Source organism: Acidovorax radicis N35 (assembly GCF_000204195.1).
Taxonomy (GTDB): Bacteria; Pseudomonadota; Gammaproteobacteria; order Burkholderiales; family Burkholderiaceae_C; genus Acidovorax; species Acidovorax radicis.
Genome location: NZ_AFBG01000023.1, coordinates 111,280 through 165,348 on the forward strand (window position 1 = coordinate 111,280; position 54,069 = coordinate 165,348).

Annotated in this window: 58 protein-coding genes and 1 riboswitch (2 of these 59 cut by a window edge); of the genes, 34 read left to right on the plus strand and 24 right to left on the minus strand. The window is 66.9% G+C overall.

All coding sequences use genetic code 11. The annotated features are described in order from the left end of the window. A protein-coding gene (locus ARADN35_RS0122355; protein WP_010466212.1) for an alpha/beta hydrolase crosses the window boundary here: on the minus strand, positions 1-190 show its 5' end (the start). Its footprint begins 683 nt before the window's first position; the window shows 190 of its 873 coding nt (coding positions 1-190); it begins with the start codon at positions 188-190; its stop codon lies beyond the left edge, outside the window. 156 nt (positions 191-346) lie between these two features. Here ARADN35_RS0122355 and ARADN35_RS0122360 point away from each other — a divergent pair, with 156 nt between their 5' ends. From ARADN35_RS0122360 to ARADN35_RS28105, 4 genes are all read left to right on the plus strand, one after another. After that, complete coding sequence (locus ARADN35_RS0122360) at positions 347-622, plus strand: cupin domain-containing protein (RefSeq protein ID WP_010466213.1); 276 nt, start codon at positions 347-349, stop codon at positions 620-622. Positions 623-855: 233 nt separating this feature from the next. After that, positions 856-1,245, plus strand: a complete 390-nt coding sequence (locus ARADN35_RS0122365) for a hypothetical protein (RefSeq protein ID WP_010466214.1) — start codon at positions 856-858, stop codon at positions 1,243-1,245. Continuing rightward, positions 1,246-1,809 (plus strand): hypothetical protein, encoded by a 564-nt coding sequence (locus ARADN35_RS0122370; RefSeq protein WP_010466215.1) that lies wholly within the window; start codon positions 1,246-1,248, stop codon positions 1,807-1,809. Between the two features lie 30 nt (positions 1,810-1,839). Then, positions 1,840-2,073 (plus strand): hypothetical protein, encoded by a 234-nt coding sequence (locus ARADN35_RS28105; RefSeq protein WP_139019231.1) that lies wholly within the window; start codon positions 1,840-1,842, stop codon positions 2,071-2,073. Positions 2,074-2,130: 57 nt separating this feature from the next. Here ARADN35_RS28105 and ARADN35_RS26745 read toward each other — a convergent pair whose 3' ends face one another. Both ARADN35_RS26745 and ARADN35_RS0122390 read right to left on the minus strand, forming a co-directional pair. Further along, positions 2,131-3,642 carry a carotenoid oxygenase family protein gene (locus ARADN35_RS26745; protein ID WP_010466218.1) on the minus strand — a complete coding sequence of 504 codons (1,512 nt, stop codon included), beginning with the start codon at positions 3,640-3,642 and terminating at the stop codon, positions 2,131-2,133. An 18-nt stretch (positions 3,643-3,660) separates the two neighbouring features. Further along, entirely contained in the window at positions 3,661-4,071 is a 411-nt protein-coding gene (locus tag ARADN35_RS0122390) for a DUF2141 domain-containing protein (RefSeq protein WP_010466219.1), read from the minus strand. A 346-nt stretch (positions 4,072-4,417) separates the two neighbouring features. On the opposite strand from ARADN35_RS0122390, the gene ARADN35_RS0122395 reads away from it, so the two are divergent. Beyond that, complete coding sequence (locus ARADN35_RS0122395; protein ID WP_010466220.1) at positions 4,418-5,146, plus strand: hypothetical protein; 729 nt, start codon at positions 4,418-4,420, stop codon at positions 5,144-5,146. Positions 5,147-5,225: 79 nt separating this feature from the next. On the opposite strand, the gene ARADN35_RS0122400 is transcribed toward ARADN35_RS0122395, so the two are convergent. Both ARADN35_RS0122400 and ARADN35_RS0122405 read right to left on the minus strand, forming a co-directional pair. Then, a complete protein-coding gene (locus tag ARADN35_RS0122400; RefSeq protein WP_010466221.1) occupies positions 5,226-6,179 on the minus strand; it encodes an AEC family transporter in 954 nt (317 codons plus the stop codon). A 127-nt stretch (positions 6,180-6,306) separates the two neighbouring features. Then, positions 6,307-7,587, minus strand: a complete 1,281-nt coding sequence (locus tag ARADN35_RS0122405; protein WP_050812567.1) for an ABC transporter substrate-binding protein — start codon at positions 7,585-7,587, stop codon at positions 6,307-6,309. A gap of 323 nt (positions 7,588-7,910) precedes the next feature. Here ARADN35_RS0122405 and ARADN35_RS0122410 point away from each other — a divergent pair, with 323 nt between their 5' ends. From ARADN35_RS0122410 to ARADN35_RS0122425, 4 genes are all read left to right on the plus strand, one after another. Continuing rightward, positions 7,911-10,001, plus strand: coding sequence for an ATP-dependent helicase (locus ARADN35_RS0122410; protein ID WP_010466223.1), 2,091 nt, complete (start codon positions 7,911-7,913; stop codon positions 9,999-10,001). Positions 10,002-10,043: 42 nt separating this feature from the next. Then, complete coding sequence (locus tag ARADN35_RS0122415) at positions 10,044-10,532, plus strand: hypothetical protein (RefSeq protein ID WP_010466224.1); 489 nt, start codon at positions 10,044-10,046, stop codon at positions 10,530-10,532. After that, positions 10,529-11,731 (plus strand): phospholipase A, encoded by a 1,203-nt coding sequence (locus ARADN35_RS0122420; protein WP_010466225.1) that lies wholly within the window; start codon positions 10,529-10,531, stop codon positions 11,729-11,731. Before ARADN35_RS0122415 ends, ARADN35_RS0122420 begins: the two co-directional genes overlap by 4 nt. Before the next feature lie 383 nt (positions 11,732-12,114). Next, a complete protein-coding gene (locus tag ARADN35_RS0122425; protein ID WP_010466226.1) occupies positions 12,115-12,504 on the plus strand; it encodes a hypothetical protein in 390 nt (129 codons plus the stop codon). A gap of 250 nt (positions 12,505-12,754) precedes the next feature. Here ARADN35_RS0122425 and ARADN35_RS0122430 read toward each other — a convergent pair whose 3' ends face one another. Then, on the minus strand, positions 12,755-13,234 hold the full coding sequence (locus ARADN35_RS0122430; RefSeq protein WP_010466227.1) for a universal stress protein: 480 nt from the start codon (positions 13,232-13,234) through the stop codon (positions 12,755-12,757). Between the two features lie 109 nt (positions 13,235-13,343). On the opposite strand from ARADN35_RS0122430, the gene tgt reads away from it, so the two are divergent. The 5 genes from tgt to ARADN35_RS0122455 all read left to right on the plus strand — a co-directional run bounded on the left by tgt (position 13,344) and on the right by ARADN35_RS0122455 (position 18,688). After that, positions 13,344-14,516, plus strand: a complete 1,173-nt coding sequence (gene tgt, locus ARADN35_RS0122435) for a tRNA guanosine(34) transglycosylase Tgt (RefSeq protein ID WP_010466228.1) — start codon at positions 13,344-13,346, stop codon at positions 14,514-14,516. A gap of 187 nt (positions 14,517-14,703) precedes the next feature. Beyond that, a complete protein-coding gene (locus tag ARADN35_RS0122440) occupies positions 14,704-15,093 on the plus strand; it encodes a hypothetical protein (protein WP_010466229.1) in 390 nt (129 codons plus the stop codon). Between the two features lie 107 nt (positions 15,094-15,200). Beyond that, entirely contained in the window at positions 15,201-16,343 is a 1,143-nt protein-coding gene (locus tag ARADN35_RS0122445) for a GGDEF domain-containing protein (protein WP_035198490.1), read from the plus strand. Positions 16,344-16,398: 55 nt separating this feature from the next. Then, on the plus strand, positions 16,399-16,968 hold the full coding sequence (locus tag ARADN35_RS0122450; RefSeq protein WP_010466232.1) for a LuxR C-terminal-related transcriptional regulator: 570 nt from the start codon (positions 16,399-16,401) through the stop codon (positions 16,966-16,968). A gap of 322 nt (positions 16,969-17,290) precedes the next feature. After that, positions 17,291-18,688, plus strand: coding sequence for a sensor domain-containing diguanylate cyclase (locus tag ARADN35_RS0122455; protein WP_244265938.1), 1,398 nt, complete (start codon positions 17,291-17,293; stop codon positions 18,686-18,688). Positions 18,689-18,837: 149 nt separating this feature from the next. On the opposite strand, the gene ARADN35_RS0122460 is transcribed toward ARADN35_RS0122455, so the two are convergent. From ARADN35_RS0122460 to ARADN35_RS0122480, 5 genes are all read right to left on the minus strand, one after another. Next, positions 18,838-20,256, minus strand: a complete 1,419-nt coding sequence (locus ARADN35_RS0122460) for an FAD-binding oxidoreductase (protein WP_244265941.1) — start codon at positions 20,254-20,256, stop codon at positions 18,838-18,840. A gap of 21 nt (positions 20,257-20,277) precedes the next feature. Next, positions 20,278-21,333, minus strand: coding sequence for a zinc ribbon domain-containing protein (locus tag ARADN35_RS0122465; RefSeq protein ID WP_010466235.1), 1,056 nt, complete (start codon positions 21,331-21,333; stop codon positions 20,278-20,280). Positions 21,334-21,410: 77 nt separating this feature from the next. Then, positions 21,411-22,283: a DUF2145 domain-containing protein gene (locus ARADN35_RS0122470; RefSeq protein ID WP_010466236.1), complete on the minus strand. Its 873-nt coding sequence runs from the start codon at positions 22,281-22,283 to the stop codon at positions 21,411-21,413. A 10-nt stretch (positions 22,284-22,293) separates the two neighbouring features. After that, on the minus strand, positions 22,294-22,749 hold the full coding sequence (locus tag ARADN35_RS0122475; RefSeq protein WP_010466237.1) for a hypothetical protein: 456 nt from the start codon (positions 22,747-22,749) through the stop codon (positions 22,294-22,296). Between the two features lie 105 nt (positions 22,750-22,854). Further along, positions 22,855-23,349, minus strand: a complete 495-nt coding sequence (locus ARADN35_RS0122480) for a YiaA/YiaB family inner membrane protein (RefSeq protein WP_010466238.1) — start codon at positions 23,347-23,349, stop codon at positions 22,855-22,857. A 229-nt stretch (positions 23,350-23,578) separates the two neighbouring features. Between ARADN35_RS0122480 and ARADN35_RS0122485 the strand changes: the two genes are divergently transcribed. Next, positions 23,579-24,766: a saccharopine dehydrogenase family protein gene (locus ARADN35_RS0122485; RefSeq protein ID WP_010466240.1), complete on the plus strand. Its 1,188-nt coding sequence runs from the start codon at positions 23,579-23,581 to the stop codon at positions 24,764-24,766. Between the two features lie 117 nt (positions 24,767-24,883). Continuing rightward, positions 24,884-25,786 (plus strand): EamA family transporter, encoded by a 903-nt coding sequence (locus ARADN35_RS0122490; protein WP_167539802.1) that lies wholly within the window; start codon positions 24,884-24,886, stop codon positions 25,784-25,786. A 15-nt stretch (positions 25,787-25,801) separates the two neighbouring features. Here ARADN35_RS0122490 and ARADN35_RS0122495 read toward each other — a convergent pair whose 3' ends face one another. Next, positions 25,802-26,317, minus strand: a complete 516-nt coding sequence (locus ARADN35_RS0122495; RefSeq protein ID WP_029414306.1) for an Lrp/AsnC family transcriptional regulator — start codon at positions 26,315-26,317, stop codon at positions 25,802-25,804. Between the two features lie 163 nt (positions 26,318-26,480). Between ARADN35_RS0122495 and ARADN35_RS0122500 the strand changes: the two genes are divergently transcribed. Continuing rightward, positions 26,481-27,497: a 1-aminocyclopropane-1-carboxylate deaminase gene (locus tag ARADN35_RS0122500; protein WP_010466243.1), complete on the plus strand. Its 1,017-nt coding sequence runs from the start codon at positions 26,481-26,483 to the stop codon at positions 27,495-27,497. A 288-nt stretch (positions 27,498-27,785) separates the two neighbouring features. Then, complete coding sequence (locus tag ARADN35_RS0122505; RefSeq protein WP_010466244.1) at positions 27,786-28,787, plus strand: Bug family tripartite tricarboxylate transporter substrate binding protein; 1,002 nt, start codon at positions 27,786-27,788, stop codon at positions 28,785-28,787. A 21-nt stretch (positions 28,788-28,808) separates the two neighbouring features. Here the strand turns inward: ARADN35_RS0122505 and ARADN35_RS0122510 are convergent, their stop codons facing one another. The 3 genes from ARADN35_RS0122510 to ARADN35_RS0122520 all read right to left on the minus strand — a co-directional run bounded on the left by ARADN35_RS0122510 (position 28,809) and on the right by ARADN35_RS0122520 (position 32,208). Beyond that, on the minus strand, positions 28,809-29,348 hold the full coding sequence (locus ARADN35_RS0122510; protein WP_010466245.1) for a hypothetical protein: 540 nt from the start codon (positions 29,346-29,348) through the stop codon (positions 28,809-28,811). Further along, positions 29,345-31,279: an MFS transporter gene (locus ARADN35_RS0122515; protein ID WP_010466246.1), complete on the minus strand. Its 1,935-nt coding sequence runs from the start codon at positions 31,277-31,279 to the stop codon at positions 29,345-29,347. The genes ARADN35_RS0122510 and ARADN35_RS0122515 overlap by 4 nt, the downstream gene beginning before the upstream one ends. 65 nt (positions 31,280-31,344) lie before the next feature. Next, positions 31,345-32,208 (minus strand): hypothetical protein, encoded by an 864-nt coding sequence (locus ARADN35_RS0122520; protein WP_035198518.1) that lies wholly within the window; start codon positions 32,206-32,208, stop codon positions 31,345-31,347. A 124-nt stretch (positions 32,209-32,332) separates the two neighbouring features. Between ARADN35_RS0122520 and ARADN35_RS0122525 the strand changes: the two genes are divergently transcribed. The 11 genes from ARADN35_RS0122525 to ARADN35_RS0122575 all read left to right on the plus strand — a co-directional run bounded on the left by ARADN35_RS0122525 (position 32,333) and on the right by ARADN35_RS0122575 (position 40,073). Beyond that, the gene (locus tag ARADN35_RS0122525; protein WP_010466248.1) at positions 32,333-33,073 is read left to right on the plus strand and encodes a helix-turn-helix domain-containing protein; all 741 of its coding nucleotides are present in this window, start codon (positions 32,333-32,335) and stop codon (positions 33,071-33,073) included. Between the two features lie 276 nt (positions 33,074-33,349). Further along, on the plus strand, positions 33,350-33,742 hold the full coding sequence (locus ARADN35_RS0122530) for a hypothetical protein (protein ID WP_010466249.1): 393 nt from the start codon (positions 33,350-33,352) through the stop codon (positions 33,740-33,742). Positions 33,743-33,744: 2 nt separating this feature from the next. Next, the gene (locus ARADN35_RS0122535) at positions 33,745-34,788 is read left to right on the plus strand and encodes an NAD-dependent epimerase/dehydratase family protein (RefSeq protein WP_010466250.1); all 1,044 of its coding nucleotides are present in this window, start codon (positions 33,745-33,747) and stop codon (positions 34,786-34,788) included. Between the two features lie 10 nt (positions 34,789-34,798). Beyond that, positions 34,799-34,993 carry a helix-turn-helix transcriptional regulator gene (locus ARADN35_RS0122540; RefSeq protein WP_010466251.1) on the plus strand — a complete coding sequence of 65 codons (195 nt, stop codon included), beginning with the start codon at positions 34,799-34,801 and terminating at the stop codon, positions 34,991-34,993. 128 nt (positions 34,994-35,121) lie between these two features. Continuing rightward, on the plus strand, positions 35,122-36,003 hold the full coding sequence (locus ARADN35_RS0122545) for a TetR/AcrR family transcriptional regulator (protein WP_010466253.1): 882 nt from the start codon (positions 35,122-35,124) through the stop codon (positions 36,001-36,003). Continuing rightward, positions 36,000-36,560 (plus strand): DUF2867 domain-containing protein, encoded by a 561-nt coding sequence (locus tag ARADN35_RS0122550; protein WP_010466254.1) that lies wholly within the window; start codon positions 36,000-36,002, stop codon positions 36,558-36,560. Before ARADN35_RS0122545 ends, ARADN35_RS0122550 begins: the two co-directional genes overlap by 4 nt. Next, entirely contained in the window at positions 36,547-37,866 is a 1,320-nt protein-coding gene (locus ARADN35_RS0122555) for an ABC1 kinase family protein (protein WP_010466256.1), read from the plus strand. The genes ARADN35_RS0122550 and ARADN35_RS0122555 overlap by 14 nt, the downstream gene beginning before the upstream one ends. Before the next feature lie 12 nt (positions 37,867-37,878). Further along, positions 37,879-38,286, plus strand: coding sequence for a DUF6463 family protein (locus ARADN35_RS0122560; RefSeq protein WP_100199512.1), 408 nt, complete (start codon positions 37,879-37,881; stop codon positions 38,284-38,286). A gap of 72 nt (positions 38,287-38,358) precedes the next feature. Continuing rightward, positions 38,359-38,739, plus strand: coding sequence for a hypothetical protein (locus tag ARADN35_RS0122565; protein WP_010466258.1), 381 nt, complete (start codon positions 38,359-38,361; stop codon positions 38,737-38,739). Between the two features lie 184 nt (positions 38,740-38,923). Further along, complete coding sequence (locus tag ARADN35_RS0122570) at positions 38,924-39,466, plus strand: YXWGXW repeat-containing protein (protein WP_010466259.1); 543 nt, start codon at positions 38,924-38,926, stop codon at positions 39,464-39,466. Positions 39,467-39,617: 151 nt separating this feature from the next. Next, entirely contained in the window at positions 39,618-40,073 is a 456-nt protein-coding gene (locus tag ARADN35_RS0122575) for a YXWGXW repeat-containing protein (RefSeq protein ID WP_010466260.1), read from the plus strand. A gap of 32 nt (positions 40,074-40,105) precedes the next feature. On the opposite strand, the gene ARADN35_RS0122580 is transcribed toward ARADN35_RS0122575, so the two are convergent. Next, positions 40,106-40,888 carry a 2-keto-4-pentenoate hydratase gene (locus tag ARADN35_RS0122580; RefSeq protein ID WP_010466261.1) on the minus strand — a complete coding sequence of 261 codons (783 nt, stop codon included), beginning with the start codon at positions 40,886-40,888 and terminating at the stop codon, positions 40,106-40,108. A gap of 220 nt (positions 40,889-41,108) precedes the next feature. Next, positions 41,109-41,222, plus strand: a riboswitch (glycine riboswitch). A gap of 91 nt (positions 41,223-41,313) precedes the next feature. Here ARADN35_RS0122580 and ARADN35_RS0122585 point away from each other — a divergent pair. After that, the gene (locus tag ARADN35_RS0122585) at positions 41,314-42,630 is read left to right on the plus strand and encodes a D-amino acid dehydrogenase (RefSeq protein WP_010466262.1); all 1,317 of its coding nucleotides are present in this window, start codon (positions 41,314-41,316) and stop codon (positions 42,628-42,630) included. A gap of 15 nt (positions 42,631-42,645) precedes the next feature. Here ARADN35_RS0122585 and sorU read toward each other — a convergent pair whose 3' ends face one another. Together sorU and sorT are read right to left on the minus strand one after the other, a co-directional pair. Continuing rightward, the gene (gene sorU / locus ARADN35_RS0122590; protein WP_010466263.1) at positions 42,646-42,954 is read right to left on the minus strand and encodes a SorU family sulfite dehydrogenase c-type cytochrome subunit; all 309 of its coding nucleotides are present in this window, start codon (positions 42,952-42,954) and stop codon (positions 42,646-42,648) included. Between the two features lie 138 nt (positions 42,955-43,092). Further along, positions 43,093-44,304 carry a SorT family sulfite dehydrogenase catalytic subunit gene (gene sorT / locus ARADN35_RS0122595; protein WP_010466265.1) on the minus strand — a complete coding sequence of 404 codons (1,212 nt, stop codon included), beginning with the start codon at positions 44,302-44,304 and terminating at the stop codon, positions 43,093-43,095. Between the two features lie 667 nt (positions 44,305-44,971). Here sorT and ARADN35_RS0122605 point away from each other — a divergent pair. Then, positions 44,972-46,294 carry a hemolysin family protein gene (locus ARADN35_RS0122605; RefSeq protein ID WP_010466269.1) on the plus strand — a complete coding sequence of 441 codons (1,323 nt, stop codon included), beginning with the start codon at positions 44,972-44,974 and terminating at the stop codon, positions 46,292-46,294. A gap of 11 nt (positions 46,295-46,305) precedes the next feature. Here the strand turns inward: ARADN35_RS0122605 and ARADN35_RS0122610 are convergent, their stop codons facing one another. The 6 genes from ARADN35_RS0122610 to ARADN35_RS0122635 all read right to left on the minus strand — a co-directional run bounded on the left by ARADN35_RS0122610 (position 46,306) and on the right by ARADN35_RS0122635 (position 52,686). After that, positions 46,306-47,631 (minus strand): FIST signal transduction protein, encoded by a 1,326-nt coding sequence (locus tag ARADN35_RS0122610; RefSeq protein WP_010466272.1) that lies wholly within the window; start codon positions 47,629-47,631, stop codon positions 46,306-46,308. A gap of 82 nt (positions 47,632-47,713) precedes the next feature. Beyond that, positions 47,714-48,589, minus strand: coding sequence for a PhaM family polyhydroxyalkanoate granule multifunctional regulatory protein (locus tag ARADN35_RS0122615; RefSeq protein ID WP_010466274.1), 876 nt, complete (start codon positions 48,587-48,589; stop codon positions 47,714-47,716). Positions 48,590-48,685: 96 nt separating this feature from the next. Further along, positions 48,686-49,183 (minus strand): copper chaperone PCu(A)C, encoded by a 498-nt coding sequence (locus ARADN35_RS0122620; RefSeq protein WP_010466276.1) that lies wholly within the window; start codon positions 49,181-49,183, stop codon positions 48,686-48,688. A 63-nt stretch (positions 49,184-49,246) separates the two neighbouring features. Further along, on the minus strand, positions 49,247-49,792 hold the full coding sequence (locus ARADN35_RS0122625; protein ID WP_244265939.1) for a YcnI family copper-binding membrane protein: 546 nt from the start codon (positions 49,790-49,792) through the stop codon (positions 49,247-49,249). Between the two features lie 141 nt (positions 49,793-49,933). Continuing rightward, entirely contained in the window at positions 49,934-52,240 is a 2,307-nt protein-coding gene (locus ARADN35_RS0122630) for a TonB-dependent receptor (protein WP_010466281.1), read from the minus strand. Positions 52,241-52,320: 80 nt separating this feature from the next. Continuing rightward, a complete protein-coding gene (locus ARADN35_RS0122635; protein ID WP_010466282.1) occupies positions 52,321-52,686 on the minus strand; it encodes a DUF2946 family protein in 366 nt (121 codons plus the stop codon). 122 nt (positions 52,687-52,808) lie between these two features. On the opposite strand from ARADN35_RS0122635, the gene ARADN35_RS0122640 reads away from it, so the two are divergent. From ARADN35_RS0122640 to ARADN35_RS0122650, 3 genes are all read left to right on the plus strand, one after another. Next, a complete protein-coding gene (locus tag ARADN35_RS0122640; RefSeq protein WP_010466284.1) occupies positions 52,809-53,456 on the plus strand; it encodes a glutathione S-transferase in 648 nt (215 codons plus the stop codon). Between the two features lie 109 nt (positions 53,457-53,565). Then, the gene (locus ARADN35_RS0122645; protein WP_010466286.1) at positions 53,566-53,937 is read left to right on the plus strand and encodes a TraR/DksA family transcriptional regulator; all 372 of its coding nucleotides are present in this window, start codon (positions 53,566-53,568) and stop codon (positions 53,935-53,937) included. A gap of 86 nt (positions 53,938-54,023) precedes the next feature. Next, positions 54,024-54,069, plus strand: the 5' portion of a protein-coding gene (locus tag ARADN35_RS0122650; RefSeq protein WP_010466288.1) for a VOC family protein. It continues 368 nt past the right edge of the window; only the first 46 of its 414 coding nucleotides appear in the window; the start codon lies at positions 54,024-54,026; the stop codon falls past the right edge of the window.

Here is a 54,069-nt window from a genome sequence, read left to right on the forward strand (position 1 = left end):
CCACGGGATAGTTCACCGTGCCGCCGGGCTGGTAACCGTCGGGCACATACACCGTGAACTTCACGTCGCGGCCCAAAGCCGTCGAAGGCGCCTGGTCGGCAAACACCTGGCCGGCGTGCGCGGTGGCGGCGGCGGACAGAACAACGGCCGCTGCCAGCCAGCTCCGAAAACAAGGCTTCGCAAAACGCATGGATGTCTCCTCATGAATGGATGGATACGCCCATGCTGCAGTGGCACAGGCGATAGCATTGTGTGCGCGGCCAGGCCGCCGCGAGCGTTTCGCCGGCGACAGGCCTGGGGGAAGGTTCTCCCTGGCACTGTTCGCCCCCCACACAGGAGCACGCCCATGACCTCCGAGGAATTTGCCCAGACCCTGGCCCGTGAAGGCTTCGAGCACCCCGTCACCGTCACACGCGATGCGGGCGGCATGCTGGACGACCACACCCATCCGTTCGAGGCCAAGGCGCTGATCCTGTCCGGCGAGATCCGCATCGTGACGGCACGGGCGGAGCGTGTGTATGGCATGGGCGAGGTCTTTCACCTGCAGGCCCAGGAACCGCATTCAGAGTTCTATGGGCCCGCCGGGGTGAGCTATCTGGTGGGCCGAAAGCCCCCGCCCTGAGTGCCGCAGGCGCGCAAGATCGCATGCTCCATATCGCACCTGGCCCGTGCTTCACGCGTTCGGCGTCTCCGCGTACCGCGCCACGCTACCGCAGGTAGTGGCGGGCAGCCTTGTCCACAAAAAGAGCCCACGCTCCCGGACAACTCCGTAAAGCTACCTCCCGTTGTCCCCTTGCAGCACACACGGCCCCTTGATGTCCGGGACGCGACCGTCCCCTCCCGCGCCAGATTTCCATGTACAAAGAACTGAACGACCTGCACAAACTGCAGCCCCTGTGGGCCACCATCACCATCACCGTGGCAACACTGGCGACCAACTGGATCTGGGGATCGTGGTTCTCCCAGGCCAAAGGCATGGCGGCCTTCCTGCTGATGTTCGGCTGCCTCATCGGCTGGCCTTTGATGTTGGTACTGTTCAACGTGGTCCTGGGTTTTGGCATCAAGCTGGGCGAAGGCCAGGCCCTGTTGCGCATGGCCATCCTGTTGGGCGTGGTCGGGGTGGGCTTCGCCGTGTATGGCATCCCCAGCCCGTGGAACCTGCTCGGCTGTGCCATCGTCGCCATCGCCGTGGGGTTCCAGGCCGGGCGCGCAGCGCAGGACGACGCCGACCTGGAGGGCTTGTAAATGGCCGTCAAGGAAGCTCCACCCCCCGGATTGCTCGACAGTTTTTCCGCTCCGCTGTGGGAAAGATTGAACCTGTCAGGGCTGCGGCCGCAGTGGATCGTGAAAGGCCAGCACCGGGGCTACGACTGGATGGTCATCGAGCTTGAACACCGGGCCACGGGCCTGACCGCCGAAAGCGGGACCGATACCACCACCGTCTTCGTGATGCGGCTGCCGCGCAAATCCAAGGACTGGTATTTGCCGCCCCACCGCATCACGTCCGTGCAACAGGCGTGTGTGGACGATCAATGCGTTTATGTCGCGGCGCTGGGCCGACAACCCCGCGTGCGCGAGTGGCGCCACTGGCTGGACACGGCCGCCGACGTGGCCGACGAGGTGGTGCGGTCGGAAGGCTCGCACACGAAGCAGGCGCATGAACATCCCGGTGACCACAACACGGCAGGTTCCGAGGCAGGACCGAGCTGGAACCCCCACGACGGCAAATGGGTGGTTTTCTGGCTCTTTGTGATGGTGCCCATTGCCGGCGTCGTTTTTTTGTCCCTCCTGTTCGACTACAGCGACTAGCCACGCACCGGCGCCGTCATCAAATGCAACATGGCGACCCACATAGGCTCCGCGTTGTACGGCTGGAAGATGTGGGCGCACCTGGGCATGCTAGCAACCCCCCTGGCATGGATGTGCAAGATGATCCACACCATGGTCACGCGCATTCACAGGCCGGGCTTCGGGCTGCAGATCCATCTGGAGGGCGCCATTTTGTTGGGCGGCGCGTTTGTGCTGGCGCATGCCCTGGGCGCACTGGAAGCATCCGCCCGCGCAGTGTGCTGACACGCACTGCGCGCCCGCCTGGTCCTTGGCGCCCCGCCGCCAAGGACCGGGGCGGCCTCAGGTCCGAACAAACTGGCCGTGCAGGCCCAGCGGAAGGCCATAGGGCAGCGTGACGCTGGCCAGTGGCCCTGCATTCACCGCCTGCGCGTCGAACACCGACAGCGTGGTGCGCTCGCTGGGCCAGTGGTAGGCGGTGCCCAGCACCCAGCCCCGGCCCTCGGCGGCGGTAGGGCTGGCGGGGATGTAGACATGCTCCTCTGCGATCCAGCCCGCGCCGTACCGATGGCGCTGCGGTGTCTTGTCGCCCTGCAGCGTGAGCACCGTGTCAAAGCCCTGCACTTGGGCATCCATGCCCGGGCTGCGCGCCATCAGGGTGGTGAAGCGCGTGGGCAGGCCGTTGCGTGCCGGGTGGATGCGCGGGAACTCCACGTGGGCAAGCCCCGGGGTTTCCAGCCGTGCCTGGCCCGTGGACGGGGTGAGCGTGATGTGTGCCCACCGGGTGGCGGCCGCAGCCGGGGTGCTGCGCGCGCCATCCACATTCAGGTGGTGCAGCGCGTTCAGGATGTCGGGCTGCGCCACAAACCGTACCTGCACCGTACCGCCCTCTTCCCAGGCGTTGGCCAGGTGGAACAGGCCTGTGGCGGGCAACTCGAAGCGCTGGACCTTGAAGTCCACCTTGTCCACCAGCAGCACCACCAGCGGCGCCTTGTCGTTCCATTGGTAGTGGGACAGCGGGCTCCCCGCGCCGGGGTGACCGTTGAATTGCAGCGGCATCAGCAGGAACACGAGGTGCCGTTCTGTGATGGCGAAGTCATGCACCATGTCGGCCTGCTCCGTGGTCAGGACATGCTGGCGGCGCAGCTGGCCTGTCGGTGCAATGTCGTACACCAGCAGCTTCCCGGAGCCCGGCATGTAGCCGAAATTCCATACCGAGCCATCCGGCGCCACGCGCGGGTGCGCCGAAAATGGCGCGCCCTGGGTCTGCGGCGACCAGGCCTTGAACCCCTGGGCCTGCAGCGTGACCGGGTCCACCGCCAGCGCGGAGCCGGCTTCCCACAGCGCAAAAAGCTCCTTGCGCGCGGGCAGGGCCAGCAGGTTGATGTTGGCGGGGTTGACGGCGTCGGGCCCGCTGAGCGGCGGCGAACCGGGCAGCGTGGTGGCAAAGCCCGAGTACAGCAGCCGGCCCGCGGCCTCTTCCGCCGTGAGCTTGGGGGTGGCCAGCAGGGCGCCCCGGTGGGATATGCGGGGCGGTGTTTGCGTTGAAGCCTGACCGCCCTCAAAACGAAACGCCTGCAGCATGCCGTCGCCATCGAACCAGTGGTTCATGGCCACGCCGCCGAGTTCGCGCCGTGCGGGGCCGATGCGGTACAGCGTGCCCTGCAATGCAGCTGGCCAGCGCCCCCGCACGGGCAGCGGGCCGCTGGCCAGCGGCGCCTTCAAGGGCCCGTTGTAGGGGGTGTAGCTGCTCCGCCAGGCGTGGGGCGCATCGGCGCCGTGGCCCAGGGCGGGCAGCAGGCTGGCGCCCAGGGCCGCCAGAACGGCGCGGCGCGGTGGATGGGGGTGGGTCATCGCGGGCTCCTTGTCGGCTTACTTGAGTTCGATGGCCTGGGGCTCCGCATCCGCGCCCACGCGGAAGGCTGCGTCGGCAAACGTGGGCGGGCCCACCGGGCTGCGTGCATTGCGGCTGAAGCCATACAACTCGGTCGGCAGGCCGAACAGGTTGGTGTCCAGCTTCATGTTGCCGTTCTCGTCCAGAAACGCCGAGACGGCGTAGTCGCCTGCGGGCACCCCTGCAAACTGCACCACGGCCTTGCCATCGCCCAGTGGGGCGGCGGCGGTCTGCAGCGGCTTGCCGCGCGGAAAGCCCTCGCTTTGGTCAAAAAGGGCTGCCAGCACGGTGCCTTGTTGTTGCGCAGGCACGGTGACTTCAATGCGCAGGTCGGCGGCGTGGGCAGCCAGGGCGGTCAACGCGGCCAGGAAAAGAATCCGTTTTTTCATGAAAGGGCTTTCTGTGGGGGTACAAGCCGGGACCACGCCCGGATCGACCCGCACTGTGCCCAGCCCGCCCAGGCCCTGCGAGGCGTTTGCGACGAAGTGCAGAAAACACGGTGTGATCTGCAACCCGCAGGCGCGAGGCACGCGGGCCTGGCAAGGGCAGCCCCACGCAATCCCCCACCTTGCGGCGCCCCCGTGCCCGATAAAGCTTGCATGCCGTGGGCTCGCCCCAGATACTGCGGCCTCACACGGCATCGCCTCGGGGCATGCTTGTGCTGCGCGGGTCCGGTGGACCGGCACCCGGTGTACGCCCCGCCCGTGCTTCTTCCATTTTCAGAAAGCCTTACCAATGACAGCCATTGTTCGTGCCCTGATCTTGCTGGTCTTCCTGGCGGGCGGAACCGCCGTGCGTGCCCAGAACCTGCTCACCAACGGCAACTTCGAATCCGGCCTCACCGGCTGGAGCACCTGGACGGCGCCGCCGGGCTTCTGGAACGGCACCTGGATACACAGCAACGACTGCGACATCTGGGTGCCCACCCAGTGCCCGTTCGGTGGCGCCGGAACGTCCCACGCGCAGAAAAAAGGCAGTGGTGCGGGCAACGCGCACGGGGGCCTGTTCCAGACCGTGGCGGTCACCCCCGGGCGGGTGTACCGGCTGCGCGGCGCCTGGTCGGGGGGTGTGACGGGCAATGCGGGCGGCAACGCCACCTGGTGGGAAGTCGTGGCCTACGACGGCGCCGTGGGGGCCGCCACCATCGATGCCGCGCCCGGCCCGCTGGACACGCTGATCGCCCGGCGCGATGTGTCGAACCTGGCGCTCAACGGGGTCTTCCAGTTCGAATGGGAGCCTTTTGGCGCCACCTTCACCGCAGCCTCCAGCCAGGTGACCATTGCGCTCAAAACCGGCAGCTTCTTCACCTTCGACGCAGCGGGCTACCACGACGACCTGGTTCTGGAGGAGGTGGCATCCAGCAACATCCCCGTCAACTCGCCCTGGGCGCTGGTGGTGCTTTGCCTGGGGCTGCTGGCGACCGGTGCCTGGCTGCGGCGCGGCCAGGGAATGCGCCCCAGGTAGAGGGCGGCACAAAATTTCAAGTGTTTTTGGCCGCCAGCGCTTTATGGGAAAGCGCTACAAGCTATCAAAAATATAGCAATCAGGTCAGCAACGCCACCGCCGCCGAAAAGCTCAGAAACGCCAGCGCGGTGGACACCAGAATGATCCGCGCCACACGCCCGTTGTTGGCACCGAACTTCTCGGCCAGCAGCGAGACGTTGCTGGCGCTGGGCAAGGCCGCCAGCAGCACCAGCACCGTCAGCGCAAACGGCGTGAGCGGCACGCCCAGCGCCATGGCGGCCATGCCCACGCCCCATACCAGCAGCGGGTGCACCAGCAGTTTGGCCAGGGCCACCGGCACGTAATCGCGCGCGGGCACCTGTTCGTGCTGGTTCATCTGCGAGCGCGCCAGCACCGCGCCGATGGTGAACAGCGCCACGGGCGAGGCCGCGTCGGCCAGCATGGCAATGGTCTTGTCCACCGGACCAGGCAGCTGGAAGTGCAGGGCCGAGGCCAGCGCACCCAGCGCGATCGACCAGGGCATGGGGTTGGTGGCCATGCCCCGGAAGGCACTGCGCAGCGCCACGCCCACACCGTGGGTGCCCGCGCCATCCAGGCGCGACAGCGCAATGCACAGCGAGCTGGTGACGACCATGTCCACCACGATGGTCACGATGGCCGGGCCCGCGCTCTGCGCGCCCAGCAGCGCCACCAGGAGCGGCACGCCCATGAAGCCGGTGTTGGGGAAAGCGGCCACCAGTGCACCGAAGGCCGCGTCGTTCCAGCCGATGCGCGCACTGCGCGTGAGCGCCACCGTGGCGCCCACCATCACCAGCGCGCACAGCACATACACGCCCGCCACGGCCGGGTCCAGCAGCTGCGCGATGGGCGTGCTGGCGCCAAAGCGGTACAGCATGCAGGGCAGCGCGAAGTACAGCACGAAGGCATTGAGCCCCGGGATGGCGGGCTGGGGCAGCACCCCACGCCGTGCGGCCAGGTAGCCGCAGAGCACGAGGGCAAAGAAGGGGAAGGTGATGAGGAGGACGGACAGCACGGCGCTATTGTCCGTGCTGCGCACCGCGCCAGGACCCCCAGCCCCGGGCGGTGGTCAGCGCAACGTCAGGGGGGGAGGGTTCGCGAACGGTGATCCCCCAACCACCACGGCCACGGCCGTGGGTGCCTTACTGCTTGCGCTGGATGATGAGGTTGCGCTTGGCGTCTTCGGGGTAGGCAAAGGTGATGGCGCCGTTCTTGACCATGCCGATCACCAGCATGTTGCGCGTGATGGCATCCTTGTCCTGCACGCTGAACGGCTTGTCGTAGGTGGACACCACGCCGTAGTAGGTCTTCATCTTGCCTTCCAGCGACTCCTTGACGGCCTTGCCGTTGAGGTTGCCGTCCCGCACGCCCAGGAAGGAATACATCAGCAGGTAAGTGGCGTCATAGGCATTGGCGGCCGCCATGGGCACGGCCACCTTGCCGTGGTACTTGCGGGTGTAGCTCGACAGGAACGATGCGCGGCGTTCGTTGCTGGGTTCGGCAATGAAGGTCTGCACCATGAGTGCGCCCTCGGCGGCGTCCTTGGCACCCTCCAGGAAGAACGGGAACGACAGCGTCCATGGCCCCACCTGGGACACCTTCCAGCCCAGCGCCTTCTTGCCATTGGCGATCACCGCGTTTTCCGGGCCCACGGTGTAGCTGAGGATCACATTGGCCCCGGCGGCTCGGGCGGCCGTGAGTTCGGCCGTGAGGTCCTTCACACCCAGGTCGAAGCGCGCCACATGCACGGGCTTGAGGTTCTTGGCAGCCAGGGCAGCCACCACATCGTTGAAGCCACCTTCGCCGTAGCCGGTCTTGTCGGCAAAGATGGCCACCTTGTCCCAGCCGCGCTTGACGATGTCTTCCACCATGAAAGGGGCCTGGATCGCGTCGCGTCCCTGCACGCGGAAGATGTAGCTGTCTGCAGCGGGATATTTGGCGGTGACCGCCGTGCCCGTGGAGCACGGCACGATGAGCGGGCTCTTGGCCTCCTGGAACAGGTCGATGGCCTTGAGCGCAACGCCGGTGTTGCAAAAACCGATGGTGGCGACCACCTTCTCGCTGATCAGTTCCTGCGACACCTTGCGGCCCTGGTCCGGATTGGCCGTATCGTCCTTGATCACCAGCTCCAGCGGTCGCCCCAGGTAGCCGCCCACGGCGTTGATCTCATCCACGGCCAGCTTGATGCCATTGAGCATGGGCACGCCAAAGTCGGCCGAGGGCCCGGTGAACGGCCCCACCACCCCAATGCGCACGGGCGCCGTGCTGCCGATCTGGGCCTGCGCGGGCAGCAGGGCTGTGCAGGCCAGCACGCTGGCGGCCACCACGGCACTCCAGGCGTTGTGGTGCCACCGGGGGCGGCGCGGGCCTGGGATGCCCGGTGCGGCGGTCTGAACGGTGGAAGTCAAGGCAGAGGAGTTCATGGTGGGGCTCGGTTCACAACACACCCATCCCGTTGAGGGATGTACTGGCCAGCCAGTATCAAATTGTGAAAACAAAGCCCCTAGCGGGGTTTCCCGGAGCGCCTGGCCCGGCAGGTGCCGGAGGCGGCTTCCTGTCAGGGGCGCGTCAGCCGCCCACCTTGCGTGGGTTGCCATACCCGGGCGCACGCAGGCTGCCGGACTGCGCCGGTATCATTGCGCCCTTGCGCGGCACGATCTGGCCCCGCCGCCGCCCGCCCAGGGGCCCACGCCGCCCACCCCGCCTTCCTTTTCCTGCCTTCCACGGCTCAGCCCCCTTCCTTCCCATGTCTGCCGGTCTCAATCTCGCCCAGCTTCAGGCTGTCCACTACACCGACGGTGCCTGCCTGGTGCTGGCCGGCGCGGGCTCGGGCAAGACGCGGGTGATCACCCAAAAGATCGCCCACATGATCGAGAAGGGGATGGACCCCAAGCGCATTGCCGCCATCACCTTCACCAACAAGGCCGCCGCCGAGATGCGCGAGCGCGCCAAGGGCCTGATCGGCCGGCGCGCCAAGGATGTGCTGGTGTGCACCTTCCACGCCCTGGGGGTGCGCATGGTGCGTGAGGATGGCGTGGTCCTGGGCCTGAAGCCCCAGTTCAGCATCCTGGATGCCGACGATGTGACCGGCATCCTGAAGGAAGCCTCGGGGGGCACCACCGACATGGCCACGGCGCGCCAGTGGCAGTGGGTCATCAGCAAGTGGAAGAACATGGGCCTGACCTCCGAGCAGGCGCTGGCCCAGGCGGCGGACGACAACGAGCGCATCATCGCCACGCTGATGGCGCGCTACGAAGAGCGCCTTGCGGCCTACCAGAGCGTGGACTTTGACGACCTGATCGGCATGCCGCTGCGCCTGCTGCGCGACTTCCCCGAAGTGCGCGCCAAGTGGCAGGCCCTGCTCAGCCATGTGCTGGTCGATGAGTACCAGGACACCAACGCCACGCAGTACGAACTGCTGAAACTGCTGGTGGGCGAAAGAGGCCACTTCACCGCCGTGGGCGACGACGACCAGTCCATCTACGGCTGGCGCGGTGCCACGCTGGACAACCTCAAGAAGCTGCCTATCGACTTCCCGCAGCTCAAGGTCATCAAGCTGGAGCAGAACTACCGCTCCACCAGCGCCATCCTGCGTGCGGCCAACAACGTGATCGGACCCAACCCCAAGCTGTTTCCCAAGACCCTGTTCAGCGAGCTGGGCGAAGGCGAGCCGGTGCGTGTGGTGGACGCCGACAGCGAAGAGCACGAGGCCGAACGTGCCGTGGCCCGCATCCAGAGCCTGCGGGCCGCCAGCAACCCGCCACCGGACTGGAAAGGCTTTGCCATCCTGTACCGGGCCAACCACCAGGCCAAGCCGTTCGAGAAGGCGCTGCGCAAGGCGAACATCCCCTACAAGGTATCGGGCGGCACCAGCTTTTTTGACCGTGCCGAAATCAAGGACCTGTGCGCCTGGTTCCGGCTGTGGATCAACAACGACGATGACCCGGCGTTTCTGCGCGCCATCACCACGCCCAAACGCGGCATCGGCCACACCACGCTGGCATCGCTGGGCGCGTTTGCCACGCAGCACAAGCAGAGCATGTTTGGCGCGTTGTTCAACGGCATGCTGCCAGCAGCGGTGCCCAAGCGCGCCATGGACGGCCTGCACGAGTTCGGCCGCTACATCAACTACCTGGAGTACAGCGCGCGCCGAACGCACGGTGCGGAAGAAGCCCGCACGTTCCTGAACGAATGGCTCAAGGAAATCGGCTACGAGCAGCACCTGTACGACAACGAAGACAGCGAAAAGGTGGCCGCTGCCCGCTGGAGCAACGTGATGGAGTTCTGCGACTGGATGGCCCAGCGCGCGGGCGGCCAGATCGACGACACCGCAGGCGCCGTGGTGGCCAAGGAAACCAAGAGCCTGCTGGAGGTCTCGCAGACCATCGCACTGCTGTCCACCATTTCCGAGCGCGAAAAAGAGCAGGACATGGTCACGCTGTCGACCCTGCATGCCAGCAAGGGACTGGAGTGGCCCCACGTGGTGCTGGTGGGTGTGACCGAAGGCATGTTGCCCTTCAAGCTCGACGACGACGAGGGCCGGCAACAGAAGGTGAGCGACGACACGCTGCAGCGCCTGCAGGAAGAGCGCCGCCTGATGTACGTGGGCATCACGCGCGCGCAGCGCACCCTGGCGGTGAGCTGGACCAAGCGGCGCAAGAAGGGCCGCGAGATGGTGGCCGCGCAGCCCAGCCGTTTCATCGCCGAGATGGGCCTGGACAAGACCACCGCCCGCGAAGACCCGCGCGAAAAGCTCAAGGCCCTGCGCGCGGAATTTGCCGCCAAGGCCCAGGCCACCACGGCCGCCAACGCGGCGGCGGCAGCCACCCCGGAATGAGCGCCCCTGCAGCCACGGCACCCACCACAACGCACCCCACCCATGGAGCCCCGCACCCACCGGCCCACGCCCCTGATGGGGGTTGCTTTAATTTTGATAGCTATCAGCGCTTATCCTACAAGCGCTAGCAGCCAAAATGAACCACAATCCACGGCAGCATGCCCGTCCACGGCAGAGCTGGACCACCAGCACCTGCAAGGGCGCTGGCTGGCCCAGCTGCAGGGCGTAGCCCCGGATGCCACTGGCGCCACCGCCACATTGCAACTGGGTCCGCACCCCGAGCTGGCACAGAGCGTGCGTGGCACCGTGCAAAGAAATGGCGCCACGGCGCAGATCAGCGGAGACGCCGATGGCGGCGACCTGACCCTGGAAGAATCGATCAACGGCACGAACATCAGTGCCACCTGGACAGGCCAGGTGGTCGATGGAAGTTGCGGCAAGGAAATACGCGGAACATGGAACAACGCCAACCCCACCCCCTCGGCACCCTCGGCTCCCTTCGTGCTGCGCAAGCAGGCGGGCTGGCAATGACCACCGCGCCAGCACCACAGCGCAGCGGCAGGCCCAGGCACCACACGCTGGCCCTGCTGGTGGCCGCCGCGCTGGCACCTGCGGGCGCCGCGCTGGCGCAGTCCACGCCCGCCAGTGGCGCGGCAGCGGCAGCCCCCACCACCGGCGCCGACAGTGCCTGGCGCCGCTGCGCCGCGCTGTCCAATGACAACCAGGCGCGTCTGGCCTGCTTTGACCAGTGGGCCACCGACCAGCAAGGCTGGAACGCCCCCGGCGCCACGGCCTCGACGGCCGTGCCACCGCCGGTGGACACCACCCTGCCCGCCACCCGCGTCATCGATGTGGCCCGCACCGAGGGCTGCCGCGACCCGCAGTACAGCGACCTCTCGCGCTTCTGGGAACTGGAGTCGGGCAGCGACTGCGGCACTTTCAGCTTCCGGGGCTACCGGCCCATCACCGTGTCGGTGGTGGCGTCGAGCAACGTGAACCGCCAGCCCACATCGGATGCGGCCGACCATTCGGCCACCGAGTCCACGCCCTACCGCCGCACCGAGAACCGCATCCAGCTGTCGGTGCGCACCAAGGTCGCGCAAGGCCTGCTCACGCAGGGCCATCCCACACTCAAGGATTCGGTGTGGTTCGGTTACTCGCAGCAGTCGTACTGGCAGCTGTTCACACCCCAGATCTCGCGCCCCTTCCGCGCCACCGACCATGAGCCCGAGGTCATGTATGTCTACCCCACCACGGCCCAGCTGCCGTTTGGCTGGAAGTGGCGCTACAGCGGCATCGGACTGGTGCACCAGTCCAACGGCCAGAGCAAACCCCTGTCCCGCAGCTGGAACCGGGCGTACCTCATGACGGGCATGGAACTGGGCAACAGCGTGAGCGTGAACGCGCGCATCTGGAAGCGCGTGCCCGAGAGCTCGGGCAGCGACGACAACCCCGGCATCAGCGACTACATCGGCCGGGGCGAGCTGTCGGCATTCTGGAACGTCAACAAGGACAACACCGTGGGCGCCACGCTGCGCCACTCGCTGTCGAGCAGCGACCGGGGCTCGGTCCGGCTGGAATGGCTGCAGACCGTGGGCACGGGCCTTTTTGGCAACAAGAGCAACCTGCGCCTGCACACGCAGCTGTTCAGCGGCTATGGCGACAGCATGATCGACTACAACCGCAAGCGCACCGTGTTCAGCGTGGGGCTGAGCCTGGTGGATTTCTAGCAGAGACACCCCCTGAGGCGCTTCGCGCCTTCCCCCCGCTCTCGCTCCGCTGCGCTGCGCGGGCAGGGGGACGCAGCCCTCGCTGCGGAGCGGCCCTTGCTTGGCTGCTCTGGCGTGGGCCGCGCCAGTTGCATACGCCTTGGGCAACGCAACGGCCGGGCGCAACCAAATACCAGACGCGCCAAACACCCCACTCACAACTCGTTACGACATCGTCCTCAAGTTTCGCGCGGTGGCGCCGACGCGCCGCCACAATGGCACGCGCACAGAAACCAGCATGGCCCTTGGCGAAGGGCTCCCAAAAAGAGCCCCTTTCCCACCGTTTTACCTGCCATTGCCTGCACCGTGCGCCCTCGACAATGCCGATAAAGAGGAACACACCCATGGACATGCAATACCAGCTCAAGGCAGGCAGTTACTACCTCTACGACATGCGCGAGGCGCCCAGTGCCGTGACGGGTGAGCGCAGGTTCAAGCTGAAAACCGATACCGTGGCCATTGCGTTCGACGCACACACGGGCGAGGTGCACCAGCACGGCAGCCCCACACGCATCCAGTCCTGGGCCAACAACACGCGCCGCCGCCTGCGCGCCGCCGGAGCGCAGGACGTGGCCAACGACATCGTGGTGGTGTCGGGCCCGCTGCCCGTGGACGAACTCAACAAATGCCTGTGGGTACGCGGCTACGTGCGCCGCATGTTCTCGCGCCTGGCCACCCTGCCCCATGGCAAGCTGCAGCGGCCTGCCGCCGAGCCGTTTCGCAAGGCGGCCTGATACCTGCCGGGCAACCTTTCTCAAATATTCCGATCAGGGCCGCACACAGCGGCCCTTTTCTTTTTTCTGGGAGCGCCCCGGAAAAGGCTCAGAGGCTGAGAGTTTTTTAGCCGAGCCCGAAAGGCGCGCGAAAACGCCTCGGATCTAGGCGCAAAGCACAGCCATAGCTCGGGCTACGGCGAGCATTTGCAACGACGAGCCGGGGCGTTTTCGCGTGCAAGGCGGGCACGGATAAAAGACTCTCAGCCTCTCAGGCCTCCGTGTCCTCGGCCACGTCGCTGTCCGCGCTCTCCAGCACCTCGGCATGCTTGACGATGGTCACCGGCACCGGGCTGGAATGCGCCACCTCCTGCGACACCGAACCCAGCAGTGCGCTGGTGATAGCGCCCTGGCCCTTCGCGCCGATGATGACCATGTCGCAGCCCGAGCGCTCGATCATGTCCACCAGCGTGTGGGCCACATCGCCCACGCCCACATCGGTTTCGTACGCGACCCCGGCGGCATCCAGCAGCGCCCGCGCCGACGCCATGAGATGGTCACCCGCCTCCAGGCTGGCCGCGGCGATCAGGTCGGGGTCGCGCGTGGTCACCAGTTCGTACAGGGTGGCGGGTTCCTGCACATTGGCCAGGACCACGCTGGCCTTCAGGCCCTGGCCCACCAGCGCCAGCGCGTGGTGCACGCCATCCAGCGCGAGTTCGGAGCCGTCCACGGCGATGAGGATCTTGAGCATGGTGTTCTCCTTGAGTCAGTGAAGACCAGTGTAGCGACGCCATCCGCCAGCGCCAGCCCATACCCTTGTGCCAGGTCAGGCTGGCCCGTCTGGGACAATGCGCCCCATCATGCTGCAGTTTGACCTTCTCAAAACCGACCCCACCAGCCACGCACGCCGTGGCACGCTCACGCTCAACCATGGCGTGGTGCAAACCCCCATCTTCATGCCCGTGGGCACCTACGGCACCGTCAAGGGTGTGATGCCGCGCAGCCTGCACGACATGGGCGCGCAGATCATCCTGGGCAACACCTTCCACCTGTGGATGCGCCCGGGCCTCGATGTGATGCAGAGCTTTGGCGGCCTGCACGGCTTTGAGAAGTGGGACAAGCCCATCCTCACCGACTCCGGCGGTTTCCAGGTCTGGAGCCTGGGCGCGATGCGCAAGATCACCGAAGAGGGCGTGACCTTTGCCAGCCCGGTCAACGGCGACAAGCTCTTCATGTCGCCCGAGGTGAGCATGCAGATCCAGACCACGCTCAACTCCGACATCGTGATGCAGCTCGACGAGTGCACGCCGTACGAGACCAAAGGCCACCTGACGACCGAGGCCGAAGCGCGCAAGAGCATGGAGATGAGCCTGCGCTGGGCCAAACGCTCGCGTGACGAGTTCCAGCGCCTGCAGAACCCCAACGCGCTCTTTGGCATCGTGCAGGGCGGCATGTTCAAGCACCTGCGCCAGGAGTCGCTCGAGCGCCTGGTCGAGATGGACTTCCCCGGCTACGCCGTGGGCGGCGTGAGCGTGGGCGAGCCCAAGGACGAGATGCTGGACATCATGGCCCACACCCCGCACCGCCTGCCTGCGCACAAACCGCGCTACCTGATGGGCGTGGGCACGCCCGAAGACCTGGTGCAGGGCGTGGCCGATGGCGTGGACATGTTCGACTGCGTGATGCCCACCCGCAACGCGCGCAACGGCACCCTGTTCACGCGTTTTGGCGACCTCAAGATCCGCAACGCGCGCCACAAGGCCGACCACCAGCCCCTGGACACCAGCTGCACCTGCTACGCCTGCGCGGGCAGCTCGGGCGTGTCGTGGGACGACGGCGGGCGCGAGGGTTTCAGCCGCGCCTACCTGCACCACCTGGACCGCTGCGGCGAAATGCTGGGCCCCATGCTCACCACCGTGCACAACCTGCACTACTACCTGAACCTCATGCGCGAAGTGCGCGAGTCGCTGGATGCCGGCGAGTTCGCGCAGTTCCGCGCACGCTTCAAGGCCGAGCGGGCGCGGGGCGTGTAAGCACGGTCAAAAGCTATAAAAATGCTAGCTATCAGCGCTTTATAAATAAGCGCCAGAGGCCAAAATCATTCAAAAATTCCTGCACCACCTCCTGCGCTGGCCTGCGCGCATACTGACCGGCCTGGGCAGCGGGCTGCTGGCCCTGCTGATCCTGTTCGAGGAATGGGGCTGGGTACCGCTGCAGCAGTTGCTGGCACGCATTGGCCGCTGGCCAGGCCTGCGCTGGATCGAAGGCTGCGTGCGCGCCCTGCCGCCGTGGGCGGCGGTGGCCGTGTTTGCGTTGCCCACGGCCCTGTTGCTGCCCATCAAGCTGCTGGCCCTGTGGGCGGTGGGCCGGGGGCATGTGGTGCTGGGCATGCTGGTGATCGTGCTGGCCAAGGTGGTGGGCACCGCCGTGGTGGCGCGGCTGTTCACGCTGACGCAGCCAGCACTCATGCAGTTGCACTGGTTTGCCTGGACCTATGCGCGCTGGATGCGCCTCAAGCACACCGTGCTGGAGCGTGCCCGTGCCTCGTGGGCCTGGCGCGTGGCGCGGGTCATCCGGCGGCAGTGGGCGCAACGCTGGCGCCGCCGCTGAGCACTGCGGGAGTTCACGGTAGCGCCTGTCGCCCCATTCCAGCCAAGATATACAGACATGGTCCACCGCCGCCTGGGACCACAACCAAACCGCCATTGCTCCGCGACATGGGCCTCCAGCTTGATCTCCCCACCGTCCTCCTGCTCTACAAGACCGCCCTGGTGGCCGGTGCGCTGAGCATCTTTCACGTCAGCCGGCATTCGTGCCGACCCCAGGGGCTCAAGCCGCTGGCGGTGGCCTACCTGCTGCTGGCCATAGGGGCCGAACTGGCGGGCCGGGGCGAATACCTGGTGCTGCCCGACTGGCTCTGGACCCACACCAGCCTGCTGCTGGGGACGGTCGGCTACCCCCTCTTCTGGGCGGGCATGCGGGCATTGAGCGGGCGCAGGCGCATCCCGATGGCGGTGCTCGTCCTGGTCCCCGGTGGCTGGCTGGTGCTGGGCCTGGTCACGCAGTTTCCGCTGGACAATCTGCTGCGCGCTGGCGCCTTTCACATCACCGCCGCCGTGGCCCTGGTCGGATCGGCCCACGAGGTATGGCGTGATCACCGCACGGAACCGCTGCCGTCCCGCCCCCTGCTGGCAGGGCTTCTTCTGCTCAGCGCCAGCATCTTTGCGTTGCGCCTGTTGTACATCGCCACCGACAACGCAAGTTCCGCAGGATTTGCCCGGGCCTTCTATGTGCAGATGTTCTGCCACTTCGGCATCGCACTCATGGTTTCTTCGCTCTCCAGCGAGCGGGCCGCAGTGCGCCTGGAACGGGTGGCGCAAACCGACACGCTCACGGGCGCGGGCAACCGCCGCTGGGCCACGTCGATGCTGCCCGCGCGACTGCCGGCGGGCAGCGCCATCGCGCAGCTCGACCTGGACCACTTCAAGCGCATCAATGACCGCTTTGGCCATGCGGCGGGCGACCGCGTGCTCGTCGCCTCGGCCCAAGCCCTGCGCAGCCAGCTGCGCGACTCGGACCTGCTGGCCCGCATGGGTGGCGAAGAATTCCTGGTCTATCTGCCAGACGCCACGGCCAGCGATGCGGCCGCCGTCGCGCAGCGGCTGTGCGCAGCCGTGGAACAGATCCGGCTGTCCGAGCAGGGCGAGGACATCCCCGTCACCGTCAGCATTGGACTGGCCTGCGTGAACTCCGGTGGCGGAACCTGGGTCGACTGGCTGGGCGCGGCCGACCGGGCGCTGTACGACGCCAAGCGCGCTGGCCGCAACCGTGTCGTGGTGACGCACGAGCGCACGGCCTGAACCGGCCCTGGTTCCCCAGGGCTGTGCCCATTGGCCTGCGGCAGAATCGCACCCCATGCCCGCACCACCCTTTACCACCCCGACCGAAGCGCTGGAGCTGGCTTTCAACTTGGCCCCGGTGGGCATGTGCGTGACGCGCGAACGCAGCATCGAGATCTGCAACGACGCCTTTGCCCACATGTTCGGCCACGAACTGGCCGACCTGCTGGGCCAGCCGCTGGCGCCGCTGTACCCCTCGTTCGACGAGTTCACCCACACCGGCCACCTGGGCCTGCAGGCCATGAAGGATTCGGGGGCCTATGCCGACGAGCGCATCATGCGGCGGCGCGACGGATCGCTGTTCTGGTGCCACGTGGTGGGCCGTACGCTGGACCGGGCAGACCCGTTTGCCCGTGCGGTATGGATGTTCGAGGACATCTCGCACCGCCGCCCCGTCAGCACACCGCTGACCCTGCGCGAGCGCGAAATCGCCCAGCACATCGTCACCGGCGCCACCAGCAAGCAGATCGGGCGCTACCTGAACATCAGCCACCGCACGGTGGACGCCCACCGCGCACGGCTCATGCGCAAGCTGGGGGCCAGCAGCACGGGCGAACTCGTGGCGCTGCTGCTGGGCAGCGCCTAGTATCGCGTTGCATGCTTGACGGCACATTCAAAACCGATGGATTTTTGGCCAGGGCAAGGCGCAAACCACAGCGATACCCGCAGGTATCGCGCGGATTTGCGACACAGCTCTGGCCGAAAAGACGCGGTTTTAAGTGCCGGATAGCGTGCAACACCACACTACCCATAGAGTGAAAACCTTCCCCGGCCCACCCGGAGATCGTCAACAATTGTTTCTGAAGGTTGCGCAGCAGCGTTCCCAACACACCCGGCCCGGGGACAATCGGCAGGGACCTGGGCGCCGCCCCGCCGCCCCCTGCAGCCCACCTATGTACCGCCCTTTTGTGATCCACCGACCCCTTTCGCCGCCCATGGCCTGGCTGGGGTTGGCACTGCTGATCTTTGCCGCCTGCCTGGTGGGCATCTTTGCGCGGCCCATCGGCTTTCTGTCGGCCTTCTGGCCCGCCAATGCGCTGCTGCTCGGGCTGCTGGTGCGCTACCCCACGCTGGCGCGCCCACCGGCCTGGGTGGCGGCCGCCGTGGGCTATGTGGCGGCAGATCTGGTGACGGGCAGCCACTGGGGCATGGCTCTGTGGCTCAATGCGGCCAACCTGCTGGGCGCCACGGCGGGCTGGCTGGTGCTGCGCCGGCTGGACGAAGGCATCCGGCGCCTGCAGCGCACCGTGTCGGCGCTCTACCTGCTGCTCGCTGCGCTGGCCGCCAGTGCTGTGGGGGCGCTGGCGGGCTGTGGCGCCGCGCCGGTCTACTTCAACACCCCATGGACCGACCTGCTGTCGCTGTGGTTCAGCACCGAACTCATGAACTACATGCTCATCGTGCCGGTGGTGCTGGCTGCGCCGCGCGCAGATGCCCCGCCCCCCGCGCCGCAGGGCGGTCTGCAGGGTGTGCCAGTGTTCTGGCGCCTGGCCCCCGTCAGCTCGCTGCTGCTGGCCGAGGGCGTACGCACGGTGATCGGCGGGCCTGGCATGCTGGCCTTTGTGGTGCCGGGGCTGCTGTGGTGCGCGCTCAGCTACAGCCCCTTCATTTCCAGCCTGTTGTCGCTGGTGGTGTGCCTGTGGACCATGGCCGGGGTGGCCACTGGCGTGCTCAACTTCACACCCGCGCATGCCAGCGATGTGTTCTCGCTGCGCGTGGGCGTCACGCTGCTGGCGCTGGGGCCGCTGGCTGTGGCCTGCGCCAGTGCCGCACGCGCCGAGGCCCTGCGCCGCCTGGACCACGCAGTGCGCCACGACGACCTGACCGGGGTGCTCGCGCGGCGCGCGTTCCTGGAGCAGGGTGAGCGGCTGGTGGCACGCTACCAGCGCGAATCCGCCGGGTTGGCGGTGCTGATGGTGGACGTGGACCATTTCAAGCAGGTCAACGACCAGCTGGGGCACGGTGCGGGCGACCAGCTCCTGATTGGCATCGCCCAGGCCATGACCAGTGCGCTGCGCCCCCAGGACGTGCTGGGCCGCCTGGGCGGCGAGGAGTTTGCGGTAGTGCTGCCCGATGCCTCGCCCGCCGAGGCGCATGCGATTGCAGAACGGCTGCGCAAGGTGGTGGAACAGTTGCCCTTTGGCGCCGAAGGCGGTGCCCCGCAACACCACGCCACGGTCAGCGTCGGCCTGGTGCACAGCGCCAGCCTGGGCGGCGATTCCGACATGGAAATGCTGCTGCTCGCCGCCGATGCTGCGCTCTACCGGGCCAAGGCCCAAGGGCGCAACCAGGTGATGATGGGGTAAGCCCCCAAAGCGGTAAGCCCCAAAAAGCCGCTTTGCACCTGCGGGCCTGAGGCCGTGCCCGTTTCAGGCGTCGCGGGCGGCACGGTGTGCCCTGAAAAGCCGAAATAGCGTGGGCCGCAAAAGCAGCCCACCCGCAGCGCCGGTGCACGCTACAGATACTGCTTCCACAGCATGTTGGTCATCCGCCCCTCGGGGTCCCAGGCGGCCTTGGTGGCACGAAACCGGTCTGCCTGCGGGTAGGCCGCCGCGAACTGCGCTTGTGTGGCATGGCGCTGGTAGGGCAGGTAGTAGGTGCCGCCGTGCTGCAGGGCCAGGTCGATCAGCGCACGCGTCCACAGGCCCACCGCCGTGCGGGCCTCGGGGCTGGTGCCTTGTTTGTAGTACAGCACCCACGAAAACACCTCCTCGCGCGCCCAGGCCATGACGGCATCGGGGTCGGGCGGCGCGTGGCGCACCGAGATGTTGAGCACCTGCGCACCGTGCTGCTGCAGGATGTGGGCCAAACCCCGCGTGAAAGCGGCGAACCGGGCCACGGGCACAAAGTATTCCTGCAGCACATAGGTGGACTGTGCGCGGCTGGCCGGCTCCAAAGAGGCGGCATCCAGGCTGGCCTCGTGGTTGCGCCACACCACGGGATGTCCACGCAGCAGCGCGGGGCGGACCACCTTGTGCTGCAGCTGGTGGCCGCCCGGCAGCTCCGTCATGGCCCAGATCACGCTCTTGTCTAGGTCATACCGCTGGCCGCGCGGCACCAGGCGCTCGGGCACCGTCACGGGCTTGTCGGTGCGGGTCCAGGTCACCGCAGTGGCGCGGTCAAAGCTGGGGGGCAACAGGTCGGCGTTGTGCATCACGGCCTGCGCGTTGGCGGCCACCTTGGCGGCAAAGAAACCGGGGTAGTCGTCCAGCGCCACGTGGGCCACGGCGCGCTCCAGGGCGGTGTTGGCATCCAGGTCCAGCTCCACCTCGGTGATCACGCCCAGCCCGCCATAGCCGCCCAGGGCGGCACGGAACAGGTCAGGGTGCTGCTGGCGGCTGGCCTCGCGCACGCCTCCGCTGGCCAGCACGATCTGCAGGGCCCGCACGGACGCGCCGATGGGCCCGTGCCCCACATAGCGGCCATGCACGTTCACCGACACGGACCCGCCCACCGTGAAGTTCGAATAACTCTGCATGGTGCGCACCGCCAGGTCGTGGGGGTCCAGGTGATCTTGCAGGTCGCGCCAGCGCATGCCGGCCTGTACGCGCACCTTGCGGCCGGTGGTGTCCAGCCACACCAGCCCCTTCATGCTGCGCATGTCGATGTGCAGGCCGCCCTCCACGCCCACCTGCCCGCCCATGCTGTAGCGCCCGCCGCCCACGGCCACCGCGCCGGGCCAGTTCTGCACGGCCTGCACCACGTCCTGCACGCTGCCAGGCACCACCACCCGGGATACCCGCACGGGGTACAGGCGGGTTACGTTCTCGATCAGCGCCCCGGGAGCGCTGTGGGCCCGCAGCGGCGCCGCGGCCCCCACCAGGCCTGCGGCGGCCAGTGCACCCAGGAGTTCACGGCGGCGCAGCCCCTTCACGGTGTTCAAGCGTTGCGCCGATCAGTCATCCCGGGCAAGCCGCACGCCGGCACCGGTGCCACAGGCATGGCAGAACCGCGCAAAAGCGCTCTTGCGGGTGGTGCACTGGCCGCAGTGGTCGAACAGGCCGATGCCGCAGTGCGGGCAAAAGTCGATCTTCTCGTTCTTGAGGTCCACCGGGCGCTCGCAGCCGGGGCACACGCTTTTGGCCAGGCGGGCCAGGGCCACGTCGTAGCTCAACTCCTTGCGGCGCTCCTGGTCGGGCAGCGCCTCGGCCAACTTCTGGCGCTCCAGGTAGCGGTTGAGCGCCAGGATGGCGTAGCGCCCCACCAGCGCCGTGATGCCGATGCCCACCACGTAGCGCACATAACCGCCGTAACTGGGGAGGTAAGGCACCAGCTCCACGAAGAAGGCGAACAGCGCGAAGAAGATGAAGCCCCATACAAACGGCCAGTAGGTGCCCTTGCGCTTCTTGGCGAACAGCCAGCCGGCGACCGCCAAGAGCGGCAGGGTGAGGGCCAGGCGGTACAGGAACACGCGCAGCTCCACCTTGCGGCGCTCGGCCTCCAGCTTGACGTAGCCATCGGCTTCCATGTCGTTCAGGCGCTCCTGCGTGGCTGCCGCTGCCTGGCGTGCGTCCAGCGCGGCCTGCTGCTGCGCCTCGACCGCCTGCTGGGTCTTGCGCTCGGCGAGCTTGAGCACGTCCAGCGCCTGGGTGCGCGCCAGGACTTCGGGGTCCTGGTCGGCGCGCTGGGTGGCGTTGCGCGTGGCCAGCCAGTTGTTGAAGGTCTCGCGCGCGGCCTGCGTTTCGCTGCGGGCCTTGCTGCGCTGCAGCTGGGCCTGGTCCAGCGCGGTCTGCGCATCCTGCTCGGCCTGGCGCGCGTCCTTGACCTGGGCGCGCAGCCTCTCGGCCGCTGGCTTGTCCAGGAAGTCGTCCACGCGCAGCGGGGTTTCGACCTTGGGCAAATCGCCCACGATGGTGCCGCCCAGGCCGATGAGGAAGCTGGCAAACACCAGCGCCACCAGCCACAGGCCACGGCGAAACCATTTTTCGGACAGCCGAAGCGATTTGCTCATGATCGTTTCCCTCAGGAAATGCTATGCATTTGATAGCTATTAGCGCTTCTCCATAAAGCGCTGAAGGCCATTTTTATTCAATTCTTCACCACCAGCACCACCGGTGCAGCCACCAGCTGCGCCCGTTGCAGCCAGGCCAGCATCGAATCGACGGTCACGGTCTCGATGCGGTCCGAAAACCGTTTCTCGTTCGGGTGGTCGTCAAATGCGATGTTGGCCGAACCCACGCGCCCGCCCATGCGGGTCAGCGGGCCCAGTTTCAGGGCGGTGGGCTCGTAGCCCTTGAACTGCAGCCAGGCCTGCGCCTGGTCGCGTGTGCGCACCGTGGTGGGCTCCATGGCCATCGCCAGGGTCTCCAGCGCCCACTGGTTGGATTGCTGGTACTTGCGGCCCCACGCGTAGCTGACCATGCTGTAGGGCGGATGCTGCAGCGCCGTGGTGCGGCCCTTGTCCTGCAGCACGGCGATCAGGCGCTGCTGCACCTCGGGTGTGGGCACGGCGTACACCGCCTCGTAGCGCCACAGGTCGTCCAGGAAGAATTCGCCCAGGCCCTGGCGGTACAGGTGTCCAACGGCCGTGCCACATTCATTGAGCTTGTGGGCCACCCACCATGGGCCCTCGGGCGTCTTGTACGCCCAGCCCAGGTGCGAATAGCGCAGGCCGTATTTGCTCAAGTCCTGCCCCGCGCGGGCGAGCACCACCACCTGGGCGCCGGACCTGGCGTGCTCCGCATCCAGCGCGGCCGAGGCCTGCTGCGCCAGCTGCATGCCGCGCTCGATCACTTTGGCAGGCACGGGTTTCGCGGCCTCGCAGGAGCGGCCCGCGTGGGCCGCGGGTACCGCCAGCAAGGCCGCGCCAGCCACCAGGGCCAGGCCGAGCATGGCGGGGTTGAAAGAAGAGCGCACGCGGGCACGCGCCGGGGTCGTCACGGTCATCTGCTGCACATTCATGGCGGTGCCCTTACAGACGCTCGTTGTGCAGCAGCGCACGGCCGATGGCGTTGGGCACGAAGGCAATCGCCTCGCCCGCCACCGACAGCACCACGCCCGTGCCGATCACGCTGCAGGTCACCACGGTGCCCACGGCGTGCGCCGATGCGCCCACGCCCCGGCCCGCCACCTCGACGCTGGCCCGGGCGCCGTCCGATGCGCGCTCCAGCAGATACACCGTGCCGGTGGCCGATGCCTCCACCGTCTTCACCGTCAGCACCGCACCGGCGACCGACAGGGCCGCTGGCACCGTCACGACCGCGCCAGCGGCGGCAGACGCCACCGATGCCGTGCCCACCACCGACGCGATGGGCAGCAGCGACAGCGCGGCCGAGGCCTCGCTCTGGGCCCGTGCGGGCAGGGCAGCCAGCGTGCACAGCAGGCCGGCGGCCAGGGCAAGGGTCAGGATCTTCGACAACTTCTTCATGGTTTCACTCCTCACAGGAGGTGCTGCGCAGTAGCGCTGCAGCACCGGTTTTTTTCAGGGCAACCTCCGAGCATCCGCCGTAGCTCCATGGCGAACGCCAGAAACTCAGCTGGCATTGTTACCAGACGTAGCAGCATGTGCTGCGGCAGCTTCGCGGCGGCCTTGCAGGCGTGCTTCCAGCAGGTCAGCCTCGTGGCGGTCGCGCAGCATCTTGGCCAGCGTGAACGCGGTGGTGATCAGGTACAGCCAGCTCACACCCAGAAAGGCCTTGTAGGTCACGTTGATCTCCATGCCGAACAGACCCCAGCCGGTGAGGCCCATGGCCACCACGAAGCCGCCCCAGACCACCAGCTTCCACATGGGCGTGTCGCCCGCACCGCGGCGCGCGGCGCTCTCGTTGTCCCGCACGAACTTGGCCAGCACGAACGCGGCCGAGAGGCAGAACACATAGCCCATCACCATGAACGCCTGCTCCAGCTGCTCGCCTGGCAGCCAGGCCAGCCCCACGGCGCACAGGAACACGGCGATGCCGAACGAGACCCACACCTGGAGCTGCCATGCACGGGTGTCACGCTGGATGAGGGTGGAAGAAGACGACATACGAATGGGGTGGCCTGAAAGGGCCGTGGTTGAACACGGAGCGGATAGTGCCGCGCCGGCCCGCCGCCGCCGCCAACGGGTTGCGCCAGTGGCGGCTGCCCGGCTCTTCGGTATCGAATGGCGATACTTTCACCACATGGACCGGGGCACCTGGGCGACATCATTGCACCGGCTTGTCTTTGACAATCGCAGCCTTTGACTGCTGCAACGCCCGCACGGAGACCGCCCCATGACCACCGCCAAACCTTTTGACATCGTCGTCCACGGCGCCACCGGCTTCACCGGCCGCCTGGTCGTCGAATACCTGCTGCAGCGCTACCCCGCCGGCAGCGGCCTGCGCTGGGCCATGGGCGGGCGCAGCGCCGACAAGCTGGCCGCCGTGCGCGACGAAGTCGGCGCCCCCGCCGACACCCCGCTCATCGTGACCGACAGCACCGACCCCGCCAGCCTGCAGGCCCTGATGACCCAGACCCGCCTGGTGCTGACCACCGTGGGCCCCTACCAGCTGTACGGCAACGAACTCGTGGCCGCCTGCGCGGCAGCCGGCGTGGACTACGTGGACCTGTGCGGCGAACCCGCCTGGATGCGCCAGATGATCGACGCGCACGAAGCCACGGCCAAGGCCAGCGGCGCGCGCATCGTGTTCTCGTGCGGGTTCGACTCCATCCCGTTCGACCTGGGCGTGTTCCTGCTGCAAAAGGAATTTGGCCAGCGCTTTGGTCACCCCGCGCCCAGAGTGCGGGGCCGGGTGCGCAAGATGAAGGGCACGTTCTCTGGCGGCACAGCCGCCAGCCTGAAGGCCACCATGGCTGCAGCGGCCACCAACCCCGCCGTGCTGGATTTGCTGAAGAACCCGTTCTCGCTCACACCCGGATTAGACGGGCCGCGCCAGCCCTCGGGCCACAAACCCATGGTGGACGAAGCCCTGGGTGAAGGAGTCTGGGTGGCCCCCTTCGTGATGGCCGCCATCAACACGCGCAACGTGCACCGCTCCAACTTCTTGCTGCAGCACGCCTACGGCGCCGACTTCGTCTACGACGAGATGCTGATCACCGGCACCGGCGAGAAGGGCGAAGCCATCGCCAACGCCGTGGCGGGCGACAAGTCGCTGGGCTCTGACAAGGGCCCCAAACCCGGCGAAGGCCCTTCGCGCGAGGAACGCGAGAACGGTTTCTACGACGTGCTGTTCCTGGGCACCGACGCCGCTGGCAACAGCCTGCGCGTGGGTGTGAAGGGCGACCGCGACCCGGGCTATGGCTCCACCTCCAAGATGATCACCGAAGCCGCCGTCTGCCTGCTGCAGGATGCCACCGAGACTCCGGGCGGCATCTGGACCACGGCCCCCGCGCTGGGTGACAAGCTGATAACGCGGCTGCAGGCCAACGCTGGGCTGAGCTTCGCGGTCGAATCGGCGTAACGTCCCGGAGGTACCGGAGCTTCCCTGCGGGTTTGTCCGTTTTCGCACCACGCTGGTCCTGAAACGCTCGGCCACCCACCGAGCGAATCCTCCAAAATGCAGGGAATGAACACTGCCCTGCGCCCCCGCGACCTTGCCCTCGCCCTGCTTGTCATCGTCGTCTGGGGCTTGAACTTTGCTGTGATCAAGGTCGGCGTGGCCGATGTGCCGCCCATGCTGCTGGGCGCGCTGCGCTACCTGCTGGCGGCGTTTCCAGCGCTGCTGTTCGTCAAGCCCCCCAAGGTTCCGTTGCGGCTGTACCTGTTGTATGGCATGACCATGGCCGTGGGCCAGTTTGCCCTGCTGTTCACCGCCATCCACATCGGCATGCCGTCGGGCCTGGCCTCGCTGGTGCTGCAGGCGCAGTCGTTCTTCACGCTGCTGCTGGCGGCCTGGTGGCTGCGTGAGAAATGGCAGGGCAACCAGGTGGCGGGCCTGGCGCTGGCAGGCGTGGGGCTGGTGCTGATTGGCAGTGCCCACGGCGCATCGATGCCGTTGGCGGGTTTTGCGCTGACCGTGGCGGCCGCTGCGATGTGGGGCTGCGGGAATATCGTCACCCGCGCCGTGGGGCGGTATGGGCCGATGAACCAGTTTGCCTTCATCGTCTGGTCCAGCGTGGTCGCGCCGCTGCCGTTCGTGGCCCTGGCGCTGGTGATGGACGGCCCCACCGCTGTACTGGCAGCCGTGCAGCACCTGTCCTTCAAATCCATGGCCGCCGTGGCCTATATCGCGTGGATCTCCACGTTGCTGGGCTTCGGGCTGTGGACGTATCTCATGTCGCGCTACCCCGTGAACCGCGTGGCGCCCTTCACCCTGCTGGTGCCCGTGGTGGGCCTGACCACGGGCTGGTGGGTGTTTGGCGAGCAACTGTTGCCCGTGCACTTTGCGGGTGCGGGGCTGCTGATGGCGGGCCTCGTGGTCAACGTGTTCGGGGGCCCGGCCTGGGCGGCCGTGATGGGGCGGCTGCGCGGGGCGCAGTGAGCCTCTCCACGGCCGCTACAGCGCCAGCGGCAACTCCGTGGTCGATAGCACATTGCGCAGCACCATGAACGAGCGCACCTGCCGCACTCCGGGCAGGTAGATCAGCTGCTCGGCGTGCAGGCGGTTAAAGCTGTCGTTGTCACGCGTGCGCACCAGCATGAAGTAATCGAACTCGCCGGTGACCACATGGCACTCCATGCAGCCCGAGATTTTGGCGGCGGCCTTTTCAAACTCGGCAAACGATTCGGGCGTGGAGCGGTCCAGCACCACGCCAATCATCACCAGCATGCCAGCACCCACGGCCTTGGGGTTGAGCAGTGCCACGACGCCGTCGATGAGCCCCAGGCGCTTGAGCCGCTCCACGCGCCGCAGGCAGGCGGGTGCGCTCAGGTGCACCTTCTCGGCCAGCGCGACGTTGGACAGCGAGGCATCACGCTGCAACTGGCGCAGGATGGCTTTGTCAGTGCGGTCCAGCTCAGCCGACACATCAGCCTGCGGCACATTCTTGGAACGAACTTTTGTTGCGCACATTTTTCTTTTCAAGAAATATTTATCGTCGATATTCTGATTCATAAATGAAAAACTCTGAAATACCGATGAAATTCGCAACCACTTGATGCGCGTGTCTTTCTACGATGAAGGCACTGCAAGCCACCCCTTGCACCCCATCCCTTCCATCGACCGGAACACCGCCATGAACCTGCAGAAATTCGCCCGCCACCCGCTCACCTTCGGGCCCTCGCCCATCACCGCGCTGCCGCGCCTGTCGGCCCACCTGGGCGGCAAGGTGCACCTGTATGCCAAGCGCGAGGACTGCAACTCGGGCCTGGCCTTCGGCGGCAACAAGACGCGCAAGCTCGAATACCTCATCCCCGAGGCGATTGCGGGCGGCTACGACACGCTGGTCTCCATCGGCGGCATCCAGTCCAACCAGACGCGCCAGGTGGCCGCGGTGGCCGCGCACCTGGGCATGAAGTGCGTGCTGGTGCAGGAGAACTGGGTCAACTACTCCGACGCGGTGTACGACCGCGTGGGCAACATCGAGATGAGCCGCATCATGGGCGCCGACGTGCGCCTGGACGCTGCGGGCTTCGACATCGGCATCCGCCCCAGCTGGGAGCAGGCCATGGACGACGTGAAGAAGGCCGGCGGCAAGCCCTTCCCCATTCCCGCAGGCTGCTCCGAGCACCCGTACGGCGGCCTGGGCTTCGTGGGCTTTGCCGAAGAAGTGCGCCAGCAAGAAAAAGAGCTGGGCTTCCAGTTTGATTACATCGTCGTGTGCTCGGTCACCGGCAGCACGCAGGCCGGCATGGTGGTGGGCTTTGCGGCCGACGGCCGGGCACGCAAGGTGATCGGCATCGACGCGTCGGCCAAGCCCGAAAAGACCCATGCCCAGGTGCTGCGCATCGCACAGAACACGGCCAAGCTGGTGGAACTGGGCCAGGAGATCACGGCCGAGGATGTGGTGCTGGACACGCGCTACGGCGGCCCCGAGTACGGCCTGCCCAACGAGGGCACGCTCGAAGCCATCCGCCTGTGTGCGCGCCAGGAAGGCATGCTCACCGACCCGGTGTACGAAGGCAAGTCCATGCACGGCATGATCGACATGGTGCGCAAGGGCGAATTCCCCGAAGGCTCCCGTGTGTTGTACGCGCACCTGGGAGGGGTGCCGGCGTTGAACGCCTACAGCTTTCTTTTTCGCAACGGCTGATGCCCCGCGCGAGGAGACGGAGCAGCAGCACCTGTGCCGGCTGGCCGGGCTCTCCGTGATCTGAGCACCTCTGCTTTTTTATCTTTGCGTTTCCTCAGACCCGTGCACGCCGCCGGGTCTCCCCGACATGGCCGGTGCATCCCGCCGGCCATGTCGGCTGACCGAACTTCCGTGGTAGCGACAGGCCCTGGCGGGCCGCCAGAGCGAAACGAAGACTGGCGCATCCTGGACCCTGTCCGCAGGTAGCAACGGCTGAACACAACCAGCCCTCATCCGAAGGATCGCCGAATGAACCGCTTGCCTCTGACGCGACGCACTGGCGTCGCCCTGTCCATCGCTGCGATCGCAGCCACCGCAGGCCTGGGTTTATCGCCCCTGGCCCACGCCGACGGCTACCCCGCCAAACCCGTTCAGCTCATCGTGCCCTTCCCGCCCGGCGGGGCGGTGGACATCGTGGGCCGGCTCATCAGCAAGAAGCTGGGCGAACGCCTGGGCCAGGCGGTGGTCATCGAAAACAAGGCGGGCGCGGGCACCATCGTAGGCGCATCGTTTGTGGCCAACGCACCGGCGGACGGCTACACGCTGCTGATCAGCTCGGGCTCCACCTTCACCGTAAACCCCGCGCTGAACGCCAAGCTACCCTACGACCCCGTCAAGAGCTACGAGCCCGTCGGCCTGGTCGCCCGTGTGCCCTTGATTCTGCTGGCCCACCGCGATGTGCCGGTCAACAACCTCCGGCAGCTGATCGCCGCCGTGCAGCGCACTCCAGACAAGTTCTCCTACGGCTCGTTCGGCAACGGCACCACGGGGCATTTCGCAGCCGAGCTGACCTGGTCGGCCGCAGGCATCAAGCTGATGCACGTGCCTTACCGGGGCAGCGCCCCCGCCATGGCCGACCTGATGGGCGGGCAGATCCCCCTCACCATCGACACCGTGGCGGCAGCGCTGCCACAGCTCAAGGCGGGCAAGATCAAGGCCATTGCCGTCACAGGCGCCACGCGGGCCACGCAGCTGCCCGACGTGCCCACGGTGGCAGAAAGTGGCTTTCCGGGGTTCTCGGCCGACTCCTGGCTGGCCGTGGTCGCGCCGCGCGGCCTGCCCACCGAGGCCAAGGCCAAATTGCACAAGGCACTGGCCGAGACCCTGGCGGATGCCGAAATCCGCAGCAAGCTGGTGGCCAGCGGGTTGGAGCCCGCCTACGCACCAGGCGATGCCGTGCTGGCGCAGATCGAGGACGAGCTGCCACGCATGCGGGCGATTGCGCAACGGGCGCAGATTCGTGCGGAGTGAGCGCTGCGCTTTTCCGGAGCCTCAGTCCCGCAGCCAGGTCAGCATGTGGGGATAGGCATGCGGACCGCCAGGCACCTGCTGCGCAGGCAGCAGGGTGAGCCCCGCAGCTGCCAGCCCCGACGCCCCCAGGTACACCCCCAGCTCGAAAGCGGTGCGCAGCCCGGCGGACCGCCCGTGGTATCCGCCGTCGTGGAACAGCACAGCGGAATCCATCCTCAGGTGGCACAGCGCGGCCCACGCCCAGGCGGTTGCCTCGATCTCACCGCCATGGGGCACTGCGGGCAGGTCCTGCAGTGCGTCGTCCAGGGTGGGGCGCTGGGCGGCAGGCACCACCGCCAAGTGGCCGGCCTCGTGCAGCAGGTCACCGGGCCAGCGCAGCCGCGCCCGGTCCACGCGCAGCCCACCCCGCTCGATGCGGACGCCAGGCAGAAAGCTGTCGTCGGGCACCTCGGCCTCACAGACCGCAAGGCCGATGCCGCGCAAGAAATCCAGGATGCGATCCGTCAATGCACCGGGGTCCGCTGCCGGCACGGCCGCGATGGCAACGTCTGCCGTGCTCATGTTTGCAACAGGTCTGCCACCTGGCTGCGCAGCAGCGCGGGCTGCACGGCCTGAGACGCTACAGGACGGCCCACATTGAGCCCCACCCGGCTGTAGAACCCCCTGCGGAACGGCCGCACCATCGCACCGCCCTGCTCGATGCGGCTGAAGTACGAGCCCCACAGGTTGGTCAGCGCCATGGGGATCACCGGCGCCTCGACGCCCTCTTCGCGCGCACGCTCGATGATCTTCATGATGCCGCCCTTGAACTCCTGCAGCTGGCCGTCCTTGGTGATGCCGCCTTCGGGGAAGATGGCCAGCAAGTCGCCCTCACGCAGCACCTGGGCCGCGCGCTCGAAGGCGGCGTCGTAGGTGGCGGGGTCTTCCTTGTACGGCGCGATCGGGATGGCCTTGGCCAGGCGGAACAGCCAGCCGAGCACCGGCACGCGGAAGATGCGGTGGTCCATCACAAAATAGATCGGCCGCGGGCTCGCGGCCATGAGCAGCACCGCGTCGATAAAGCTCACGTGGTTGCACGCCAGGATGGCCGCGCCGGTGGTGGGCAGGTTTTCGTCGCCCTGCACCTTGAAGCGGTACACGAAGCGCGATGACATCCAGGCCACAAAGCGCAGCAGATATTCGGGCACCAGCATGAAGATGTAGAACGCCACCACCGCATTCGCCAGGCCTACGAACAAAAAGATCTGCGGCACCGTGAAGCCGGCGCCCAGCAGCGCGCCGGCGATGAGCGAACTCGCAATCATGAACAGCGCGTTCAGGATGTTGTTGGCCGCGATGATCCGCGCGCGGTGCGTGGGCTGGCTGCGCATCTGGATCAAGGCGTACATCGGCACGCTGTACAGGCCCGCAAACAGGCTGAGCAGCGCCAGGTCGAGCATCACACGCCAGTGCTGGCTTTGTGCAAGGAAGGCGCCAAGGCCCATGATTTCCGACGGTGGCAGGCTGCGCGCCGCGAAGTACAGGTCGATGGAAAACACGCTCATGCCAATGGCACCCAGCGGCACCAGGCCGATCTCGACATGGCGGCGCGAGAGCACCTCGCACAGCAGCGAGCCAATGCCGATGCCGATGGAGAACACCACCAGCAGCAGCGAAGCCACCTGCTCGTTGCCGTGCAGCACTTCCTTGGCCAGGCTCGGAAACTGCGACAGGAACACCGCGCCGAAGAACCACATCCAGCTGATGCCCAGGAGCGAGCGGAACACCACGATGTTCTCGTGCGCAAGCTTGAGGTTGCGCCAGGTCTCGGTGAAGGGATTCCAGTTGATGGTGAGCCCCGGGTCGGTGGCCGGCACCGACGGGATGAATTGCGCCACCGCGCGCCCAATCAGCGCGGCCACCACACACGCCACGGCCACCGTGGTGTGGCCGATGCCCGGCAGCGCCACCAGCAGTCCGCCCGCCACGTTGCCCAGCAGGATGGCCACGAAGGTGCCCATCTCGACCATGCCGTTGCCGCCGGTGAGCTCACGCTCGCTGAGTACCTGCGGCATGTAGGCGAACTTGACGGGCCCGAACAGCGTGGAGTGCACGCCCATCAGGAAGGTGCACAGCAGCAGGATGGGCACATTGCCCGCGATGAACCCGCCCGCCGCCACCAGCATGATGGCGATCTCCAGGTTCTTCACGAAGCGGATCATCTTCGTCTTGTCGTACTTGTCGGTGAGCTGGCCCGAGGTGGCCGAGAACAGCAGGAACGGCAGGATGAACAGCGCCCCAATCACCAGCCCCGCCATCGCCGGCGGCAGCCACGACACGCTGAGCTGGTAGGTCACCATCACGGTGAACGCGAACTTGAACAGGTTGTCGTTGGCGGCGCCTGAAAACTGGGTCCAGAAAAACGGCGCAAACCGCCGTTGGCGCAGCAGGGCGAACTGGTTCGGGTCCTCATGCGTTGGCGCAACGCTGGTTGAGGGGGTCTCGGGGTGCATGCTTTTCTCCTCGTTTCCGATGGGTTTGCTGTGTCTTTGTGTTTGTGTATCCAGTGCCCCGCCACTCAGGCGCGGAACCTGCGTGCGACACCCACGGTGTGGGCGCCATTCTGCCCGGACAGCGTGACGTGCGGCGCACCCCGTGCACCGCTGTTGCGCAATGCCGCCAGTGCCAGCAACACCGGCCAGGCAGCGCTGGCAGCGAATACATGCTTGATGCTGTGTCCCGACACCCACTGCGCTGTGGCGTCAAACACCGCGTGATCGGCGGCCTCGAACAACTTGGCCACGGCATACAGGCCAATGACCGCGCCCAGGTGCACCGCCAGGGCGCCATCGCGCCGGGGCCAGCAAGCCAGTGCCAGCACCACCAGCATGCCGCCCAGTTGCACCACCGCCCAGGGCATCAGGTTGCCGGCGTGCGACCACCACAGCACGGCCAGCGGTCCGGCCAGCAGCATCGCGCCCGCCGTGGCCCACCCCGCCCGCTGGCTCACGCGGCTGGTCGCCGCCAGCCCCAACAGGCCCGCAAAAGGCAGCACCATGCCCAACCGGTCCCACAGCAGGCCTGCGTCCTGCGGTTGCCAGTGGTACACGCCCGAGCCCATGGCCGTGCACACCAACCCCACGAAAAACAGCGTGACCATCGCGTGGGATGTGTGGTCCAGAGCGCCGGCGGCCAGACGGCGCAATGCCCGCAAGCCCCACACCCCTGCGATGGCGAGCGGCAGATTGCTCAGCACATCCATCGCACAAGGAATACCCCACAGCGCGCGCTGATCGGCAAAACCGTGCTGGTGCACGCTGGCAGGCAACACCGGCCCGAACACGGCCAGCGCCAGCAACGCGATCACGCCCAGCAGCAGGCCCGCTTCAGCGCGCGTCACGGGCTTGTGGCGCCGGGTGGGGAGAGAAATCAGAAAGGTCATGGTCTTCGCATCCGCAGGGTTGGGCAGTGAATGCGGCGCAGTGTGCGCAGCCCACGCCACGCCATCACCAAAAAGTCGCACCGATTGCCGCCAAAGACACCCTCGGTATTGATAATCGATACCCATGAGCACCACAGCCGACCTCGTTCTCGCCCTGAAAAAAGAACTCAAGACCGCCCAGATGACCTACGCCGACCTGGCGCAGGCCCTGGGCATGGCCGAGTCCAGCGTCAAGCGCATGCTGGCCAAGGGCGACATGCCGCTGTCGCGCATCGACGCGATCTGCCGCGCGCTGGCGCTGGACTTTGCCGACCTCGCACGCCGCGTGGCCGAAAACCAGCCCTTGCTCAAGGAGCTGACGCAGGAGCAGGAACGCGCCGTGGTGGCCGACAAGAAGCTGCTGCTGATGGCGATTTGCGTGCTCAGCCAATGGACGCTGGAGCAGGTGACCACTACCTACCGGCTCTCCGAGGCCGAGGGCATCAAGTACCTGGCGCAGCTTGACCGCATCGGCATCATCGAGCTGCGGCCCCTGAACCGCTACCGATTGAAGCTCGCCAAGACCTTCCGCTGGCGGCCCCACGGCCCGGTGATGAACTACTTTCGCGAGCACGCGCTGCTCGACTACTTTTCCGGCGGCTTCGACGGCTCGGGCGAAGGTGTGCTGCTCGTGCACGGCACCATCAGCCGGGGCCTGGCGCCCGCGTTCATGGAACGCATGCAGCGCGTGGCGCAGGACTTTGCGCAGCAGCACTTGGCCGACCAGAAGCTGCCACCGCGGGAGCTTGAGGGCTACACGCTGCTCTTGGCCATGCGCAGCTGGGAGTTCGAAGCGTTCACGGGAATGCGGAGGCTGCCCCTTTAAGCCGCTGCGCGGCGCTCCCCAGTGAGGGAACGACGCGGCGTTGGGGCGTTTGGCTTGCCGTCGCTCGTTTGAGATCGGGCGATGCAATGGGGTCGCGTGTCATTTGCTATGACATTGATAGCAATAAATGTTTATACAATAAGCGCGAGCGGCCAAAAAGCACTGAAATTTCGATGTTCGTGGCCGACTCCACCCTGTCAAAAGTAAAAGAAACTTGACATGGACATCGCCGCGGCACGACAATTTGTAAAGCAAACTTTACTTCCTGAGGCCCGCATGAACGAACTTCCCCCTCCCCTGGAACAAATCAGCTACCTGGCCAAGGTGCTCTCCGGCCTGCTCGTGGTGATCTTGCTGGGCCTCGCCAGCCTGGAGCTGGCGCACCTGCCGCTGGCGTCGGGCCGGTGGGCGGCGGGGCTGCTGGCGGCAGCGTGTGCGCTGTTGTCGTGGCTGGGCTATCGCCGCTACCGCCAGCTGGACGAACTGCAGCGCCAGATGCACGGCCGCGCCTGCCAATGGGCGGTGGGGCTGGCGCTGGCCATGCTGCTGGTGGTGTCCGCGGTACAGGCCTTGGGCATGGCCCCTGCCGTGCACCCGCTGGCCGTGGCCGCCGGGCTGATCGCCGCCTGGGGCTTGGGCCTGTGCATCACCCACCACCGGGTGAGCTGAGCATGGCCCGCGTGTTGGTGACCGGCGCGGCCGGATACCTGGCGTCGTGGATCGTGAAGCTGCTGCTGGAGCAGGGCCACACGGTGCACGGCACGGTGCGCAGCCTGAAGGACGAGCGCAAGGTCGCGCACCTGCAGCGCCTGGCGCAGGCGCATCCAGGCCAGCTCATGTTGTTTGAGGCCGACCTGCTCAGTGCGCAGGGCTTTGACGCTGCGATGCAGGGTTGCAGCGCGGTGCTGCACACCGCTTCGCCCTACAAGCTGGGGCCCTCGGCCGACCCCGAGCGCGAGCTCATCGCCCCCGCTGTGACGGGCACGCGCCACGTGCTGGATGCGGCCAATCGCGCGGCGAGCGTGGAGCGTGTGGTCATCACCAGCAGTATCGTGGCGATGTTCGGCGACAGCGACGAGCTGCAATCCCGCCCGGGGCATGTGCTCAACGAAAAGGACATCAACCGCACGTCGACCGCGCAAAGCAATCCCTACGCGCTCTCCAAGACGCGCGCCGAGGCCCTGGCCTGGGATCTGCAGGCACGGCAAAAACGCTGGTCGCTGGTGAGCGTGCATCCAGGTGCGATCTTCGGCCCCTCGCTGTCGCAGCGCGACGATGCCACCAGCGTGCAGCTGCTGCGCCAGTTTCTGGACGGGTCCTTCCGCCAGGGCGTGCCGCCGCTGTGGCTGGGCACGGTGGATGTGCGCGACGTGGCCCAGGCGCACGTCAGCGCCGCGCTGCAGCCGGCAGCCTCGGGCCGCTACCTGGTGGTGGGCGAAAGCCTGCGCCTGCTGGAGATCGCGCAGCGCCTGCGCCAGAGCCACCCGGACCGCAGCGCCAAGCTGCCCACCAAAGAGGTGCCCCGATGGCTGATGTGGCTCATCGCGCCCATGGCCGGCATGACGCGCAGCTACGTGCGCCACAACGTGGGTCATCCGCTGCAGTTCGACACCGCACGCAGCCAGGCCGAGTTGGGCGTCCGCTACCGGCCGGCCAGCGCCACGCTGGGCGAGCACGTGGCGCAGCTGGTGGCCGATGGCCTGGCGCCGGACTGAGGCAACCCGCATGCACAACCACGTCAAAGCCCTGCGGCAAGACCGCGGGATGACCCAACAAGCCCTGGCCGACGCGCTGGGTGTGAGCCGCCAGACCGTGCACTCGATCGAAGCGGGCAAATACGACCCCAGCCTGCCCCTGGCCTTCAAGATCGCCACCGTGCTCGGGCGGACCATCGAGCAGGTGTTTGTGCCCGACGACTGAGCCGCAGCCCAGCGCACAGGCGAAGGTGTCTGCACCTTCGTCGGGCCCATCCTTCGATACCCATTGACGCTTTAATGAAAATTCACTATTCTTTAAATCATTGATTCAACGATTTTAAAGATACCAAAGTGAAAACCACCCGCCAACAGCAAGACGCCACCCGCCGCCAGATCGTGGCCAGCGCGGTGGACCTCATGACCCGCCAGGGCTTCGACGGCACGACGATGAAAGACATCGCGCGCGCCGCCGGCATCGGCGACGCCACGATCTACAAATACTTCCCGACCAAAGACCGCATCGTGCTGGGCTACCTGGACGACGTGGCCCACCAGGCGCTGGCCGACACGCTGCAGACGCCGGGATTTGCGGGCTATCAGCTGCAGGAGAAGCTCCAGCGCCTGACCGACGCGGTGCTGGAGCGCCTGCTGGCCGACCGCGAATTTGTGGCCCAGGTGCGCAGCCTGGCGCGGCGCTCGCCGCTGTCGATGCTGGCAGAGCCCCTGGCGGCACGGCAAAGCCTGCGCGAGGCCGTCGCCAGCTTTCTGGAAGCCGCCGAGGCCAGCGGCGAGATCGAGCCCTGCGACTTCAAGGGCCTGGCGGGCGGGCTGTACACCGACTACCTGGCCGGTGTGGTGACGTATTGGCTGGCCGATACCTCAGATGAATTTGCCGACACCACGCAGCTGGTGGACCTGTCGCTGGGTGTGCTGGTGCAGGCGCTGCGCGGTGGGCTCGTCAACCGCGTGCTGCAGTTGGGCGGCTTTGTGCTGCGCAGCCAGATGGCCCGCATGGTGCAGCACAGCAGCGGCCTGATGGGCATGCTGCAGTTGGCCAAACAGGCGATGGCCAGTGCGCCTCCCGGCCCTGCGCCCGCCTACACGGCAGGTGCCGCAACATCTCCCTCGCAGGAACCTTCCAAACCGCCGCGTGCGCCGCGCACCCCCCGCGCTGCCAGCCCGGCAAGCGCTGCAAAGCCAGCGGCCACGCCACGCAAGAGGAAGTCCGCATGACCACCGACCACACCGTGCGCGAGGTCCAGGTGCCCTCTGGCACGGTCATCCATGCCACCTTGCATGACGCGGATTTTTTTGACGCCTTCACAACGACCGATCCCCGCCCCGCCGCCAGTGCACTGCAGACCTGGCTGGACGTCTTGGCTAGGACACCGCGGTGGACGGAGCAACTTCTGGCCGTGCGCAACAAGCTGGTGCGGCTGATGGGTCTCAAGGACGTGGGGCAGTTGCAGGACGTGCATCCGCTTGCCAGCGGAGCCCCCCCGACCAATGCGCGCAGCTACCGCGTCGGAGACCGCGTGGGCATCTTCCTGATTCGCCATCTGAGCGACACCGAGGTGGTGATGGGACAGGACGACAAACACCTGGATGTGCAGGTCTCGCTGACCAAACACGGGCAGCCGGGCAGCGCCCCCACGGTCGTCATCAGCACCGTGGTGCATATCCACAACACGCTGGGCCATGCCTATATGGCCGTCATCACGCCGTTTCACCGCCGCATCGTGCAGGCCATGCTGCAGCAGCTGGCCCTTTCAAACCATGGCGCGCGCTGACGCGCCGCGAACTGGCCGCCTGGCGCGCGGCACCATCACGGGCCTGGCCGCGGCGCGCATCGGCATGGCCCAGCTGGGGCACCGTGTGCGCACGCCGTCAGCCCAGGCGCAGGCCGACCACGAGGCCGCCCTGGGCCGCATCCTTTTTGGCGCTTTGGGGCAGCTGCGGGGCTCGGCCCTGAAGGTATCGCAGCTGCTCAGCATGCACCCGGGCCTGCTGCCCGACGGCGTGCGGCAGGAGCTGGCGCGCGCCCACCACCAGGCACCGCCGCTCAACCGCGCGCTGGTGGGACGCGTGTTCCGCCAGGCTTTCGGGCAGGAGCCCGAGGCGCTGTTTGACCAGTTCGATCCCACCGCCTTCGCCGCCGCCAGCCTGGGCCAGGTGCACCGCGCTCAACTGGCGGGCCACGGCACGGTGGCCGTCAAGGTGCAGTACCCCGGCATCGCCGCCACCATTGCCAGCGACATGCAACTGATGCGCACTGCACTGCGCGCCCTGGCCCACACCGACATGCCCCTGCCCGCCAACACCGTGGTGGACAGCGTGATGACAGAGATCGAAGCCACGCTGCTGCGCGAGGTGGACTACCTGCAGGAGGCAGAGCAGCTGCAATGGTTTGCGCAGCACGCGGCTTTGCCCGGCGTGGTGCTGGCGCAGCCCATCCTGTCGCACACACGGGCCCAGGTGCTCACGCAACAGTTCCTGCCGGGCCAGCACCTGCAGGCCTGGCTGGCCACGCAACCCACACAGCAGCAACGCGACCTGGCCGGACAGCACCTGTGGGACTGGTTCATGCATTGCATCTTTGTGCTGGGCCGGGTACATGCCGATCCGCACCCCGGCAACTTTCTGTTCGCGCCCGATGGCACGGTGGGCGTGCTCGACTTTGGCTGCACCCGCAGCCTCTCCGGCGATTTTCTGGCGCAGGTGACACAGGCGTGGTCCGCACTGCTGCGCCCTCCCACCGACCCACAGCGAGACGCACTGGTGCTGCAGGCCTACCAGGCACTCGGACTCGTCAATGCCAGCCTCACCGTGCCGGCCTACACCGCCGAACTCGCGCCCGCACTGGCTGACATGCAGGCTTGGCAGATGGAGCCTTTCACGCAACCGGTTTTCGATTTTGGCGTCAAGACGCCGCCACCCATCACCGCCGGACGCCACCAGCGCGTGCTGGGCGAGCACCTGGTGCAGGTGCCCGGCGAGATGCCTGCGTTCGAGCGCATGTGGATGGGCCTGATGCACCTGCTTACGGGGCTGGGCGCACGGGTCCACACGCATTGCCCCGCCCTTCTTTCTTCATAGGAACCCACCCACATGACCACCCTGACCTCCCCCTCCCCTGGCTCCACGGCCATACCGCTTCGCAACCGCTGGAAGGGCCGGTGGATGCTGGCCGTGGCGCTGCTGCACACGCTGTATGCCGCCGTCGTGTTTCCGACCCAGCTGCAAGAGATCGTGCGGCGCGGCGTTTTCAACAGCGTGCAAAAAGACCCGGCCGTGGGCGCCGTGGTCTGGTTTGTACTGTTCGGCGTGTTGTTCGCGTTGCTGGGCTGGGCCATGTTGCTGATCGAACGCAATGCAGCCCTGGCGCACGTTCCTTTGCGCGGGCTGGGTGCCGGGTTGCTGGCTCTCACGGCGCTGGGCATTGTGCTCATGCCCACATCGGGTTTCTGGCTGGCGCTGCCGCCCGCGCTGGCCCTGTGCTGCCCCCCAAAGCGTTGAAGGCGACGAAGACGGGTCGATGCGCCGCTTCTGCACCTTCCACAGCCATCCTGATTGACTTGAAAACTGTTCATGAATACTCCGCTGGTACTGGCAGCCGGGGGCCTCGCCCTGGTGGGTGTTGCGCACTCGGTGCTGGGTGAATTCCTCGTGTTTCGCGCTCTGCGCACGCAGGGCATCGTGCCCACCGGAGGGCGGCCCGTACTGCACGAGCGGCAGGTGCGCATCCTCTGGGGCACCTGGCACCTGGCCACCGTGTTGGGGTGGGCCCTGAGCGCCCTGCTGTGGCGCCTGGGGACCGTGCCAGGAGATACCAACCTGGGGGCCTGGGTGGCTGATGTGGCGGGGCTGGCCACCCTGATCAGCGGATTGCTGGTGTTCTATGCCACCGACGGCAGGCACCCGGCCTGGTTTGCCTTGCTGGTGGTGGCCGCACTGGTGTGGTGGCGCTGAGGGCGCCCTCGGCAAGGCACGGGGTGGGCAGTCTGGAGTGTGAGAAAAATCACGGAAACCCCTGTCGACACCGCTGCAGGAAACACAACTTCACAAGACTTCGCAATTCGCCTACACCGTCTTGACGCAGCGTCTGCACCATGAAGTCTCCGGTTCCGCAAGGAATCATTTTGAGGAGACCATCATGGCCCGCAATGCACTCGCCGCTGTTTCTATCGCCCTGCTGTCGCTGGGTGCCGCTACGGTGGCGCAGGCACAGACCAGCGCCACCGTTGTTATCCAGTCGGGACAACCCCACCACTACCAAGCGCCCTCGCCCATGGTGGTGCAATACGGCCCGCCACCACCACCCCGCTATGAAGTGGTGCCCCGCCCCCGCCGGGACATGGTGTGGGTGCCCGGGTACTGGGATTGGCGTGGCCACCGCCACGTCTGGGTCCAGGGCCACTGGATGAAGGCCCGCCCTGGCTACTACTACCGCGAACCGCGTTGGGTGGAACATGGCGGCCGCTGGGAAATGCGCCCAGGTGGCTGGGACCGGGATGGAGACGGCATCCCCAACCGCTATGACCGCGACCGGGATGGCGACGGAATTCCCAACCGCTATGACCGCGATCACCACGACCGGGACCGTGATGGCGTGTCCAACCGCCACGACCGGGACCGCGACGGCGACGGTGTGCCGAACCGCCACGATCGCCGTCCAGACAACCCGTACCGCAACTGACGGAGGGGTGAAGGCCGGGGGCGGTCCGGGAAGACCCGGGTGAAGCCGCCCTCTTCGCCTACGGCTGACCCCGCTCAGCGCCTACGTGGCGCAGCGCGCCGAACCGCCACCATGCACAGACCGATTCCGCAAGGAACATTAGGAGATCACCATGACCCGCCAGACATTCACTGCAGCTGCCCTCGCCCTGATGGCACTGCTGCCCCTTGCACCCGCGCACGCTGCACCGCAAGGCACCGTCATCATTCAATCGGGTCAGCCAGAACGTGGATACCAATCCACGCAGAACTACCAGGTGATTCCCGCCCCCCCACCTCCACGGCATGAAGCCGTGCCACGCCCACGCCGCGGACAGGTGTGGGAAGAAGGGCATTGGGAATGGCGTGGCAACCGCCACCGCTGGGTTCGGGGCCACTGGGTGCAAGCACGCCATGGCCACCAGTACCGCCAGCCCCAGTGGGTGGAGCGTGAAGGCCGCTGGGAAATGCAACGCGGTGGCTGGGACCGGGACGGCGATGGCGTTGCCAACCGCAACGACCGCGACCGCGATGGCGACGGCGTATCCAATCGCCGTGACAGCCAGCCCGACAACCCGCGTCGCAACTGATGGCGCTGGGGGAGCCTAGCGTTCCCCGCCTGTCACACCAGATGAACCTCGGCGCGTCCGAGGCCTGGAAACTCAGCCACCACCACTGCACCCGGCGCCACCAAGACGGTGCCGGTGCAGGAACCGGTGGTCACCCACTGCCCCGCGCACAGCCCACCCAGGCTGCGCGCGCCTTCGTTGGCCAGCCACACCAGCAGCCCGAGCGGATCGCCCGCCGCGTTGCCCCAGGTGGCGTGTTGCACGGCAACCATCCCGTTCACTGACACGCTCACCGCTTGCGCCAGGGGCTGCACCGCCGCCACATCGGCCACCCCCGCACCCACGATCAGTGCGCCATGGCAGGCCTGGTCGGCCAGGCGGCTCCATTCGCCCTGCAGCCCCCAGGCCGCAAACCGCGTATCGCACACCTCGATGGCGGCGCGCACCGAGGTCATGGCAGCCAGCACCTCGGCCGCACTGTAGGGCGTGGAGCGGGCTGGCAAATCGGCACCCAGCTCGTACACCAGCTCGGCCTCGACCCCCATCACGGCGAACCCTGCAGCAGACAAATGCACCGCCTGCACGGTTTGCGCCACAAACACCGAATCACGGGTGAGCGCTGCCCGCGTGGGTTGGGCCTGGGGCGACGCGGCGCCCACCTTCCAGCCTGCAATCTCCCCCCGCTCGCGCACCACGATGTCTTGCACGGCATAGGCCTGGGTCGCATCGCGCGGGCGCAGCGCTGCGGGCAAATCGAGCGGCCGGGGGGTGCGCCCCTGGCGGGCCATGGTGATGACGGCCGCGCTGGCAAAGGGATCGAAAGCGGTGTCGGGCATAGGGAAAGCGTCCTGGGCTGGGTCAAGTCGCTGGATTATGGCGACCTGTCACCTCCTACCATCAGCAACGATTGCCACCCATTAGCCGGCAAAAACACTTTGCCGCCGCCCGTGCCCTCCTAGAATGGGCCCCGCAGGAGAGCACGGCAGGCCACACGCCCGCCGCTGCACCGAAGGCGCAAACTCCCATACACGCTCAGGTCCCGTACTGCACCATTCATCAAAGCCGTCTGGAGAGCCGCCACGGGCACACCGTGGCGCACCGAAGGAGCAAACCGCGCGCCATGTGGGCTGTGTGGTGAATCTCTCAGGTACCAAGGACAGGGGGAGCGGCAGCTTGGCGGACGCGCGCCAACTGCTTGCTATACAAAAAATAGCTTCTAACGCACGTCCATCAAGCGCTGAACCCTTAAAAGGCTTCAAAAATGCGCGTGATTGTTTTGGGTGCCGGCTTGCTCGGCGTGACTTCGGCTTATTTCCTGCAACAGCTCGGCCACGAAGTGACCGTCATTGACCGCCAGGGAGCCCCCGGCGCCGAAACCAGCTTTGCCAACGGTGGGCAGATCTCGGTCAGCCACGCCGAACCCTGGGCCAACCCCAGCGCGCCGCTCAAGGTGCTGCAGTGGCTAGGCAAAGAAGACGCCCCCTTGCTGTTTCGCCTGCGTGCCGACATGCGGCAATGGCTCTGGGGCCTGGCCTTTCTGCGCAACTGCACGCCGGCGCGCACGCGCCACAACATCGAGCAGATCGTGAGCCTGGGCACCTACAGCCGCAGCGTGCTGCAGCAGTTGCGTGCAGCCACCGGCATCCAGTACGACCAGCGCACGCAAGGCATCCTGCACTTCTACACCAACGCGAAAGAGTTCGCTGGCGCCCTGGCCCCGGCCGAGCAGATGCGCGCCCTGGGCTGCGAGCGCCAGGTCATCAGCGCCGACGAGGCCGTGCGCATCGAGCCAGCGCTGGCCCACATCCGCCCGCAGCTGGCAGGCGCCACCTTCACGGCCGAGGACGAATCGGGCGATGCCAACCAGTTCACGCGCGAGCTGGCCAAACTGTGCGAGGCGGCGGGTGTGCAGTTCCGTCTGGGCCACCACATCACGGCGCTGCGCGAGGCAGGCGGCAACATCGACCATGTGGAAGTGACCAACGCCGAGGGCCGCTTCGAGCGCGTGCAGGGCGACGCCTTCGTGCTGGCCATGGGCTCGTTCAGCCCGCTGCTGGCGCAGCCGCTGGGCATCCACCTGCCGATCTACCCAGCCAAGGGCTATTCGGTGACCATGCCGGTCAAGGACGCGTCCAAGGCGCACCAGGTGAGCCTCACGGACGACGAGTTCAAGCTCGTGTTCTCGCGCTACACCAGCCAGCAGGGCGATCGTTTGCGCATTGCCGGCACCGCTGAATTGAACGGCTATGACCGCCACCTGAACCAGGTGCGCTGCGACGCCATCGTGCGCCGCGTGGAGCAGCTTTTTCCTGGCGCGGGCGACGCGAGCCAGGCCCAGTTCTGGACCGGCCTGCGCCCCGCCACGCCCAGCAATGTGCCGCTGATCGGCAAGACGAAGCTCGCCAACCTGTTCCTCAACACCGGCCACGGCACGCTGGGCTGGACGCACGCCTGCGGCTCGGGCCAGGCGCTGGCCGACATCGTGAGCGGGCGCGCGCCGCAGGTGGATTTTGACTTCCAGGGGCTGGAACGCGACCGGCGGCCGGCCGCGCTGCTGCCCTCGCGCACGACGGCCTGAACCGGCGGCCCGGCGTTATGGGGCCGCGCCCGTGGCCTGGGCCACGAAGGCGGCCACGGCCAACATGTCTTTTTCGCTCATGCGCTCGGCATACGAGGGCATCGCGCCGATGCCCGCCTTCAACGCCCGCAGCACGCGGCCCGCATCGGGCTTGAGTTCATCCAGCACCGGGCCGACCTGTCCCTCGGCGCCCGCAGCCTGCAGCGTGTGGCACACGGCGCAGGCGGGCTGGATCTTGGTGAACAGCTCCTTGCCGCGCGCCAGTTCGGCAGGGTCGGCGGCCCAGCTGGCACCCGCCCACAACAACGCCACCCCCACCAGCAAGCCACACCCCGGCACCCGATGCCGTCCGATACCGGCGCGCCCCAACACCCGTGCCACCGCGGATCTGGCTCCGCCAGTCCGGGGGTGGCGTCCCCCCCCAGGGGGGAAGGCGCGCAGCGCCTCGAGGGGGGAGCCGCGTCATGCCACGGTCAACGTGACAGCGTGGTCCCGCCAGCTGGCGTTGTTGTAGCCGCCCAGGTTTTCCTCTCGCTGCTCGGCCTGCACGTTGCCCGCCGTGTCGGTGGCGCGGCTGGCCAGCACCTGCGTGCCGGCCTCCAGGCGCACCGGCAGTGCAAACTGCCGCCAGGCAAAGGGGCCCAGGTCCGGTCCGATGAGTTTGGCCGCCTGCCAGGTCTTGCCACCATCGGCCGAGACCTCTACCCCCTTGATGCCCCGCGTACCCCCAAAGGCCACGCCGTGCACCTGCACCTGGCCCGCCTTGAGCGGGCCCTTGTCGGGCAGGGGGCCGTTGATCCAGGACTTGACGCCCATCTCCCACACCGAAGGCTGGTCGGGGCTGGCCTTGGAGCCGGGGGGCGACATGCGGTAGCCGTGCGACATGATGCGCGCCTGTGACTGCGCACTGGCGAAGGCCACGCGCTTGACGTACTTGATGTTGTTCACGCCCTGGTAGCCCGGAACCACCAGCCGCAGCGGCCCACCGTGCGCCAGGGACAAGGGCTCGCCATTCATCTCCCAGGCCAGCAACGCGTCGTCCAGCGCTTTCACGGGGACCGAGCGCTCTACCAGCACAGACAGCGGGTCCACACCTTCTGGCAGTTTTTCGCCACCGGTGCCCGTGAGGTAGGCCGCGCCGTCGGCCAGCCCGCCCAGCGCAGCCACCACGTTGCGCAGCGGCACGCCGCTCCAGACCACACAACCCGCAGCGCCCACGGACCAGGGCGTGCCACTGGGCTTGCTGGGGAAAAAGCCCCGTCCATTGCCCGAGCATTGCAGCACCGTCGCCACGGTCTCGACGCCCAGGGTTCTGAGTTCGGCCAGCGTCAGGCTGCGTGGGTTCTTCACCCCTTCGATGGCGACGCTCCAGGCATCGCGGTTATCCAGGATGGCCGCATCAGGCGCGGGCAGGTTGTTGCGCACGTACAGCTGGCTCGACGGGGTGATGACGCTGGTGCCGAACGCGGAGCGCCGGGTTTCCAGGGTGCTGCTGCTGTGCACGATCAGCGCGTCCGGAGATTTCCATCCCGCATAGGCGGGCAGCGGCTTGGCAGGGCTCGTGGCCTGCTGCGCCCTGGCAGTGCCAGCCCATCCGGCCAGGCCCAGCGCGCTCAGGGCTGCGGCACTTCCGGCCAGCATGTGGCGGCGTGGCAGGGTCATGGAATCTTTCATGGAAACGTCTCCAGATAATGTGGGTGAACAAACGGTTTTCTCCCCGCCCTCGCCTGACAGGGGCATGCCGGGGCGGGCCCAGCCCGCATTCTGTGCGGCAGCCTTTACCGTGGCGCGCAATGCGTCGTTAACAAAAGTAACAAACACAAAACATCGGAAACATTCGTACACAGGTACGAAGGCCGTGGGCATATTCGCGCTTTGTTTTGGGGGGGAGGAAAGCGCAATGAACACAAACAGGAAACCCACCGGCGGCAAATGGGGAGTGCTGCTTTTCCTTTGGCTGAGCTCCAGCGCGGTGCAGGCCCAGCTGACGGCCATCGTGGCCGTGGAGCCCACCGCCCGAAGGGTTGGAGCGGAATCGGGCGACAAGGCCGCCCCGGCTGCTTGCATGGGCATGAGCCCATGCGGCGCACCCGAAGCATCCACTCATCCCGATTGCGCTCCAACGCGATCCCCCGCGAGATCGTGAGCAAGTTCTTAAAGCTGCCAAGGTGGCCGCCGCCAAGGGGTTCAAGTCGGTGTACTGGCTGCGCGGAGGACTGCCCGAGTGGGACGAAACCGGTCTGCCCACCGAAGGTGGCTAGGAGCCTGCGCAAGGCCTCTGGCCCCTGTCCTTACAATTGGTCGCTTCTCAACACCCAAGGGCGCGCAAGGCGCCCTTTGTATGGAAATAGCAATACTGTTCGCCCTCATCTTCCTCAACGGCCTGTTTGCCATGTCAGAGATCGCTCTGGTCACGGCCCGCAAAGCCCGGTTGCAAAAGCTGATTGATGAGGGCGATAGCGGCGCCGCCGCCGCCGTGAAGCTGGGCGAAGACCCCACGCGTTTTCTGTCCACCATCCAGATCGGCATCACGTCCATCGGTGTCTTGAACGGTATCGTGGGCGAGGCCGCGCTGGCCGCACCGCTGGCTGCGTGGCTTGAATCGCTGGGCGTGCCCCTGCCCTACGGGGGCTATGCGGCCACCGGGCTGGTGGTGGTGCTGATCACGTATTTCTCCATCGTGGTGGGTGAACTGGTGCCCAAGCGCATCGGCCAGTCCTACCCCGAAACCTTTGCCCGCCTGGTCGCACGGCCCATCAACTTTCTCGCACTGGCCACCAAGCCTTTTGTGCTGCTACTGTCCACCTCCACCCGCACGCTGCTGCGCCTGATGGGTGTGAAGGAAACCAGCGGCAGCCCCGTGACGGAAGAAGAAATCCACGCCATGCTGGTCGAGGGCACAACGGCCGGGGTGATCGAATCGCACGAGCACACCATGGTGCGCAATGTGTTCCGGCTGGACGACCGCCAGATCGGCTCGCTGATGCTGCCGCGCGGCGACGTGGTGTGCCTGGACGTCGATGCTCCGTTTGAAGAGAATCTGGCGCGCATCGAGGAGTCGGACCACGCGCGGTTTCCGGTGGTGCGCGGAGGCATGGACAACATCCTGGGCGTGATCAATGCCCGCCAGTGGCTGGCCCGCGCGCTGCGCGACCGCAGCCAGACCCTGGCCGACCAGACGCTGCAGGCCGTGCTGTACGTGCCCGAAACCATCACCGGCATGGAGCTGCTGGACAACTTCCGGCTGCAGGACGTGCACATGGCGTTTGTCATCGACGAGTACGGCGAGGTGCAGGGCATCGTCACGCTGCAGGACCTGATCGAGGCCATCACCGGCGAGTTCCAGCCGCGCGACCCCGAGACCTCGTGGGCGCTGCAGCGCGAGGACGGCAGCTGGCTGCTGGACGGCCACATCCCGGTGCCCGAGCTAAAAGACCGGCTGAACCTGGACTCCGTGCCCGAGGAAGAACGTGGCCGCTACCACACCCTCAGCGGCATGATCATGTTGCTGACCGGGCGCCTGCCCAAGGTGACCGACGCAGTGCAATGGGAAGACTGGAAGCTCGAAGTGGTGGACATGGACGGCAAGACCATCGACAAGATCCTGGCCACACGCCTGACGCCCGAGGAAAAGGCCGAGGCCGAGGACAGCCCGGCGGCCTGATCACGACGGCCCTATTCGCTGTTCACAAAAACGGTCAGCACCCCGGTGTAGCCGTACAAATGGTGGTGCGCAATTTCACCCCCGGCAAAAAAGCCGGCCAGCGGCACATCGCCCAGCGCGTGGCGCACGATCTGCAGCTCGGCACTGGGCCCGCCAAAATGGGGGCCGCCCCGGCCCGAGCAGCTCACATAGATCGCCCCGCAGATGCGCCGCCCGGTCTGGGGCAGAGCGCTGGTGCCCCGCGCCGCAGCCCCCGGTGCCGCGGCCAGATCGCCCAGGGTGTCTGACGACACCATCGGCGCAGGCTCCAGCTCCTCGGGTTCCAGCTCCTCGCGAATCTCGGCGCAGATCCGCATCAGGTCGGCGCGCGCCGCTGCCACATTGCGCTGGCAGAACGCCAGGTGCATGCCAGCCTCCACATGGTCGGCCAGGGCCACGCCCCGGCGGCTGCCGTCGAGCCCCACGATGTGGCGCACGCGCGTATCGGTGCCGAAGTGCCCCGTGCGGCGCTGGCCCAGAGGCTGCTCGCCCGCGCTGACCAACCCGGCCAGCGTGGCGCGCACCTTGCGCAGCGCGGGCTGGGGGTCTCCACTGTCCAGCGAGACCTGCAGCGTATCGAGCAGCACATCCAGCGCGGGCTCGCCATCCAGCGCCAGAACGACATTGTCCTGCGCGGCGGTGATGGTGCGCAGCGCGCCCACGGGCTGGCAGCCCTGCGTGACGCGCGACACCAGCGCCACCCCAGCGCCAAACGCCACGCCCGACAAGCCGCCGTCAAACACCCCGCTGGCGCCGCCCTGGCCGGCCATGTTGCCGTCGCCGCCCACTGCAAACTGTACGTTGCTCGTGCGGCTGGCGGACAGGCCACCAAACAGGTAGCCGGTGTCGGTGCGTGCGGCCATCTCGGCCAGCAATTCGGTCAGTTCGGGGGTGCGACCGTCGGCATGCACCAGCGCCGTGTGGGCCACAAAGCCTGCGCCCGGGTGCGGCGCGTGCGTGGGCAGCGGTGCCACTCCGGAGAACACACGGTACTGGTCGGCCGGCACATCCAGCAGCATGACCGACAGCGCCGGCTCGTCAAAGTACTCGGCATTGTTGGCCGACACGCCCACACCCACGGTACCGGTCCAGTCCGTCACCTCGGGCAGCTCGCCACTCAGGTAGTCGAGCAGCGCCTGGGCTTCGTTGCCGTAGTGGTCGGTGACGTAAAGGAGGCCCAGGGTGGGTGCCGAAGCGTATTCGGGCAGCGCCATCTGGGCGCGCAATTGCGCCAGCACCAGCGCGGCGGCCATACGCCACTGGGGGTGGGTGGCGTGGCCGGAAGGGAAAAGTTTCATGGGGTGGATCTCCATGCCAGGGCGGTGGTGGGCCGATGTTGCGCCCACTTGCGGGTTGTTGCCACACCCGCCCGCGTTGGCGTCAGCCCGCTCGCTTGCGGGCCGCTGGGCTGCGGGTGCTGCTGCTGGCTTTTTTGGCGGCGGGTTTCGCCGTGGTTTTGCGGGCCGCAGGCTTCGGGGTGGCGGTGGTCTTCTTGGTGGCGCCCGGTGCAGCGGCACGCTTGGCGCCGCCCTGCATGGTCTGCATGCCCTTGGCGGCGAATTGGGTGGCCATGCCGGTGGCCGTCTTGAGGGCTTCCTTGGCGAGGCCCGTAGCCATGTTCTTGGTGGTGTCGATGGCGGTCTGCTTGGCCGCGTCCTTCATGGCGTTGGCGGCGATCTGCTGGAACTGGCCGGTGAGCGCGCCCCACCACTGCATCGGGTCCACCACGGTGGGCGCAGCGGCGGCGGCCGATGCCTTGCTGCCCTTCGCCTTGGCCTTGGCAGGCTGGGCGGCGGGCTCGGCTTCCTCGCGCTCGTCTTCTTCTGCTTCTTCGGCAGCGCTCGCGCGGCCCGTAACACGGGCGGCAGCCCCAGCGACGGCGCCCGCCGCGCCGCTCACGGTGTCGGCGGCTTTCTGCACACCGCTCATCACGGTGTCGGCGGTCTTGAGCTTGAAGGCATTGGCCACGTCGCCCATGCTGAAGTTCATGCCCTTGAGCGTGGCCAGGGTCATCTTCTGCACCTCCAGCGCCTGTATGGTGGCGGCCAGCGCGCGCGAGTTCTGCTCCAGCCAGAACTGCACGGCCTTGAGTTCGTCGATGCGCTTCTCGAGTTCTTCGACGCTGATGGTGGGCGCCACCCAGTTGCTGAGGTTGGGCAACTGCGGAATGCTGTTGGACGCCCCTTTGGCCAGGCTCTGCAAAAAGTCAAAACCTGGGACAAGTTTGCCGAAACCGAAATTCGATGTGTCGCTCATGGCCGCTCCGCAAGAGGTGGACGAGGGTGATCTGTGGTGGAGGCACAGCTTACTCCAATGCGTTGCGCCCGCGAAGGCGCTGCGGCGGCGAGAACCTCAGTGTTTATGCCCATCCATCATGCTGCCCGCAGTGGCACCACCGGGTGCCGCCGTGCCCACAGGCACTGTCAGGTTGAGCTTGCTTTCCGCACCCTTGGCATCCTGGAACACCAGGGTGATGGGCACCGAGCTGTCCTTGGCCAGGGGCGCCTTCAGGTCCAGCAGCATGACGTGGTAACCACCGGGCTTGAGCTCCACGGTCTTGCCCGCGGGCAGATCGAGCGTGGGCACGGCGCGCATCTTCATGATGTCGCCTTCCATCTTCATCTCGTGCACTTCGGTGATGCCAGCGGCGGGCGATTCGGCGCGCACCAGGCGGGCGCCGTCCTTGGCGGTGAGGCGCATGAAGGCGCCCGTGGCCTTCTGGCCCTGCACGCTGGCACGGGCCCAGGCGCCTTCGACCTTGACGGCGGCGGTCTGGGCCCATGCGGGGGCGCTGGCCAGTGCTGCGGCCAGTGTGGGAACGAGGGCGGCGCGGTGAAGCAGTTTTTTCATGATGGATGTCTTTCGGAGGTCAGCTAGAAATGGGGTGGAGCAGGCGCGGGGCGGACCTGACTGTCAATGATTGTGCGCACCGCCGCCGCCCGTGGGCAGAATCTCCAGCGCTGCCGCAGGGGACTTCAGGTCCGAGAGTTTCTGGCCGGCCTTGGGCACATCGACCCAATCGTTGCGGCCTTCGACACAGGCCTGGCGCACGGGCCAGTACACGGTGCCGGCCTGCTCCGGCGCCTGGGCCACGAGCACGAACTCGTCGTAATGGGCGCTTTGCAGCATGTCGTCCGGCGTCTTGGCCGTCCAGGTGATGCGCACCACGTCTTCGGTGATGCTGCGGCCGTGGCTGGTGTACGGCTGTGCGAGTTTTTCGCGCTGTACCTCCAGCGTCCAACCGGGCTTGGGCATGGGGCGCGCGCCGCGCATGCCGGCCGGGATGTCCACCGCGACCTGCCGCGTGGGCGACGCGCCGCAGCCGTGGCCAACCTTGAAGCTCGCCTTGTAGCTGGCGCCCGCCGGGGCCACCTGGTATTCGAGCACCACATGGGCGGATGCAGAGCCAAAAAGGCCTCCAGCGCTTAATAGTAAAGCGGTGGCAGCTATATTTTTCATAGTGTTTGATTTCATACTCAGACCTTGCGTTTCAACGATTCATTGCCTTCAACACTGGCGCGCCCGAGGCGAGCGCCACCGCGGAACCGGCTTCGCCGGGCCGCTGGAGGCGTCCCCCTTGGGGGAAGCGGCGCAAGCCGCTCAGGGGGTTACTTTCAATTCAGCCAGGTAGGTGCGCTGCGGGTAGGGGTGGAAGTTCCAGAACTGGTAGTTGTTGAGGTTGTCGATGCCCACGGCAGCGCTCACCTGTTTGGTGATCTGGTAGCGCACACGCACGTCGGTGGTGAAGTAGCGGCTGGCGCCCTGGTAGGCAAAACCGTTCACGTCGGTGTTGTCCAGCGTGCTGTACTGCCTGCCGCTGTAGCGCGCGCCCAGCGTGTATGACCACTTGTCGTCGGGCCGGTACGTGGCCACGGCACTGGCGCGCCACTCGGGGATGCGCGGCTGCCACTTGCCCACGCTGGCGGGAAACTTGTCGTTGCGGGTGACCTTGGAGTCCGTCCAGGTCAGGCTTGAACCGAGGTCGAGCCCACGCAGAAGAACATTGGCGGCCTGGTACGACAGCTCGATGCCCTTGGTGCGGATGGCATCCACGTTCTGCACGTTGGTCACGTTGGGCGCGACGAGCACGTTGGTCTGCGAATACAGCGCGTCCTTGGTGCGCTCAAAAAACGCGGTCAGGCGCAGCAGCCCATTGCCCATATCGCGCTCGGCCGTCAGCTCGGTGGTCCAGCTCTTTTCGGGCCTCAGGTTCGGGTCGTTGTTGATCAGCGTGCCGCTGCCGTTGATGCCACCCTGGTACAGCTCGGCCACGGTGGGCATGCGCACCGCGCGGCCAGTGGAGGCCTTGAGCACCCACAGGTCGTTGGCCTGGTAGGCCACGGCAGCCTTGGGCGAGAAGTAGGTTTCGTCGCGCTCGGGGTGGCTCACGGTGGTGGTGGCATTGCCGGTCTGGCCGTTGCTGGCGCTCCAGCGCTCGGCGCGGGCGCCCAGCACGGCCTTCCACTTTGGTGCGATCTTCCAGGTGTCTTGCGCCCACAGGCCAATGAGCTGGGTGTCGCCGTTGAAGGCCTGGTTGCGGGCGCCTGCTGCGCCGCTGATCCAGTTCGTCGTGGCGTTCTCCACGGTGCGCAGCTGGTAGCTGTCGCGCTGCAGGCCAAAGTCCACGATGTGCGTGCCCTGCACCCCATTCGGACGCCAGGTGCCTTTGGCGGCCAGCGTGTTCCAGCCCGTGCCCTTGTTGTTGACGATGCGCCCTGCCCCGCCGTCCAGCGCTGCAGGCAGCGCCACGGTGGCGGCGCGCAGGGTGTCGGTTTGGTAGTCGTACAGGCTGGCGGCCACCTCCCAGTCGAACGCGCCCTGGGTGTGGCTTTTGACCGAGAGCCCGTGCATAAAGTGCGTGAGGTTCTCGTTGGAGACATTGAAGTCCGTGGGCGCGAGCGTGTACGAGCGGCCGTTGATGTTGACCGTGCCGCCGTACACCGCATTGCCATTGGCGTCGCGCAGGTAGCTGGTGGGGCGCCCTTCGGATTCGTTGTGCCACCAGCCCAAGGTGTAGGCCGCCCGCACGGTGGGCGAGAAGTCGTAGGCGATCTTGGCCTTGATGTGGTCTTGCTGCGTGTGGTACTGCGTGGCCGTGCCCAGCAGGTACCAAGGCTGGTTGCTGCGGTTGTTGCCCGGCACCGCGCCGGTCACGGGCGTGCCCGCGTTGCCCACGGTGCCGGCGGACACCAGCCGCGTGGGGAAGGTGAGCGGCTGGCCTTCGCTGTCGGTCTTGTTGAAGTTGAGGAACCACGACCAGTCGCCATTCTTGTTGCCGACGGATGCGCTGACCTGCTTGCCCGCGTAGGTGGCGTTGGTGCCATACAAATCGAACGGCTGGTGCTGGACGCTGACCTGCCCGTGCGCCTCGAACTGTGTCGGCATGCGCGTCACATAGTCCACCACGGCACCCACCGAGTTGCCGGCATAGGCGGCGGAGAACGGGCCGTAGAGCACATCCACGCGCTCGATCTCCTCGGGCGTGACCAGCATCCAGCGCGGCGCGTTGGTGGGGCCGTTGCCCAGGTAGTTGCTCAGCAAGATGCCGTCGGCGAACACCATGGACCGCGCCGGGTTGCCCGTGCCCGAGGCGCGCGTGGACAACACGGCGTGGTTGTAGTCGCCGATGTAGCGCTTGCGCACCAGCAGGCTGGGCAGGTACTTGAGGGCGTCTTCGCTGTCGGTGGCGTTGATCGAATGCTCGATTTGCTCGCGCGTCACGCCCTCGATGGTGGTGGGGATCTGCGTGGGCAGCGAGGTGGGCTGGCCGCCGCGGATGGTGACCACGCCCAGCTCCTTGACGGGTGCGTTGGTGCTGTCAGCGGTCTGGGCCCACACGGGCATAACCCAGGACAGGGCAAGGGGAAAGGCGCTGGCCACGGCCAGCGCCATGCGGCTTTTGCGCATGGGAACTCCTGAATTTCAAGCCAAATAGGCCGTCAGCGCTTATCTATCAAGCGCAAACAGCTATTAAACAAATAGCAATTTCAGGAGAAGGCCGGAGGCCCGCGCGGCGGCAGTGGCGCGGCGGTGCGCGCAGCAATGTGCGCGGCGGGAATGGGGCGCAGGGCATGCGCCAGGGGATGGATTACAGGCAGCTGCGCCTGTGACGATGGGGGAGGAGCGCCCACATGCGCGCACAACGGGCAGTCCAGCGTGTGGCTGGGCAGCTCCTTGGCGCCGTCGTCGGTCTTGACCAGCACCTTGATGGCGCCCGAGCCCGAACAGATCAGCTCCATCGCCTGCGGATTGACCAGGGGCGACGCCACCGCCACCCCCATGGACAACACAAACCACGCCAGCACAAGGCGGGCGAGCCAGCGAAGGCTACGGATGGTTTGGAGGGAGGGCATGGGTGCGGATTGTAGGGGGCCGGCGCGCGAACTCCTTGACGGAGGTCATCTGCGCGACGGACTGCACCCCCGCCCGCACCTAGGATGCGTGCTGCATTCACCACCATGACGGAGACAACACCATGCTGACACTCTGCGGCTTTTCGGCCAGCAACTACTACAACAAGGTCAAGCTCGCCCTGCTCGAAAAGGGCCTTCCCTTCACCGAGGAACTGGCCTGGGTGGGCGAGACCGACCGCAGCGCCAGCCCGCTGGGCAAGGTGCCCTACCTGCGCACCCCCGAGGGCCCGCTGTGCGAATCGGCGGTGATCGCCGACTACATCGAGGCCGCCCACCCCGCGCACCCACTGATCCCCGCCGACCCCTACCAGGCCGCCAAGGTGCGCGAGCTGATCACCTTTCTGGAGCTGCACCTGGAGCTGGTGGCGCGCAACCTGTACCCGCAGGCCTTTTTTGGCGGCACGGTGAGCGATACCGCCAAGGAAAAGGTGGGGGCGCAACTGGAAAAGAACATTGCCGCCTTCGGCCAGCTGGCGAAGTTCAGCCCCTACGTGGGTGGCAACACCTTCACCCTGGCCGATTGCGCCGCCATCGTGCACTTGCCGCTGGTCAGCTCGGCCACCAAGATCATCTATGGCCGCGACTACCTGGCTGGCCTGCCGGTGCGGGATTACCTGACCCGCATGGCCGAGCGCCCGCACGTGCAGCGCGTGAATGCGGATCGCAAGACCAATACCGCGGAGATGCTGGCACGGCCGGCCAAGCGCTAAGCGCCCTTCTTCCGCAAAGGGCCGGGGCGTCATCCCTTGACCCTGGTCAACCAGGGGCTCTGCACGCAGGCGCACCATGCAGGTATCCGCTCACCCGAGGAGACACCACATGGACAAGACCCAAGCCGCCCCATTCCGCCAACTGTTGCTGGCCCAGCAATCCGGGCTGCGGGCGCAGTTGGCTGCGCAGCGCGGCGGCGTCATAGGCCGTGCAGAGGCCGCTGCCGACCACTTTGGCCAGCCCGAGGACCCACGGGCCCAGCTGGCCACCGAGCGTGAACTGGAATTTGCGCTGGACGAACGCGAAACCACCCATCTGGCCGCCGTGGAAGCTGCTTTGGCCCGCATCGAAGACGGCACGTACGGTGAATGCACGGACTGCGGCACCCACATCACCGCCGCCCGCCTGCATGCCACCCCCGAAGCTGCGCGCTGCGTGCATTGCCAGGAGAAGGCCGAGCAGCATCGCCGCGCAGCCTGAATCGGCGCACGCTGCTCCAGCGTTCCGCCGCCACTTCCAGCAAAACCTCCGCCCACGCACCCATACTGGCTGCTATCCTTTGCAGGATGCGCAGCCTGTTTCACCTTGCCTTTCACGTGACCGACCTCGATG

Bases quoted from the DNA above. Each gene is read 5' to 3' on its own strand.
- ARADN35_RS0122360 (WP_010466213.1), top strand. From the start codon at position 347: ATGACCTCCGAGGAATTTGCCCAGACCCTGGCCCGTGAAGGCTTCGAG.
- ARADN35_RS0122365 (WP_010466214.1), top strand. From the start codon at position 856: ATGTACAAAGAACTGAACGACCTGCACAAACTGCAGCCCCTGTGGGCC.
- ARADN35_RS0122370 (WP_010466215.1), top strand. From the start codon at position 1,246: ATGGCCGTCAAGGAAGCTCCACCCCCCGGATTGCTCGACAGTTTTTCC.
- ARADN35_RS28105 (WP_139019231.1), top strand. From the start codon at position 1,840: ATGGCGACCCACATAGGCTCCGCGTTGTACGGCTGGAAGATGTGGGCG.
- ARADN35_RS26745 (WP_010466218.1), bottom strand. From the start codon at position 3,642: ATGACCCACCCCCATCCACCGCGCCGCGCCGTTCTGGCGGCCCTGGGC.
- ARADN35_RS0122390 (WP_010466219.1), bottom strand. From the start codon at position 4,071: ATGAAAAAACGGATTCTTTTCCTGGCCGCGTTGACCGCCCTGGCTGCC.
- ARADN35_RS0122395 (WP_010466220.1), top strand. From the start codon at position 4,418: ATGACAGCCATTGTTCGTGCCCTGATCTTGCTGGTCTTCCTGGCGGGC.
- ARADN35_RS0122405 (WP_050812567.1), bottom strand. From the start codon at position 7,587: ATGAACTCCTCTGCCTTGACTTCCACCGTTCAGACCGCCGCACCGGGC.
- ARADN35_RS0122410 (WP_010466223.1), top strand. From the start codon at position 7,911: ATGTCTGCCGGTCTCAATCTCGCCCAGCTTCAGGCTGTCCACTACACC.
- ARADN35_RS0122415 (WP_010466224.1), top strand. From the start codon at position 10,044: ATGGAGCCCCGCACCCACCGGCCCACGCCCCTGATGGGGGTTGCTTTA.
- ARADN35_RS0122420 (WP_010466225.1), top strand. From the start codon at position 10,529: ATGACCACCGCGCCAGCACCACAGCGCAGCGGCAGGCCCAGGCACCAC.
- ARADN35_RS0122425 (WP_010466226.1), top strand. From the start codon at position 12,115: ATGGACATGCAATACCAGCTCAAGGCAGGCAGTTACTACCTCTACGAC.
- ARADN35_RS0122430 (WP_010466227.1), bottom strand. From the start codon at position 13,234: ATGCTCAAGATCCTCATCGCCGTGGACGGCTCCGAACTCGCGCTGGAT.
- tgt (WP_010466228.1), top strand. From the start codon at position 13,344: ATGCTGCAGTTTGACCTTCTCAAAACCGACCCCACCAGCCACGCACGC.
- ARADN35_RS0122445 (WP_035198490.1), top strand. From the start codon at position 15,201: ATGGGCCTCCAGCTTGATCTCCCCACCGTCCTCCTGCTCTACAAGACC.
- ARADN35_RS0122450 (WP_010466232.1), top strand. From the start codon at position 16,399: ATGCCCGCACCACCCTTTACCACCCCGACCGAAGCGCTGGAGCTGGCT.
- ARADN35_RS0122465 (WP_010466235.1), bottom strand. From the start codon at position 21,333: ATGAGCAAATCGCTTCGGCTGTCCGAAAAATGGTTTCGCCGTGGCCTG.
- ARADN35_RS0122470 (WP_010466236.1), bottom strand. From the start codon at position 22,283: ATGAATGTGCAGCAGATGACCGTGACGACCCCGGCGCGTGCCCGCGTG.
- ARADN35_RS0122475 (WP_010466237.1), bottom strand. From the start codon at position 22,749: ATGAAGAAGTTGTCGAAGATCCTGACCCTTGCCCTGGCCGCCGGCCTG.
- ARADN35_RS0122480 (WP_010466238.1), bottom strand. From the start codon at position 23,349: ATGTCGTCTTCTTCCACCCTCATCCAGCGTGACACCCGTGCATGGCAG.
- ARADN35_RS0122485 (WP_010466240.1), top strand. From the start codon at position 23,579: ATGACCACCGCCAAACCTTTTGACATCGTCGTCCACGGCGCCACCGGC.
- ARADN35_RS0122495 (WP_029414306.1), bottom strand. From the start codon at position 26,317: ATGTGCGCAACAAAAGTTCGTTCCAAGAATGTGCCGCAGGCTGATGTG.
- ARADN35_RS0122500 (WP_010466243.1), top strand. From the start codon at position 26,481: ATGAACCTGCAGAAATTCGCCCGCCACCCGCTCACCTTCGGGCCCTCG.
- ARADN35_RS0122505 (WP_010466244.1), top strand. From the start codon at position 27,786: ATGAACCGCTTGCCTCTGACGCGACGCACTGGCGTCGCCCTGTCCATC.
- ARADN35_RS0122510 (WP_010466245.1), bottom strand. From the start codon at position 29,348: ATGAGCACGGCAGACGTTGCCATCGCGGCCGTGCCGGCAGCGGACCCC.
- ARADN35_RS0122515 (WP_010466246.1), bottom strand. From the start codon at position 31,279: ATGCACCCCGAGACCCCCTCAACCAGCGTTGCGCCAACGCATGAGGAC.
- ARADN35_RS0122520 (WP_035198518.1), bottom strand. From the start codon at position 32,208: ATGACCTTTCTGATTTCTCTCCCCACCCGGCGCCACAAGCCCGTGACG.
- ARADN35_RS0122525 (WP_010466248.1), top strand. From the start codon at position 32,333: ATGAGCACCACAGCCGACCTCGTTCTCGCCCTGAAAAAAGAACTCAAG.
- ARADN35_RS0122530 (WP_010466249.1), top strand. From the start codon at position 33,350: ATGAACGAACTTCCCCCTCCCCTGGAACAAATCAGCTACCTGGCCAAG.
- ARADN35_RS0122535 (WP_010466250.1), top strand. From the start codon at position 33,745: ATGGCCCGCGTGTTGGTGACCGGCGCGGCCGGATACCTGGCGTCGTGG.
- ARADN35_RS0122540 (WP_010466251.1), top strand. From the start codon at position 34,799: ATGCACAACCACGTCAAAGCCCTGCGGCAAGACCGCGGGATGACCCAA.
- ARADN35_RS0122550 (WP_010466254.1), top strand. From the start codon at position 36,000: ATGACCACCGACCACACCGTGCGCGAGGTCCAGGTGCCCTCTGGCACG.
- ARADN35_RS0122555 (WP_010466256.1), top strand. From the start codon at position 36,547: ATGGCGCGCGCTGACGCGCCGCGAACTGGCCGCCTGGCGCGCGGCACC.
- ARADN35_RS0122560 (WP_100199512.1), top strand. From the start codon at position 37,879: ATGACCACCCTGACCTCCCCCTCCCCTGGCTCCACGGCCATACCGCTT.
- ARADN35_RS0122565 (WP_010466258.1), top strand. From the start codon at position 38,359: ATGAATACTCCGCTGGTACTGGCAGCCGGGGGCCTCGCCCTGGTGGGT.
- ARADN35_RS0122570 (WP_010466259.1), top strand. From the start codon at position 38,924: ATGGCCCGCAATGCACTCGCCGCTGTTTCTATCGCCCTGCTGTCGCTG.
- ARADN35_RS0122575 (WP_010466260.1), top strand. From the start codon at position 39,618: ATGACCCGCCAGACATTCACTGCAGCTGCCCTCGCCCTGATGGCACTG.
- ARADN35_RS0122580 (WP_010466261.1), bottom strand. From the start codon at position 40,888: ATGCCCGACACCGCTTTCGATCCCTTTGCCAGCGCGGCCGTCATCACC.
- ARADN35_RS0122585 (WP_010466262.1), top strand. From the start codon at position 41,314: ATGCGCGTGATTGTTTTGGGTGCCGGCTTGCTCGGCGTGACTTCGGCT.
- sorT (WP_010466265.1), bottom strand. From the start codon at position 44,304: ATGAAAGATTCCATGACCCTGCCACGCCGCCACATGCTGGCCGGAAGT.
- ARADN35_RS0122605 (WP_010466269.1), top strand. From the start codon at position 44,972: ATGGAAATAGCAATACTGTTCGCCCTCATCTTCCTCAACGGCCTGTTT.
- ARADN35_RS0122610 (WP_010466272.1), bottom strand. From the start codon at position 47,631: ATGAAACTTTTCCCTTCCGGCCACGCCACCCACCCCCAGTGGCGTATG.
- ARADN35_RS0122615 (WP_010466274.1), bottom strand. From the start codon at position 48,589: ATGAGCGACACATCGAATTTCGGTTTCGGCAAACTTGTCCCAGGTTTT.
- ARADN35_RS0122620 (WP_010466276.1), bottom strand. From the start codon at position 49,183: ATGAAAAAACTGCTTCACCGCGCCGCCCTCGTTCCCACACTGGCCGCA.
- ARADN35_RS0122625 (WP_244265939.1), bottom strand. From the start codon at position 49,792: ATGAAAAATATAGCTGCCACCGCTTTACTATTAAGCGCTGGAGGCCTT.
- ARADN35_RS0122630 (WP_010466281.1), bottom strand. From the start codon at position 52,240: ATGCGCAAAAGCCGCATGGCGCTGGCCGTGGCCAGCGCCTTTCCCCTT.
- ARADN35_RS0122635 (WP_010466282.1), bottom strand. From the start codon at position 52,686: ATGCCCTCCCTCCAAACCATCCGTAGCCTTCGCTGGCTCGCCCGCCTT.
- ARADN35_RS0122640 (WP_010466284.1), top strand. From the start codon at position 52,809: ATGCTGACACTCTGCGGCTTTTCGGCCAGCAACTACTACAACAAGGTC.
- ARADN35_RS0122645 (WP_010466286.1), top strand. From the start codon at position 53,566: ATGGACAAGACCCAAGCCGCCCCATTCCGCCAACTGTTGCTGGCCCAG.